The organism is Nocardia sp. NPDC041819 (genome assembly GCF_055590505.1).
The window spans coordinates 1-57,671 of the sequence record NZ_JBVJAP010000025.1 but is presented as its reverse complement, the minus strand read 5'-3'; the positions used below and the strand labels follow the sequence as shown (position 1 = coordinate 57,671).

44 protein-coding genes and 4 pseudogenes (1 of these 48 running past the window's edge) are annotated in these 57,671 nt (G+C 65.0%); 26 read left to right on the top strand and 22 right to left on the bottom strand.

Annotation, left to right across the window (positions count from 1 at the left end):
• Both ACZ6DL_RS35955 and ACZ6DL_RS35950 read right to left on the bottom strand, forming a co-directional pair.
• Positions 1-296: pseudogene (locus ACZ6DL_RS35955) on the bottom strand (erythromycin esterase family protein) (it extends 1,722 nt beyond the left edge of the window).
• Entirely contained in the window at positions 293-1,474 is a 1,182-nt protein-coding gene (locus ACZ6DL_RS35950) for a site-2 protease family protein (RefSeq protein WP_466057960.1), read from the bottom strand. The pseudogene ACZ6DL_RS35955 and the gene ACZ6DL_RS35950 overlap by 4 nt, the downstream one beginning before the upstream one ends.
• A 358-nt stretch (positions 1,475-1,832) precedes the next feature.
• On the opposite strand from ACZ6DL_RS35950, the gene ACZ6DL_RS35945 reads away from it, so the two are divergent.
• Positions 1,833-2,867, top strand: a complete 1,035-nt coding sequence (locus tag ACZ6DL_RS35945; protein ID WP_466057958.1) for a hypothetical protein — start codon at positions 1,833-1,835, stop codon at positions 2,865-2,867.
• A 136-nt stretch (positions 2,868-3,003) separates the two neighbouring features.
• On the opposite strand, the gene ACZ6DL_RS35940 is transcribed toward ACZ6DL_RS35945, so the two are convergent.
• Positions 3,004-4,428 (bottom strand): wax ester/triacylglycerol synthase domain-containing protein, encoded by a 1,425-nt coding sequence (locus ACZ6DL_RS35940; RefSeq protein ID WP_466057956.1) that lies wholly within the window; start codon positions 4,426-4,428, stop codon positions 3,004-3,006.
• Positions 4,429-4,460: 32 nt separating this feature from the next.
• Positions 4,461-4,715 carry an SHOCT domain-containing protein gene (locus tag ACZ6DL_RS35935; RefSeq protein WP_466057984.1) on the bottom strand — a complete coding sequence of 85 codons (255 nt, stop codon included), beginning with the start codon at positions 4,713-4,715 and terminating at the stop codon, positions 4,461-4,463.
• Between the two features lie 201 nt (positions 4,716-4,916).
• On the opposite strand from ACZ6DL_RS35935, the gene ACZ6DL_RS35930 reads away from it, so the two are divergent.
• From ACZ6DL_RS35930 to ACZ6DL_RS35905, 6 genes are all read left to right on the top strand, one after another.
• Complete coding sequence (locus ACZ6DL_RS35930; protein ID WP_466057955.1) at positions 4,917-5,165, top strand: hypothetical protein; 249 nt, start codon at positions 4,917-4,919, stop codon at positions 5,163-5,165.
• A 72-nt stretch (positions 5,166-5,237) separates the two neighbouring features.
• The gene (locus tag ACZ6DL_RS35925; RefSeq protein ID WP_466057953.1) at positions 5,238-5,687 is read left to right on the top strand and encodes an Hsp20/alpha crystallin family protein; all 450 of its coding nucleotides are present in this window, start codon (positions 5,238-5,240) and stop codon (positions 5,685-5,687) included.
• Between the two features lie 187 nt (positions 5,688-5,874).
• On the top strand, positions 5,875-7,335 hold the full coding sequence (locus tag ACZ6DL_RS35920) for a GNAT family N-acetyltransferase (RefSeq protein ID WP_466057952.1): 1,461 nt from the start codon (positions 5,875-5,877) through the stop codon (positions 7,333-7,335).
• Positions 7,336-7,445: 110 nt separating this feature from the next.
• Positions 7,446-9,293, top strand: a complete 1,848-nt coding sequence (locus ACZ6DL_RS35915; protein ID WP_466057950.1) for an AMP-dependent synthetase/ligase — start codon at positions 7,446-7,448, stop codon at positions 9,291-9,293.
• A gap of 429 nt (positions 9,294-9,722) precedes the next feature.
• Positions 9,723-11,234 carry a hypothetical protein gene (locus ACZ6DL_RS35910; RefSeq protein ID WP_466057948.1) on the top strand — a complete coding sequence of 504 codons (1,512 nt, stop codon included), beginning with the start codon at positions 9,723-9,725 and terminating at the stop codon, positions 11,232-11,234.
• A gap of 75 nt (positions 11,235-11,309) precedes the next feature.
• The gene (locus ACZ6DL_RS35905; RefSeq protein WP_466057986.1) at positions 11,310-11,477 is read left to right on the top strand and encodes a hypothetical protein; all 168 of its coding nucleotides are present in this window, start codon (positions 11,310-11,312) and stop codon (positions 11,475-11,477) included.
• Positions 11,478-11,598: 121 nt separating this feature from the next.
• On the opposite strand, the pseudogene ACZ6DL_RS35900 reads toward ACZ6DL_RS35905, so the two are convergent.
• A pseudogene (locus ACZ6DL_RS35900) lies at positions 11,599-11,793 on the bottom strand (DUF5914 domain-containing protein); the annotation flags it as partial.
• Between the two features lie 356 nt (positions 11,794-12,149).
• Complete coding sequence (locus ACZ6DL_RS35895) at positions 12,150-12,614, bottom strand: GbsR/MarR family transcriptional regulator (protein WP_466057946.1); 465 nt, start codon at positions 12,612-12,614, stop codon at positions 12,150-12,152.
• 74 nt (positions 12,615-12,688) lie between these two features.
• On the opposite strand from ACZ6DL_RS35895, the gene ACZ6DL_RS35890 reads away from it, so the two are divergent.
• A complete protein-coding gene (locus tag ACZ6DL_RS35890; RefSeq protein ID WP_466057944.1) occupies positions 12,689-13,606 on the top strand; it encodes an ABC transporter ATP-binding protein in 918 nt (305 codons plus the stop codon).
• Between the two features lie 47 nt (positions 13,607-13,653).
• Positions 13,654-14,442, top strand: a complete 789-nt coding sequence (locus ACZ6DL_RS35885; protein ID WP_466057942.1) for an ABC transporter permease subunit — start codon at positions 13,654-13,656, stop codon at positions 14,440-14,442.
• 331 nt (positions 14,443-14,773) lie between these two features.
• Here ACZ6DL_RS35885 and ACZ6DL_RS35880 read toward each other — a convergent pair whose 3' ends face one another.
• From ACZ6DL_RS35880 to ACZ6DL_RS35860, 5 genes are all read right to left on the bottom strand, one after another.
• Positions 14,774-15,361, bottom strand: coding sequence for a hypothetical protein (locus ACZ6DL_RS35880; RefSeq protein WP_466057940.1), 588 nt, complete (start codon positions 15,359-15,361; stop codon positions 14,774-14,776).
• Between the two features lie 1,428 nt (positions 15,362-16,789).
• A complete protein-coding gene (locus ACZ6DL_RS35875; protein WP_466057938.1) occupies positions 16,790-18,481 on the bottom strand; it encodes an APC family permease in 1,692 nt (563 codons plus the stop codon).
• Positions 18,482-19,037: 556 nt separating this feature from the next.
• Positions 19,038-20,324 carry an ArsB/NhaD family transporter gene (locus ACZ6DL_RS35870; RefSeq protein ID WP_466057936.1) on the bottom strand — a complete coding sequence of 429 codons (1,287 nt, stop codon included), beginning with the start codon at positions 20,322-20,324 and terminating at the stop codon, positions 19,038-19,040.
• A 52-nt stretch (positions 20,325-20,376) separates the two neighbouring features.
• Entirely contained in the window at positions 20,377-20,823 is a 447-nt protein-coding gene (locus ACZ6DL_RS35865; protein ID WP_466057934.1) for a CBS domain-containing protein, read from the bottom strand.
• 448 nt (positions 20,824-21,271) lie between these two features.
• On the bottom strand, positions 21,272-21,601 hold the full coding sequence (locus ACZ6DL_RS35860; RefSeq protein ID WP_466057932.1) for a winged helix-turn-helix transcriptional regulator: 330 nt from the start codon (positions 21,599-21,601) through the stop codon (positions 21,272-21,274).
• 373 nt (positions 21,602-21,974) lie between these two features.
• On the opposite strand from ACZ6DL_RS35860, the gene ACZ6DL_RS35855 reads away from it, so the two are divergent.
• From ACZ6DL_RS35855 to ACZ6DL_RS35835, 5 genes are all read left to right on the top strand, one after another.
• A complete protein-coding gene (locus ACZ6DL_RS35855; RefSeq protein ID WP_466057930.1) occupies positions 21,975-22,112 on the top strand; it encodes a hypothetical protein in 138 nt (45 codons plus the stop codon).
• 172 nt (positions 22,113-22,284) lie between these two features.
• A complete protein-coding gene (locus ACZ6DL_RS35850) occupies positions 22,285-23,106 on the top strand; it encodes an SDR family NAD(P)-dependent oxidoreductase (protein ID WP_466057928.1) in 822 nt (273 codons plus the stop codon).
• A gap of 23 nt (positions 23,107-23,129) precedes the next feature.
• The gene (locus ACZ6DL_RS35845; RefSeq protein WP_466057982.1) at positions 23,130-23,207 is read left to right on the top strand and encodes a 50S ribosomal protein bL37; all 78 of its coding nucleotides are present in this window, start codon (positions 23,130-23,132) and stop codon (positions 23,205-23,207) included.
• 243 nt (positions 23,208-23,450) lie between these two features.
• Complete coding sequence (locus ACZ6DL_RS35840; RefSeq protein WP_466057926.1) at positions 23,451-23,729, top strand: helix-turn-helix domain-containing protein; 279 nt, start codon at positions 23,451-23,453, stop codon at positions 23,727-23,729.
• A gap of 217 nt (positions 23,730-23,946) precedes the next feature.
• A complete protein-coding gene (locus tag ACZ6DL_RS35835) occupies positions 23,947-24,774 on the top strand; it encodes a GAF domain-containing protein (RefSeq protein WP_466057924.1) in 828 nt (275 codons plus the stop codon).
• A 321-nt stretch (positions 24,775-25,095) separates the two neighbouring features.
• Here the strand turns inward: ACZ6DL_RS35835 and ACZ6DL_RS35830 are convergent, their stop codons facing one another.
• Positions 25,096-25,272 (bottom strand): hypothetical protein, encoded by a 177-nt coding sequence (locus ACZ6DL_RS35830; RefSeq protein ID WP_466057922.1) that lies wholly within the window; start codon positions 25,270-25,272, stop codon positions 25,096-25,098.
• Between the two features lie 413 nt (positions 25,273-25,685).
• Here ACZ6DL_RS35830 and ACZ6DL_RS35825 point away from each other — a divergent pair, with 413 nt between their 5' ends.
• Entirely contained in the window at positions 25,686-29,327 is a 3,642-nt protein-coding gene (locus ACZ6DL_RS35825; RefSeq protein WP_466057920.1) for an NHL repeat-containing protein, read from the top strand.
• Positions 29,328-29,919: 592 nt separating this feature from the next.
• On the opposite strand, the gene ACZ6DL_RS35820 is transcribed toward ACZ6DL_RS35825, so the two are convergent.
• The 8 genes from ACZ6DL_RS35820 to ACZ6DL_RS35785 all read right to left on the bottom strand — a co-directional run bounded on the left by ACZ6DL_RS35820 (position 29,920) and on the right by ACZ6DL_RS35785 (position 38,376).
• Positions 29,920-32,211 (bottom strand): hypothetical protein, encoded by a 2,292-nt coding sequence (locus ACZ6DL_RS35820; RefSeq protein ID WP_466057918.1) that lies wholly within the window; start codon positions 32,209-32,211, stop codon positions 29,920-29,922.
• A gap of 361 nt (positions 32,212-32,572) precedes the next feature.
• On the bottom strand, positions 32,573-33,964 hold the full coding sequence (locus tag ACZ6DL_RS35815) for a hypothetical protein (protein ID WP_466057916.1): 1,392 nt from the start codon (positions 33,962-33,964) through the stop codon (positions 32,573-32,575).
• Complete coding sequence (locus ACZ6DL_RS35810) at positions 33,961-35,046, bottom strand: tyrosine-type recombinase/integrase (RefSeq protein ID WP_466057915.1); 1,086 nt, start codon at positions 35,044-35,046, stop codon at positions 33,961-33,963. Before ACZ6DL_RS35810 ends, ACZ6DL_RS35815 begins: the two co-directional genes overlap by 4 nt.
• Positions 35,043-35,501 (bottom strand): hypothetical protein, encoded by a 459-nt coding sequence (locus tag ACZ6DL_RS35805; protein ID WP_466057913.1) that lies wholly within the window; start codon positions 35,499-35,501, stop codon positions 35,043-35,045. The genes ACZ6DL_RS35810 and ACZ6DL_RS35805 overlap by 4 nt, the downstream gene beginning before the upstream one ends.
• A 443-nt stretch (positions 35,502-35,944) precedes the next feature.
• Positions 35,945-36,349: a hypothetical protein gene (locus ACZ6DL_RS35800; RefSeq protein ID WP_466057912.1), complete on the bottom strand. Its 405-nt coding sequence runs from the start codon at positions 36,347-36,349 to the stop codon at positions 35,945-35,947.
• A 57-nt stretch (positions 36,350-36,406) separates the two neighbouring features.
• Complete coding sequence (locus ACZ6DL_RS35795; protein ID WP_466057910.1) at positions 36,407-37,735, bottom strand: hypothetical protein; 1,329 nt, start codon at positions 37,733-37,735, stop codon at positions 36,407-36,409.
• 3 nt (positions 37,736-37,738) lie between these two features.
• Positions 37,739-38,038 carry a WXG100 family type VII secretion target gene (locus ACZ6DL_RS35790; RefSeq protein WP_466057908.1) on the bottom strand — a complete coding sequence of 100 codons (300 nt, stop codon included), beginning with the start codon at positions 38,036-38,038 and terminating at the stop codon, positions 37,739-37,741.
• Positions 38,035-38,376, bottom strand: coding sequence for a type VII secretion target (locus ACZ6DL_RS35785; RefSeq protein ID WP_466057906.1), 342 nt, complete (start codon positions 38,374-38,376; stop codon positions 38,035-38,037). Before ACZ6DL_RS35785 ends, ACZ6DL_RS35790 begins: the two co-directional genes overlap by 4 nt.
• 565 nt (positions 38,377-38,941) lie before the next feature.
• On the opposite strand from ACZ6DL_RS35785, the gene ACZ6DL_RS35780 reads away from it, so the two are divergent.
• The 3 genes and pseudogenes from ACZ6DL_RS35780 to ACZ6DL_RS35770 all read left to right on the top strand — a co-directional run bounded on the left by ACZ6DL_RS35780 (position 38,942) and on the right by ACZ6DL_RS35770 (position 42,372).
• Positions 38,942-39,868, top strand: coding sequence for a restriction endonuclease (locus ACZ6DL_RS35780; RefSeq protein ID WP_466057904.1), 927 nt, complete (start codon positions 38,942-38,944; stop codon positions 39,866-39,868).
• A 13-nt stretch (positions 39,869-39,881) separates the two neighbouring features.
• Positions 39,882-40,460: a hypothetical protein gene (locus ACZ6DL_RS35775; RefSeq protein WP_466057902.1), complete on the top strand. Its 579-nt coding sequence runs from the start codon at positions 39,882-39,884 to the stop codon at positions 40,458-40,460.
• Positions 40,461-40,732: 272 nt separating this feature from the next.
• Positions 40,733-42,372: pseudogene (locus tag ACZ6DL_RS35770) on the top strand (restriction endonuclease).
• A gap of 534 nt (positions 42,373-42,906) precedes the next feature.
• Here the strand turns inward: ACZ6DL_RS35770 and ACZ6DL_RS35765 are convergent.
• Both ACZ6DL_RS35765 and ACZ6DL_RS35760 read right to left on the bottom strand, forming a co-directional pair.
• A complete protein-coding gene (locus ACZ6DL_RS35765) occupies positions 42,907-43,266 on the bottom strand; it encodes a transposase (protein WP_466057900.1) in 360 nt (119 codons plus the stop codon).
• A 217-nt stretch (positions 43,267-43,483) separates the two neighbouring features.
• A pseudogene (locus tag ACZ6DL_RS35760) lies at positions 43,484-43,675 on the bottom strand (dihydrodipicolinate reductase); the annotation flags it as partial.
• Between the two features lie 544 nt (positions 43,676-44,219).
• Between ACZ6DL_RS35760 and ACZ6DL_RS35755 the strand changes: the two are divergent.
• The 8 genes from ACZ6DL_RS35755 to ACZ6DL_RS35720 all read left to right on the top strand — a co-directional run.
• Positions 44,220-44,858, top strand: a complete 639-nt coding sequence (locus tag ACZ6DL_RS35755; RefSeq protein ID WP_466057899.1) for a DUF1819 family protein — start codon at positions 44,220-44,222, stop codon at positions 44,856-44,858.
• The gene (locus tag ACZ6DL_RS35750; RefSeq protein ID WP_466057898.1) at positions 44,855-45,463 is read left to right on the top strand and encodes a DUF1788 domain-containing protein; all 609 of its coding nucleotides are present in this window, start codon (positions 44,855-44,857) and stop codon (positions 45,461-45,463) included. The genes ACZ6DL_RS35755 and ACZ6DL_RS35750 overlap by 4 nt, the downstream gene beginning before the upstream one ends.
• On the top strand, positions 45,460-48,981 hold the full coding sequence (gene brxC, locus ACZ6DL_RS35745; RefSeq protein ID WP_466057896.1) for a BREX system P-loop protein BrxC: 3,522 nt from the start codon (positions 45,460-45,462) through the stop codon (positions 48,979-48,981). The genes ACZ6DL_RS35750 and brxC overlap by 4 nt, the downstream gene beginning before the upstream one ends.
• Before the next feature lie 16 nt (positions 48,982-48,997).
• The gene (pglX, locus tag ACZ6DL_RS35740; RefSeq protein ID WP_466057894.1) at positions 48,998-52,522 is read left to right on the top strand and encodes a BREX-1 system adenine-specific DNA-methyltransferase PglX; all 3,525 of its coding nucleotides are present in this window, start codon (positions 48,998-49,000) and stop codon (positions 52,520-52,522) included.
• Positions 52,515-52,751, top strand: a complete 237-nt coding sequence (locus tag ACZ6DL_RS35735; protein ID WP_039798163.1) for a hypothetical protein — start codon at positions 52,515-52,517, stop codon at positions 52,749-52,751. The genes pglX and ACZ6DL_RS35735 overlap by 8 nt, the downstream gene beginning before the upstream one ends.
• Positions 52,748-55,249 (top strand): BREX-1 system phosphatase PglZ type A, encoded by a 2,502-nt coding sequence (gene pglZ / locus ACZ6DL_RS35730; protein WP_466057892.1) that lies wholly within the window; start codon positions 52,748-52,750, stop codon positions 55,247-55,249. The genes ACZ6DL_RS35735 and pglZ overlap by 4 nt, the downstream gene beginning before the upstream one ends.
• 10 nt (positions 55,250-55,259) lie before the next feature.
• Positions 55,260-57,386 carry a BREX system Lon protease-like protein BrxL gene (gene brxL / locus ACZ6DL_RS35725; protein ID WP_466057890.1) on the top strand — a complete coding sequence of 709 codons (2,127 nt, stop codon included), beginning with the start codon at positions 55,260-55,262 and terminating at the stop codon, positions 57,384-57,386.
• A 100-nt stretch (positions 57,387-57,486) separates the two neighbouring features.
• The coding region (locus ACZ6DL_RS35720; RefSeq protein WP_466057888.1) for a transposase at positions 57,487-57,671 on the top strand (185 nt) is incomplete at its 3' end.

Genomic DNA, 57,671 nt, shown 5'->3' with positions numbered 1-57,671 from the left:
AACCCCCGGACCACGTCGTCGTTCACCACCATCCGGCCGCCGGTGGCCAGTGCGCCGAGTGCGAACTCCGGATTCCCCGGAGCGCCGAGCTTACGCACGATGAGTGTGTCCAGGGGTGCGCCGAGTGCGGCGGCGATTTCCCAGGCGACGGGCACACCACCGCGGGCGAGGCCGAGTACGAGCACGTCCGGATCGCCTCGATAGTGCTCGAGCAGCCCGGCCAGCACTCGACCGGCCTTGCGACGGTCGCGGAAGATCGGCTGCGGTTCCTCCCGGAAGACCGGTGCGGATGTCATGGCGTCCTTTCTTCGTAGATGGCCGACGCGAGACGCGGGCGCTCACCGAATCGCAGCGGCAGGCCGAGGACGGAGCGATCACAGGCGAGGACCAGATCGCTCGCGGTGATCAACCCAGTGAGCCTGCCATCGGCGCCGATGACGGCGACGGCGTCCAAGTTGGGCCGCAGCACCGCCCGAGACGCGACATCGGCGAGCGGCTCGTCTTCCCGGGCGATCGCACCGGTGGGTAGCGCGCGGGCAGCGCGGCCGACCGTGGTGGTAGCGCGCGCGGGTTCGGCGACCGCGGCCAGATCGGACCAGGCCACGACAGCGGTCGGATGACCGGCGTCGTCGACGACCGGGAAGACCCGATGGCCGGTGGCCACCGCGTTCGAGTGCAGCAGCTCGGTGATCGACCATGCTGCCGGAATCGCCATCGGACGGGCGGTCATCACGTCCCGGACCTTGCTGTCGCCCAGCCGATGTCGCAGTCCGGCGACAGTGAGTTCGGCGAATGCCGCGGACTGCAGGAACCAGCCGAGCAACAGCAGCCACACACCGCCGAGATGTCCGAACAGGATCAACTCGGCCAGACCGAGCACGAGCAGGAAGGTGCCGAGGACCTGTCCGCTGCGCGCGGCCCAGGTCGCCGCCCGCAACCGGTCGCCGGTGCGCCACCAGATCGCGGCGCGCAACACGCGGCCACCATCGAGAGGGGCGCCGGGGAGCAGGTTGAACAACCCCAGCACCGCATTCATGACAGCAAGCCATACCAGGACAGCGGTGATCGGCCCGTCCGGGTCCGCCGCCGCAGTGGCAGCGGCCCCGGCGAAGGCGACGAGCGCGATCGCGAGGCTGGTGACCGGTCCGGCCAATGCGATGCGCAGATCGGCCCGCGCGTCCCGCGGCTCGTCGGCCAATTCGGAAACACCGCCGAGCAGCCACAGAACAATCCGTTCGACCCGAATCCCGTTGCGCCGCGCGATGATCGAATGCGCGAACTCATGTGCTAGTAGCGCCGCACACAGCATGACGGCGCCGGTGACCGCTGCCGCCCACACTACGGCCGTCGTGGCCGTGCCGGTCAGGTAAGAGCCCAGGATCCAGGTGAACAGTCCGACCGTTACCAGAGCCGACCAGTGCGCGCCGAGGCGGATCCCGGAGATCCGGCCGAGCGGAAATGTTCGACGCATCATGCCGTGCCGTCCCCGTCGTGCGCCTCACGCAGCGGTGTCTCCGGCCGCGCTGTCACCACGGGCCTGCTGGGGACCTCACGCGCGTGCATCGGCATCACGGCACGGATGCGAGGGGTACTGGACGGCGATGCGAAACCTTCCGAGGACATATGCCCAGAGTGACGGGGTGCGGGCGCATTCGGGAGAGCCGTGCTGCCTTCGGCAGCGGGACCAACGTCCTCAGTGGCGAGGTCCGATTCCGGGTCTTGCGGAGATCACGAACGGCCGTCGGATGGTGACTTTCGCTTCTGTGGAAGCGCGTGTACACCGCGAAAGATCGAGAGAGAGGAAGCTGATTCGATGCGCCCGGGAGGTATTCGTGACGATCACCAGGTACGAGAGACCAGGACTGGCCGCATCGGCGCTGTTGCTGGCATTGCGTCTGCCGGTCGGATTGCAGCAGACGATCGGGGAGTTGCGGTACCGAGGGCGATCATCCGGGCGGCATATCGCCCTGCCGGTGTCGTATGTGCGGGTGGGCGACAGCGTAATCGTCCGAGTGGCGAACGCCGCCACGAAGACGTGGTGGCGGAACTTCCGGTCACTGCATCCGGCGTCGATCAGGATCGACGGGTTCTGGTCGACGGGTATCGGGCATGTTGTGGCTCCCGGATCGCTGGAACACGAAGAGGTGGAGGCGTTGTATCAGAAGGCGCATCCACGGCATCGGATCCACACGAATGATCCGTACGTGGTCATCGTCGTAGGTGTGGAGAAGACGACGCCGTCGCGCCGGGAGCTGAGCCGCCGCTGGTTCGTCGCGGTCACCGCTGGTGAAACTCTCGGCTTCGCCGCACCGGCTGTGGCGGGTGCGCTGACCGTCGACTCCGCGCCTGGCATGATCGCGGCCGCACTGCTGATCGCGGCCGTGGTCGAAGGCGGCGTGCTCGCCTTTTTCGAGGGTCGCGTACTGCGGTGGTGGTTGCCCGAATTCCCTGTCCGCGACTGGATCGTGGCCACGGCGGCCGGTGCGGTCGTCGCGTGGACCGTCGGGCTGGTGCCGGTACTCTACGGAGACCGATTGGGCAATCAGCCGGCCGTGGTCCGGGTGCCGGCGGTCGCCGCAGGGGCGCTTGTGATGGTGTTCGCGATCGGCGTAGCGCAGTGGTATGTGTTACGGCGCTGGTCGGATCGTGCGGTGCTGTGGATCTGGGGCAACGCGGTCGGCTGGATCGGGGGGCTGGCCGCCTTCACCACGGTCACGACCCCGTTGTGGCGGGCAGGGCAGTCGACGATGGTCACGGCCGTGATCGGGGCGCTGGGAGGCGTTGCGATGGCCGCGGTAGTGGCCGTGACGACCGGGATGTTTCTCGTACGCATCCTTGTGCCCGGGCATCTACGGGCTTCCATGTGACCGCGCCCGGGGAACTCAGCTCGGCGGATACGCGGGCCGTCAGATCTCGAACCGGATCATTCCGGTCCGCGCCTGTCACACTGGTCGGAACGGCCGGACGGAGGAGTGCGACCGCCCCGAACCGATACACAACCGGTCACACGGGTGTCGAGCGAGGTGCTTCGGCGGGGAGGTCGGCGCCGCCCTCTGATGAGTCCTCGGCGCCGAGACGAACCACAGTGGCGAAACCGGCGGCGAGGCAGTCGGTCAACATCGCGATGTCGGGGATCGCGGCAGTATCGACGTTGATCGCGACGTAGCAGGTTCCGGCATGCGAGGTCAGGGTGACGTTGACGGCCGTGCCGATGGTGGGACCGAAAGCGTACATCCGGTCGATCCGCGCCCCGGCGATATAGAGCGGCACCGGGGAACCCGGGACGTTGGACGCGAGGAAATCGATATGTTTGAGCATCTCGGTGAGCAGTCCGGCAGGCAGCCGGTTGAACGCCGCGGCGACGGCGCCGGACAGCGGTATCGCCGGCTCGCGCCGCCAACCGGCGACCGCGGCGGCCACGGCGCGCATCAAGTCTGCGGTGTCCGGGATGTCGGCCGGCAACGCGAAACGAGCGAGGGTGATCCGATTGCCGCCGAGCGGATCGTCGGCTGTGCGAAGGCTGATCGGCATGGTCACCCGCAGCTGGTCGACTCTCGCCCCGTGCCGATCGTGATACATACGTAGCCCGATGACCAACGCGGTCAGGAAAGCATCGTTCATGGTGCAGCCGACAGCCCGCGCGGCACGGCGTAGCTGCTCGACGGGAGCGTCCAGTACTGCCAGCCGGCGACGGAGACTGCGCTCGATCATCACCGGCGACAGCGTCGTGGTGACGGGCTGGGCCAAGCGGACCAACGAGCTCGCCAGCGCCACACCATCGCGCGCCGCCCGCGCGGGATGAGTGACAGCCCGCCACGCGGTCCGCGGCGTGACCCGCACACCGCCACGAAGAAGATCCGAGCCGACCGACCAGTTCCACGCAACGATGTCGCGGACCGCGCCGTCACGGTCCTGCGACGGCTCGGGCGGATGGCCGCGATCGGTTCCCGCCCGATCGAAATCGAGCAGCGCTGTGGCGATCTGAATACCGCCGATGCCATCGGTGAGGCTGTGATGCACCGTCATCACCAGCGCGCATCCCGCGCCGCTCAAGCCGGTGAGCAAGGTCGAGCGCCAGAGTGGCCGGGCCGGATCGAACGCGGTCATCGCTTCGGTTCGGGCGAACTCGAGTACCGCGGAGAGGTCCGCCGGTTCCGGCAGCGCGGAACGGCGCAGGTGCCAAGAGAGGTCGAAATCAGAATCGAGCACCCATCGCGGCGGGGCGAGACCGAACGGCGCGGTGACCAGCCGATGCCGCAACCTCGGCACGATGCGGGTGCCGCGATCGATCGTCTCCACCAAGCGGTCCCAGTCCGGATCGGTATCGAGAATCAAGACCGTGACGATCGTCGAGCGCAGCGCCGGATCACGTTCCATGTTCCAGGAGAACAGGTCCGATTGGGACATGTGGGATTCGCGAGTGGCCATCGCCTGCTGCTTTCCAACCCCGCCGGCAAGCCTCAGGGGGATGTGGCGCTGTTGAGGGTTTTCAATCGACGGGTGTATTCCTCGTCGTCGATCTCGCCACGGGCGTAACGGTCGGCGAGCACCTGCTGCGGAGTTGGCCCGCGTGGCACCGTGGGCCGGCCCTGCGAGGGGGCCGTGTAGCGGACCAGTGCCACGATGCCGGCGATGACCAGCATCCAGAAGATCACCATGCTGATGGCCATCAGACCGTATCCCCATCCGGTCATTCCATTGCTGTACCAGAACATCACCGCAGGCTCTCCTTCACTTCGGAGTGTTCGGTTCTTTCACTGTGCGCGCTGTACACCGACCGGGATACGGCCGAACAGCACTATTCAGGCGGGACGAGAGTCATCTGTCACCTGTCGTAGCCGAGAGCGCCACCCGGTCGGCTCGCATGCCGCGCAGCAACGGACATAGTTCCCATGAATTCGTGAAGGGAGTCCGTCGTGAAGGCCGACGACCTCGTGATGCTGGCGGCCGCGGTCGCCCTCATCGCTGGACTGGCCTGGTACTTCTTCGGTCCCCGCCACGCCCGGACCGCGCACCTGGCCGACAGTGTGCAGCGGATCGAGGTGACCGCGCGCGCCGCCGGCACCGTTGATGAGGCACACCGGGCCGCCCGAAGACCATCGCGAGTGCCGTGGCGGAAGACTGCCCTCGTTCGGGGACCGGAGTCCTCGGAGGAAGGACCGTAGGCCCTACTGCTGGGCGCGGGCGCCGCGTGGAATCGAAGAGTCATCAACCACTCTCTTCGCTGGAGTCGCGCTATGAGCATCCTTTCCTCTCGCCGGGCATTGGTACCGACCTGGCCCGCACTGCCCGATTGGTCCGATCTGATGGCCCGGTTGGAGTCACGGCCCACCTGGACCTCGCTCGAGGGCCACATGATTCGAGTCGAGGAGAACCTCGAGAAGGGCCGGTACACGTTGCGGGCCGAGTTGCCCGGGGTGGACCCGGCCAAAGACGTCGACATCAGCGTCCGGGAAGGACAGCTGACGATCAAGGCCGAACGCACGGAACGGAAGGAAGAAGGCACCCGCTCGGAATTTCACTACGGCAGTTTCTACCGGTCGATTCCGCTACCGGTCGGCGCGAAGGAAGACGACATCGACGCGTCCTACACCGACGGGATCTTGACGGTGACCGTGCCGGTGTCCGAGTCGGAGACCCCGGAGAAGCACATCGAAATCAAGAAGACCGGAAACGGACACAGCTGACCGCTGCGGAACCGGGGATGGCCCAGGCACACGGGCCGGCCCGGCGCAACGCCATATTGACCGCGGCTGCGAGTCAGCGTCATCCGAGGTTTGCGGAGAGTCTGCCGGCCATAGCCGGGGCACGGTCATCGACCGATCGGCGGCCGGTCGGCGGATTCGCGTCAGCTCTCATGACGGGAGTAACCGCATGACCGCACATGGGCATCCCTCGATCGTGGTGACCGCCGAACGACCGCCGGACGGGCGTGACGCCGCCCTATGGTCCGCCCGCCTCGCCGAACGACTGCACTGCACCCTGCGGGTCGTCCACATCGCCACCGCCACTGCTGACGTCTCGGCGGACATCCCAGCGACCGGCCCCGAAGCGGCGGCTCGGACGGAACGCAGCGCGACAGCGGTCGTCGACGACACCGTCGCGGTCGTGCGCCGCGATCACCCTGATCTCGAGATCAGTGGTGAGTCGATCGACGGACCGGCTGCGCAGGCGTGGGCCACAGTGGGAGAGGACGCCCGGATGGTCGTCCTCGGTCATCCCGACGTGGGGGAGTTCGACGTGCCGGCGGCCTTGACGATGGTTGCCGATCACGCCACTTGCCCGGTAACCGTCTGGCGGGGAGAGCCCGGCCAGCTTCCAGACCAGCGCCCCGTGCTTCTCGCCGTGGACGACGACGACGGCGCCGCCGCCGCGCTCGCCGCGTTCGGCTACGCACACCTGTTCGGGGCATCGGTCGTCGCCGTGAACGCCCGACCGGAGCAACTCGAAACGGCCGCTCCGGTTGCGTCGAGGAACCGGCACTCCCTCGACGCCCACCTTGCCGTGGCACGCGAGGCCTTCCCTGACGTCACCGTGTCCGCCCTTGCCGACATCCCGTATCGGTCGTTGAGCGAACACGCGACGGGTGCGCAACTGGTGGTCACCGGAATCGATGGTCGCGCGTCTGTTCCGGAAGTACCCGGTTTCGATTCGTACTTGTTCCGCCGCAGCTGGTGCCCCGTCATGTTCTGTCCGTCGCGAATGGCTCCGGTGGGCCTCGGCGCCGATCCGATCCCACCAACCGCCGGTCCCGCACCGGCACCGTCTGCGCCGCCGATCTCCAGGATAACCGTCCGCGCACTGACGCCTGAGGACCGCGACGCGGTCGCGTCGCTGCACGAGCAGATGTCGGCGCACGATGCCTATCTGCGGTTCTTCAGTGCCGTTCCGAAGCACATCGACGAGTTCGCGGAACAATTGTGCCGACACGACTCCACCCACCTCGCGCTCGGCGCCTTCGAAGGTGTCGACCTGGTCGGGGTCGCCAATTACGTCGTCACCGACACCACCGCGGGACACATCACCGCGGAGATGGCGCTGGCGGTTGACGCGCATGACCAGCAACACGGTATCGGCACATTGCTCGTGCGGCGACTGGGCACGGCCGCCTACCTGCAGGGGGTGGCACATCTGACGGCCGAAATACTCGCGGAGAACGCCCTTATGCTCGCGATCATCACCGAACAGGGGTGGAATGACGCGCTCCGATACGAGGGCGCCACCGTGCACTTCGATCTCGATCTCGAGCTCCAGGCCGACGAACAGGAAGATCCGGATACGCCTGTACTTCCACGTATGGAAAATGCGGGCCGAGCAATCCGGAAAGGTCGATAGGGACGAGCGCCGTTATCCGCGTCCGGACCGATTCCAAGAAACATGCCGGGCTTTCCAGTTTCTCGTATGAGCGCCGCATCAATCGGCCGAAGACTCCGTAGAATGAAGTGATGACGTTCCTTCGGGAATCCGAGGAACTTCCCGATCTCAGCAAGATCGAGCACCGGGCATCCTCGGTTGCCCAGATGCTCGTCGACCGCGTCACCGCGACTCCGGAGGCGGAGGCGTTCCGATTCCCTGACGGCGAGCGCTGGACCAGCGTGTCCTGGAAGCGGTTCGGTGACCGCGTCGACATCCTCGCCGCCGGGCTGATCGCCCTGGGAGTCCAAGCCGAGGACCGGGTCGCCCTCGTGTCGTCCACGCGGTACGAATGGGTGCTCGCCGATTTCGCCGTGATGTGCGCCGGTGCGGCCACCACCACCGTGTACCCCACCACCAACGCCCCCGGCGTCGCGTTCATCGTCGCCGACTCGGGCAGCCGTGTCGTCGTCGCCGAGGATCAGGCCCAAGTGGACAAACTGATCGAGCACCGCGCCGAGTTGCCCGACGTGCGACAGGTGGTGATCTTCGACGGCGAGGGCGACGGAAACTGGGTGATCACTCTCGATGACCTCCAAGAGCGCGGACGCGCGCTGCTCGCCGAATCGCCCGACGCGGTGGCCGACCACGTCCGCGGCATCCGGGCCGAGCACCTGGGCAGCATCATGTACACCTCTGGGACGACCGGCACCCCGAAGGGGGTGAGGCTGCCGCACTCGGCCTGGACCTACAGCGCCGCAGCAATCGACGCGTTGCATGTTCTCGGCCCCGACGATCTGAACTTCTTGTGGCTGCCGCTGTCCCACGCGTTCGGCAAGGTGATGCTCGCGCTGTCACCACTGATCGGCTATCCCACGGCGATCGACGGCCGGGTGGAGAAGATAGTGGACAACCTCACGATCCTGCACCCCACGATCGTGGCGGCCGCCCCGCGCATCTTCGAGAAGGCGCATGCGCGAATCGAGGGCATAGTGGCCGAAGAAGGCGGGATCAAGAAGAAGCTCTTCGACTGGGCCGTCGAGGTCGGCCTGAAAGTCTCGCGTGCTAGACAGGCCGGCAAAGACCCGTCGTTGCTGATTTCATTGCAGCACAACGTCGCCGACAGGCTGGTGCTTTCCAAGGTTCGTGAACGCTTCGGTGGTCGATTACGGTACTTCGTTTCGGCAGCGGCCCCCTTGGACCGCGATGTCGCGCAATGGTTCGACGCGATCGGCGTCATCGTGCTCGAAGGTTACGGCCTGACCGAGACCGCAGCCGCCTCGTTCATCAACCGCCCGGAGGCATACCGGTTCGGAACGGTAGGCAAGCCGTTCCCGGGCACCGAGGTGAAGATCGCCGAGGACGGCGAGATCCTGCTCAGAAGCCCCGGTGTGATGAGCGGCTATCATGACCGTCCCGACGCCACCGCCGAGGCTTTCGACGCGTACGGCTGGTTCCGCACCGGCGACATCGGCGAGATCGACGCAGACGGCTTCCTGCACATCACCGACCGCAAGAAGGACTTGTTCAAAACCTCGCAGGGCAAGTACGTCGCGCCCTCCGCGATTGCCGCCACATTCAAGGGGATATGTCCGTACGCGGCGGAGTTCATCGTCTACGGAGAGACGCGGCCCTATTGCGTCGCATTGGTCGCCCTGGACGCCCTGGACGCCCAGAGCATCACCGAATGGGCCGGCAAGCACGGCCTGGCGGACAAACCACTCGCCGACATCGCGCGCGACGAGAAGACCCACGACGTGATCGCCGGCTACGTCGACCACCTGAACACCCAACTCAATCGCTGGGAACAGATCAAGAAATTCGACATCATCGATCACGAACTGTCCGTCGAGGCAGGTGATCTTACACCGAGCATGAAACTGCGCCGCAAGATAGTCGTCGACAACCTCGCCGCCAGCATCGATGCCCTCTATCACTGAAGTCGATCGCTGACCGCCACTTCGCATATCGACCGTGCGGTGTGGGCGCGGCCATCATGTGGCGACCGCTTTCTATACATCCGCCGCAGCGGTGTTGCCCTGGACGAAATACCGGATCGTCGCCGCCTACTGCGTTGTGGCCCTATACCCTCACGCAAGACAAAGCTCCCCGCCGGTCGGCCCCGTTGTGCCCTATTCCGCTCGGTTATTTCCGAGTTTGCTGGGCGTTACCGAGTCCTGCAGCTCCGACCGGAGGGTGACTGTGTGTGAGCGGTCGTTGAGTGCGGCACGTGCCCGCGAGATGTGCTGCCCGTTTGCCATCCCCGCACCCGGCAGTCCCTACCGGCCGAGCAGATGGCTCAGACCGGCCGACCGACAGCGGAGTCCATGATGTTGGGCGGCTATCTCGAGAGACTTCTGCGTGTCCCGGTGTTCGCGGTGAATGCGTTGCGGGACCCGACGGCCGCGGCCTGTGCACTGCGCGCCCCGGCATCCGCTGCGGACGCGTTGCACACCGTGTTGTCGGAAGCCGTGGGGCACGCCCGCGCCGTATGGTCCGGCGACGAACGCGTACATGTCGCGGTGCACGGACCGGCGCCGGAACGGCTGGAGGCGTTCGCTACGGACTTGACCGCGCGGGTGGGCCGCCTGCCCGGGGTGGCCTGGGCACGCCTCGACGCCGGGTGCGGATTTCTCGTGGTCGCCAGGAGGTCTTCCGAGGCGTTCGACTCGGCCGCCATCGTCGCCGCGGTGGAGGAAGCGGAGACCGCCGCCGAGGTCGAGGGGCCGTTCACCGCAGCTGTGGCCACACATCCCACTGATCGGAGCGCAGCGGCCTGGTACACCGTCGCGGCGGTCGCCGACGTGGCCGCAGTCGGCGTCGCCGCCCTCGGCACACTGCTGTGCCTGCCCGGGCGCTCGACGCCGATCGAACTCGCACCCGTCATCGCGTTCGTGCAGAACCAGGAGCGGCTGCGCGCCCCGCTGGAGCGGCGATTCGGGGTGACCGAGGTGGAGCTGGCCTTGGGCATCGCGGCCGCCACGGCCGGTGCCCTGGAGCGACGGCTGCTCAGCCCGGTCGTCGACCTCGTCCACCGGGTGCTGCTGCTGCAGCAGGAGCATTCTCGCGCGCAGACCTTCGCGCAACTGGAGCCGGTACTGTACGCGACCGCCCCGCCGAGCCAGCCGCTACCGGAGCACCGCGCGTCGCGGCCGATCCCGCTGCCACTGGGCCCGATCGAACGCTATGACGAGGGCGACTTGATGGCGACGATAGCCGCTGCATTGACCACCATCCCGCTTTCTCATCAGACGCGGGGTGCGATCGACGTGGTCAGCGCGGGGGTTGCCAAGGCCGCCAGGCTCGGGCGCGAGGCATTCGCCACCGAAGTGACGGAGTATCTGGGTCGCTGCGATGTGCTCGTGGTGCGTCCGGAACCGCTGCGAATACTCGACCATGTCGACCGTCTGGTGGTCGACATGGACCTGCTCGGTGACACGCCACCGCCGAAGCCGGTGGCCGGCCATGACATCGAGATCGTCCGGTACGAGCCCAAGTCCGGACCCGAGGAAGGTCTGGAGGATCTCACCGAACTCGTCGTACGGCTGCAGCGCGAAGGCCACGGTGTCGCGGTCGTCGCAGGCGCCGACGAGGCCGCGCTCGCCGCCGCGGATTGCGGCGTCGCGGTCGCGCCGTACCCGGAGCATCCGGTGCCGCGGCCACCCGCCTTCGCCTTCGGAGCCGGCGGGACGAGCCGCAACGCGCTCATGCGCCCTCACCGTGCTGCCGCGAGTCGGTTTCGGCGACGACCCCGAGGTGCGAGCGTACCTGGAAGCGGTGGTATGGCCGGAACATCTGGCCTCGCTGCGGGAATGCGGCCAGGATGTCGGCGCTACGGCGGAGGACCTGGCCGGTATCGAAGCCGCACTGACGCCGGGTAGCGACCGCTACATTCTGGACGAGCCCGGTTACCACCTGATCCACCCGGGGATACTCGTCACCGGACGGCGCCCCCGGTGACCGACTACACGGAATACACGCCAGCCGCCGAGTACCTGCATCTGCTCTCCGTGCCGATGTGGCCGGCGCTGGCCGAACGGCTCGCCGCCGCCTTGGATACCCCCGGCGCGAAACCAGGTGTGGCAGTGGAGTTCGGTGCGGGCAGCGTACCGAGGTACTGCTGAACCGCATCGCCTCAGTTCCGGTAATGGTGGCCGAACCCTCCGCGCATCTACGCGCGGTCCTGCTGGCTCGCCTGCAGACTATGCCCGGTGGTGACCGCGTATCCGTATTTCCTTGTGGCGCGGCGGAACTGACTCTGCCCCGGCGCTCGGCGTACGCCAGGTCGTCACGCCACAGCCGCGTCGCGGCGCGAGTCATCAGCGGACGCAACACCGGCAGGACCCGACGCGCGAACCGGAACCCTGGCCGCTCCGAGTTCGCGATCACGGCCTCGATCACCGCGGTACGCGCTCGGCCATCGGCGCCGGGACCCATTGGGGCGACCATGTGCTCTCGATAGAACAGGCAGCGTGACCGGCTGGTTCCAGTCGCGGTACGCGACGAAATCGGCGTGGTCGAACGACAGCACGTAGGCGTTGTCGACCGCAGTGCGGATGGTCGGCGCCTGTTGCGACGGCCGCAGGATTGGCCGTTCGGCACCGCGCCGTGACCGACCGGCATCGGCCCCGCGTGCCGCCACCCTTACGGTTCGGCGGCCAACGCTGGCGGGTGCGGTGCTGCTTGAATAGCACGCGGCGAGAGCCGCCCGACCCACACCGCGTCGGGCCGGTGTAGCCGTCGGCCATACCGTCGCCCGGCTCCTGCGGTGACGATACCGACCGCGCTCACCCGGGCTATCCCCGTTTGTACTGCTCCCGCCATTTCTCGATCAGTGGCAACACTTCACGCTCCATGTACCAGTAGAAGTCCTGCATTTCATGCAGCCGGCCCGCGGCGACCGACCCATCGCTCACAGCGTCGAGGCCTTCCTGCGCAGCTTCGCGCATCACCCCGTACATGGCGTTCTGCTGCGACATCAACGTCGCCCACGCCCCGGGCACGAACCGGTAGTGGTCGCGGCGGCTGCCCGGCGCGGGGACACGCTCGATCAACCCGGTCTGGATCAGCTGCTTGAGTGCGGTCGAGACCGCACCGGTGCTAATGGACAGTTGCTCGCACAGATCCGCAGCGGTCATCGCCTCCTGCTCGCTGTAGAGCAGGGCTGTCATCACGCGTGCGGTCGCTTTCTGCATCCCGCCCTGAGCCAGGATCAGGGCCAGCTTCTCGGCCGCGTCGCGGAGTTGCTGTGAGGAGTCCATGCCTCAGACCATACCGAAAACTCCAACCTCCCTAAATCTTCACAAATCTCTGAAACTTCTATACATTCTGGGTTATGGACAACGCCATCGAACTCCGCGACCTCACCAAGACCTACGGCACCGGCCGTGGCTTGGCCGGGCTCACCCTTGACGTGCGGGCCGGCGAGGTATTCGGCTACCTCGGCCCGAACGGGGCGGGCAAGTCGACCACCATCCGGTTGCTGCTGGATCTGATCCGCCCCACCCGCGGTACAGCCACGGTGCTGAGGCTGGACCCACGACGCGACGGAGTTGCGCTGCGCCGCCGCGTCGGGTATTTAGCCGGAGACTTCGTCGTCGACGGACGCCAGCCGGTCCGCGACTGCCTGCGCTACCTCGCCGCCCTGCGCGGCGGTGTCCCGCGACCACGCATCGATGACCTCGCCGACCGGCTCGGGCTGGATCAAACGGCGACGATCAAAAGCCTATCGAAGGGCAACCGGCAGAAGGTCGGGTTGGTGCAGGCATTCATGCACACCCCCGAGCTGCTGATTCTCGACGAACCCAGCTCCGGGCTCGATCCGCTGCTGCAGCAGGCATTTCTCGACCTGGTACTCGAAGCCGCCGGTAATGGGCAGACGGTGTTCATGTCCAGCCACATCATGGACGAGGTCGAAGCGGTCGCCGACCGGATCGGGATACTGCGCGATGGGCGGCTGGTCGCCCTCGACACCGTCGCCGACCTGCGCGCAGCCGCAGCACGCCGCATCGAGATCGAATTCGCCGACCCGGTGATGCTCGACCAATTCCGTGGCCTGCCCGGAATCGCCGAACCAGCCCTTGATGAGACCGGCACGATCCTGCGCGCCCAAGTGACCGGCTCACCCGACGCGATCGTCAAGGCCGCCGCGCAGCACACGGTCACCCTGCTGCGAACCAGCGAACCCCACCTCGACGAAATCTTCCACGCCCAATACGCCGGAATCGACACCAGCCCAGCGCCCGCCGCGTGAATTACACCCGATTGAACCTGACCACCACGACAAGGAACGTAACCGACATGAGCTTCACCATCCTGGCCAAGACCTTGCGCGATGGCCGCCGCGCGCTGATCGGCTGGACCGCCGGCATCACCCTAGCCGCGATGATGTACGCGAGCTTCTACCCTCAAATGGCGAAAAACGGTGCCCAGCAAGCACAGAACGTGCCCGACGCGCTGCGGGAAGCGCTGCGAATGGACGACATCACCTCCGCGCCGGGATATCTGGGATCGACCGTGTTCGGGCTGATCGTGCCGCTGTTGGCCATGTTCTTCGGCGCGGCTACCGGCGCCCGCGCCACCGCAGCCGACGAGGAATCCGGCACCCTGGACCTGTACATGTCCTACCCGATCACCCGAACCACCCTGATCCTGCAACGCTTCGCCGCGCTGGCAGTCGCCGCCGCCGGAATCACCGCCATCGTGTGGGTGGGCATGCTCGCCATCCGCGGCAGCGCGGAACTCACCGCGATCAGCCCCATCCACTTCGCGGCCCAATGCCTCAACGTCGCCCTGCTGGCCGTGGTCTTCGGTGCGCTCGCCATCGGCCTCGGCGCCGCGTTCGGCCGCCGTACTGTCGTCTTCGCAGTTACCGCGGTCGTCGGTGTCCTCGCCTACGCCGCGGATGCGTTCGCCGGACAACTCGGCATGGACTGGGCCGTGTACCTCTCGCCGTTCCACTACTACCTCGACGGTGAACCACTGCGCCACGGCTTCCAATGGGCGAACACTGCGGTGCTCGCGGGAGTTTCAGTGATCATCGTCGCAGCGGGAACCTACCGCTTCACCCACCGCGACCTCGGCGCCTGACAACCACGCCCGGCGGATGTGCCGAACCCCTGACGCTCGGCACATCGGTCGGAGAGGGCAGCACGATCGACAGTGCGATCGTCACCGCGACCAGATCGAAGACCGCTTCGCTGCCCGCGATGCCGGATTGCAGCGCCAGCAGCCCATAGACGACCGAGGCGAAGCCCTTCGGCCCGAACCAGGCCGCAGCGACTCGCTCCGAAACCGACGCTTTCGCGCCACTGATGCATGACCGAATGGCCCTGGAGGCGCCGTGGTAACCAGGGCTGGGTGCCACAACCGATTTTGCTTCGACGGTCTCTTCTCACATGAAGGCTGGCCCTTGCCTTGTTCATCGGATCACATCGTCTTGCAATCCCTTTCGGCGCGGACCGCTATTGCGTCCGCGCATCCACTGCGCAATTTCAGCCATAGCGGAAAGCAGCGAAATCCCGACGGCGACTATCGCAGACCAGGTGAGACTGTAGGTCGCGTAGGAAACCTGGCGAATCCCGGGTGCCGGATAGTTGTCATGTCCCCTTGCCCATCGGATCAGCAATCCGACCTGCGTCCCCGGATCCCGGGCCGTCCCATACGAGACCACTCGCGTCAGGTCATCGCCCTTGCTATTCAGATATAGCGCGGTGGCGATAGCGAAAATCGCAACGAAAACGGTGGCAACCATCGCCAGGCGCGCGAACGCCTCGGTGCGGGCCACGCTGTTGACCGCCGCACTGCACACCGCGATCACGATCGCAACGCTCGTGAGGATGCCCCATGTTCCACTGGCTTTCGGGTTGGGCACCGATGTTTGCGCCCAGAGATCGACCCAGAAGGTCGTCACGTGGATGCGGCCGAAGGCGTTTGCTTGGATCACACCGTCCGTCCCGCCTGTGCCTGTGGTCAGCCACGGGTGGAACAGCAGGACAAATGTGATCATGCACCCGGTCGCGGCAGATAAGTGAACCCAGTTTCCGCGGAGCACGGCCCCCAGCCACTTTCTCCCGAGAGCGACCCGGAGCTGCGCGCCATCCCATCGCCGTCGTCGTTCCCCACCAAATGAGTCAACCTGTTTGTGTCGAGAATTTTTGCTCTGCCAAGGAGTGGGACGCACGATTTTTCAGCCTATGACTCCGGACGCATGGAATCCGTCAAGGAAAGTGGCTCAACACAATAAGGATTCGTCAAACTTCAGCGATCAGGTGCCGCCGGCCGAGACGTCGGTGATGAGTGTCGCACCTGACTTGCAGGTCACGGACGGTCGATCGCGGACAGTCCAAAATCGGTGCCAGTGCTACCTTGCAGGGAGGGCTGCGGCTGGCGCCCAGGCTTGACGAAGTGCCCGGTGATCGCAGGGTGGTCGCGCCGGTTTTCACCCCGATGGGGCTTGTCCTCGCTCCGGGTGGTCAAAGGCTTCCGGCGGCGGCCCCGGTCGCTCACGTACCGCATCGATTTCTGCGGGACGATCAATGTTTTGCGTGGGGTTATCGTCCGGGACGCAGCCACAGGTCTCATGCCAGGCAGGCAACAGCCGCGGTCAGTGCGCCAAGGCCGAGCGCGATCACGATTGCGGCCCCGCTTCCTCGCCGCCGCTGGCGAGTATCACGACCACCGCGATCACCACGGTCGGCGCCGGTGCGAGGTAGCGGTACCCACGCACAGTTGCGCCTTGCTCGCGAACTCACCGTCGACATCCCGCGTCCGTGGGAGAAACCCACAGCCCCACAACGCCTTACACCCGCACGTGTCCGTCGAGGCTTTCGGCACCTCCGTCGGGAAGCGGCCTGTCCCGCCAGTGCACCGAAACCCTCCCGACCCGGACCCGGTCGACCGGCCGGCCACCGCGACCAGCGCCCCGCTACGACGTGCACATCAAGACACCCAGCAACCAGAACCCAGCCAAACCCGCTGGACCACGACCACGCCGCACAGGTTAAAACTCAAGCTAGGCGCATTCTCGGTGTGTGGTCCGGCGCCAGGCTGGCAGAGCCTGAATCACACAGTGGCGCGGCTGTATAACAGTTGGGGTTCTGTGGAAGCAGCCCGGTTGACGTCTTCGCGGCCGCCTACGCTGAACCCGCCCAAGGCGTACTTGTCGTAGATCTGCTGGACGGCGCTGTCGGGATCGGCAAGAAAGTTCCGCTTCCGCCGCCGCGTCCAGCGGGCGAACGGCTTCGGGCAGCCGATCCAGCAAGTACAGACGCAGCGGCCCGCGGCCGAATTCCTCTTTCCTCGTTCCATCAGCACATTTATCGCCGCAATCCCCGACACCCGTTCTCCGCATTTCCATTTCGGCTTCGTTGTGGTCGAGATCGTCGCCGATGCCGGGCTAACTGGACATCGACCAGTGTTCGGCGAGTCCGCCGATTCAGGCGAGTTGGATGCGGAGGTGGCAGACGACGGTGTCGCTCATCCGGCGTAGTTGCCGTTCGAGTTCGTCGCTGCGGTGGCTCGGCAGGACCCGGGCCCAGCCAGCCGGCGGGTCGATTTCCGCGATCACCACGATTTTCCTGCGGTCGGCGAAATAGTCGTCGAGGTAGCGTGCGACGGGCCGGCCGACGGTCGCGTCGCGCGCTTCCAACAGCACCAATCGAACGTCGGGATGCCACACGTCCCACGCTTTGGTGAATGCCGTCACCGACTCACCGGGTAGGCACACGTGGACGGCGACGATGTCGGTCCCGATGGACATCGCCGCGGAGAGTGCCTCGCTACTCAGCTCGGAGACTTCCGACACCGGTACGACGACCACGGCGTCGCGGGGTCGCGGTGGTGGTGGCACCGCATCCGCGCGGCGGCGATCGTCGATGCGAGTGTAGGTGGAGCGGATGCGCTGCATGCCCAGCACCAGGGCGGGCAGCACGAGGACGATCAGCCAGGCGCCTGCGGTGAATTTCATAGCAGTGGTGACGACAGCGGCCGCCGCGGTGAGTAGGGTGCCGAACCCATTGAGTGTCAATCGCTTCCGCCACCCATGATCGCGATCGACCCACCAGTGCCGGACCATCCCGGCCTGAGCGATGGTGAAGCCAACGAACACGCCGATCGCGAACAGGGGCACCAGCGCGTTCATGTTCCCGTTCGCGCCGATCAGCAGCACGCCCGCGCTCAGCCCCAGTGCCGTGACCCCGTATCGGTAGACCTGTCGCGGGGAGTGCACGGCGAAGCGGTGTGGGAGGCAGTTGTCGTCGGCCAGGAGTCTGGTCAGGGTCGGCAGACCGCCGTATGAGGTGTTCGCGGCCAGCGCCAGCAGGATGACCGTCGCGAATTGCACTGCGTAGTAGCCGATTCCGTGGCCCAGTACGGCGGCGGTGAGCTGGGACAGCACGGTGGTGCCCTCGATCGGGTGGATCTGGAATTTCTCGATCAGCACCGCGAGACCGATGAGCATCGTGCCCAGTAGCCCGCCCAGCGCCACTTCCGCGCGCCGGGCCCGCTGAACACGCGGCGCGGCGAAGCTCGGCACCGCGTTCGCGATCGCTTCCACGCCCGTCAGCGCCGCGCAGCCACTGGAGAACGCTTTGAGCAGCAGCAGCACCCCGACGGTCTGCACGTCTCCGACCATCTCTGGACCGGAGTCGAGCGCGGCGGGCTCGGAGCGAAACAGTCCGCCGAGGATCACGGCGAAGATGCCGGCCACGAACACGATGGTCGGCGCCATGAACGCTCGTGCGCTGTGCACGATCCCGAACAGATTCAACACCGTGATGCCGATGAGTACGGCCAGGCATATCCATGACGTCGACCCGTGCAACACTGGAAACGCCGAGGTGAGTGCCGCGACCCCGGCGGCGATGGATACCGCGACGTTGAGGACGTAGTCCACGATCAGAGACGCCGCGGCGACCAAGCTTGCGCGTCGGCCGAGATGACGTTTCGCCACCGCGTACGCGCCACCACCGTTCGGGAACGCCGCGATGACTTGCCGATAAGACGCGACGAGCACCGCCAGCAGCGCGGCGATGGCCAGCGTCACCGGCAGAGTCATGCCCAGGCCCGCGGCTCCGGCGGTGGCCAACACCAGCACGATCGCCTCCGGTCCATAGGAGACCGAAGCCATCGCGTCCAGTGAAAGACCGGCCAGTCCGGTGGACACGGTCAAGCCGGCGGAAAGCGAACCGTTCTTCGTTTTTCCGCGCGATGGGGGGACAGTGCGCGGTGCAACAGTACTCACAGCAGCGAGTCTCGACCGGCAGATTTGGGAATGGAATGCCCGTTTATGCAACCTTGACGGCAGCAGTGACCATATCCACTCACAGAGCGAACACCAGCGGACCGTCCCGAGATGTGGTTTCAGCACACGAGCATGCTTTTATGACCTGCTTACGCTTTCCGGGTCGATCTTATTCTTTCTCTTACTGTGATTCTTCACCACACTGCGGCTACGAGCGGTAGACGACTACGCACGAATGGCCGGTATCGCGGGATATCGGAGTATGGTCGTGTCGGTCTCGGGGCAATACCCGGATCCTGCTTCGGACTCCTGAACTCTCGCTGAAAGGAGGGCGCGATGGGTGAGTTCGTCACGGCGGCCTTGATCGGCGGGTTCCTCATCGTGGCCTACCTCATCCGACGCCGCAACCTGCGCGGTGGATGAGCGGCTGCCGCGTGGCGGGTCAGTGGAGCGCGAAGTAGCGCAGCCAGAGATACGGTGCGGCAACCGCGATGGTGACAGCGGTGACGACGATGCCTTTGCGGGTGAATTCCCAGAAGCTGATCGGATTGTCGGCGCTGCGGGCGATGCCGAGCATCACGACATTGGCGCTGGCGCCGACGGCAGTGAGGTTCCCGCCGAAGTCCGCGCCCAGAACCAGCGCCCACCACAGCGCACCGGCTCGAGGATCGTCCATGCTCGCGACGAGGTCGGCGACCAGGGGGCTCATGGTCGCGACGTAAGGGATGTTGTCGATGAGGCCGGATAGCAACGCGGAGACGACGAGGATGAGCATCGTCGCCAGCAGCGCGTTACCGCCGGTGACGTCGGTGGCCAGTTCGGCGAGTCGTTCGATCACCCCGGTTTTCACCAGAGCGCCGATTATCACGAACAGGCCCGCGAAGAACAGCAAGGTGTCCCATTCCACCGCGGACAGGTAGTCGCGCTGCGGGACGCCCGAGATCAGGACCAGCACACCGGCGCCGAGCAGGGCCACCACCGATGGCGCGATGTGGAACAGCGAGTGTCCGACAAGCCCGGCCAGTACGGCGGCGAGCACGATCGCGCATTTCACCAGCAACCTGGGATCGCTGATGGCTTCGCGTTCGTTGAGGGTCATGGCATCGGCCGCGCGGGCGGGGTCCACGTCGAAACTGCCTCGGAAAAGGCGCGGAAGCAGCAGCGTGAATACCGCGAGCGCGATGAGCACGATCGGCGCCATGTGGATCAGGAAGGTGTTGAACGACAGCCCGGCCCGGCTGCCGACGATGATGTTCGGCGGGTCGCCGATGAGGGTGGCCGCGCCGCCGATGTTGGACGCGAGGACCTCGGCGATGAGGAAGGGAACCGGGTTGATCGCGAGCCGGTCGCAGACCAGCAGCGTCACCGGCGCGATGAGCAGCACGGTGGTGACATTGTCGAGCATGGCCGACGCGAGGGCGGACATGAGGACCAGCAGGACCATCACCCGTAGCGGGGATCCTCTGGCGCGTTTGGTCGCCCAGATCGCGGTGTATTCGAAGACACCGGTCTGACGCAGGACACCGACGATGATCATCATCCCCAGCAGCAAGAAGATGACATCCCAGTCGATGCCGATCTCATGGGAGTAGAACGCGTCTTCGGATCCGATGACGCCGAAGGCGAGCAGGATCGCGGCGCCGCCGAGGGCGGCCTTCGTCTTGTGGATGCGTTCGGTGGCGATGAGGGCGTAGGCGACGAGGAAGACCGAGACCGCGACGACCGTCACGATGTCCACCACACACGAGCGGTCGATGTGGCGCTCGTGATCCCGTCGGGGGTCAGCCGTCTTGCAGCGCAGCGGCCAGTAGCCGGGATGCGGTGATCACTCCGATGAGTTCGTCGCCCTTCAGCACGGCGATGAGCGGGCAGCGGAACCGGGCCATGACCGCGGCGACCTCGACGATCGTGTCGTCGGACCGGGCCGCAGGCACCTTGCTGAGCCGTTCGGGGATGACGTCGCGGACCTTCTTTCCGCGCAGCTTGTCCGCGATCCGGTCGCACATCGATTCGGTGAGCACACCGGCCAAGGACGGATCGTCCTGCACGTATTTCGGGACGATGAAGCGCACCACTTGGGAGGCGGGCAAGACGGCTTGCGGGGCGCCTTGGCCGTCGGTCACCACGATCCCGGGCAACCGGTGCTCGGCCAGCAGCCGAGCAGCGTCCAGCGCGTCGGTGTCCAGACTGACCACCGGGTATTCCTCGGCCATTTGAGCAGCACGCACACCTGCAGGATACGACCCGGGACGGTGTGATCGCCCGCGCGAAGTTCGTCAAGATCAAGTACCTGCCCGTCACAACAAACTCCCAGGTTGGTGGGTGTGACCCGAGTCCACGGACCACATGCCGACCAGACTTCCCGGCGCTCCAGAGTAAAGATGCCGTAAGCAACGCCCGCGGGGCAACTCGGGACCGGGACCTGTCCGGCCCAGGGCGCCTGGGTTGCTTCCGCAGCGCCGAGTCGATCACAGTTGATCACCGCAGGGTGTGATCTATGTCGGCGCGGTGTTCGTAGCAGGTTCCGCAGGCGTTTGTCCGGCGTGCAGCCACGCAACGGTGTGTTCTACCGGCCGGCGGCGGGTGCCCGGGCGGTGCCGTTGTGGGGTCGACGCGTCGGCTGGGCCGCCGGATTCGCTCTGCCGCGGATCACAGCGGTTGTACCCCGCCAAGGGGTCAGCTGTCCGGCTCCAGTGCCGCTTGCTCGTAGAGTGCTGTCCAGACAGTCAGGCTGGACAGGGCATCGACGGTTCGCCGGCCACGCTCGGTCAGAACCAACCGCCCGGCCTGCGACGGAGCGTCGTCCCAACTGCCTGGCAGCTCGGCGGTGACGAGTCCGCGTGCGGCTACTACACGGACCGCGTGCGGCAGCGTCCACCGGCCGCCGATAGCGCTGCGCATCTCCGAGAGAGTGTGCGCACGGTAGGACAAGACGTCGAGGATCTCCACCACATGGCGGTGCTCGACCAACTCGCGCAGGGTCTCGAGATCATCGTATCGGCTCATGCCAACCACCCCTGGGGTCTGCCACATCAATCGTGGCCGGACCCTATCGGCCCCCCAGCCGAGACCGGGCTATTCCTGACGACAATCCACGCCGATCACCGCTGGTTTTGACGAAATCAATACATCACCTGAGCCTGAATACCGCCTCCACGCCCGGCACTGCCGCAGTTACTTGGGCACCGGCGCAATAGTCCTACAGCTGGCTGGTGATGAGCGGTCACTTTCGATACATGTGGCCCGCTGCCGCGCCGATCACGCAGATCATGGGCGAACTCCACCACGACGACGATCCGGACCGCAGCAGGCGCAAATGATTCGTCAATCCGCTGTGCGAAATCTTGCCCACGCGACCGCACGGGTTTTTCATCGGACTATGACCGCAATCCCGGACGTCGCGCCGCTGCCGCGCACGCCGTCCGGCACTGCTCTGGTTCGCGGCGAGTACGAATTGCCGTCGTCGCTCGAGCTTTTCGGTTCCGGAAGCGAGGACAAGCCGCCCAGTCCGGCTTGAGACCCTCCGTCTTTCCGCCCTGTTCGGCGTTGCCACAGGGAGCTTCGTGTGCACGAAAGCCAGTGCTGTCGTGCGTATCCCGCTGACCGTCCGCGCCCCCTGACCGGAGATGACTGCTGCGGATCCGCCTGCCGTCAGTCGACGGCGGCCACGCTCACTCGATAGGAGAGTTATGTCCGAATTTCTGTCCGCGTCCCGGATCACCATGGTGACCGGCGCCGATACCCGCCTAGGCCATGCGACCGCGCGACGGCTCGGCGCCGACGGTGCCGCCGTAATCCTGCACGCACAGGACAAGGACGGTGCCGAGGAAGCGTTCGAAGCGCTGGTATACGCGGGCATTCCGCCGCAGAGGCTGCACTTCGTGCACGCGGACTTCACGAAGCTCTCCGAGGTGGACGAACTCGCGGCCATGCTGGCCGCGACAGTGCCGTGCCTGCACGCGCTGATCAATGCCGCCTCGATTCCGGCCGGCCAGCGCCGCTCACAAACCGAAGACGGCTACGAGACGACCCTGCAGGTCAACTATCTCGCACCGCAGCGCTTGATCATGGCGCTGGCGCCCGCGGTCGCGGCAGCGCGGGGCAGAGTGGTGACCGTGTCGTCTCCACTGCATCGCGGAGGAACCGTGGACTACTCCGATCTGGATCGCAAACGCGGCATCTACACGCCACTGGCGGTCTACGCTCAATCCAAACTGGCGCTGACCATGTTCACCCGGACGCTCGCCGAGACCGGTCCCGAAGGCCTGACCGCGGTGAGCGTCCACCCGGCCGACTTCGAGATCGACATGCCCCGATTCCGCAGTCACGCGGACGCACCAGTGGACAACGCCGCCGATCTGCTGGCGATATACAGCGCCCCAGGCGCTCCCGTCGTCAACGGCGGATACCACGAAGGCACCCAACCGGCGCAAGCGGCTGCGCTGGTGCGCAATTCACGTGCCCGAGCCCGGCTGGCCGCCTGGACCAACCAGCAGAACCCCACCGCTTGACCACCGAAAGGTAACCGACTCCAGTGTCCACACGATCCAGCAAGAGGCGCGCCCGCCGGAACAAGAAGGCCAACCACGGCTACAAACCCGGCCAGCGCTGAGTGACGGTTCACACAGGACGACGCCCCGCCCTCGTTTCTTTCGAGGTGCGGGGCTTCGCGGTTTTCCTGTTCAGCTGCGGCTGAACTTCCCATCCGCAACGCCAGCAGTGAAAGCGTCCCGCTCGCCGGGCGTGAACACCAGGTGATCTTGTCGAGGATCCGGCCTCCGTCCCCGACACAGCAGAGCCCGTAGACGAGGTCGCCATCGCCGGGACGGACCACACGGTTCGTGACCAGCGGTCCGTGAACGAGTTCCTGCAACGGCGACTGCGGCGGGATGACAGGCGCGATCACCCCTCCCGGCGGCGGTGCCTCGACGCCGCACGCGCCCGCGGGCAACGCCTCGGCCGCCCACCGGCCATGAACACCGAGCAGATCCGCCATGCCCGCGCCATCCTCACCCGACCGGAAGAGACCGTCTCCTCGGTCACACGGCTGCTGGGTGTCTCGCGCAGCGAGATCTACAAGTACTTGCCCGAACTGACCACCCAAGCCAAGCCAGTGTTCGAGGAAAGCGCCTGACCGCCGGAAAGCGCTGGGACGCGGGTGTTATCAGGGGTCGGTCGCGCGTCTTGTACGTGATGAGGTTGCCGTCACATCATCGCCGAACTGGCGGAGCTGTTCGAGGTGTCGCGCCCGACGGTGTACCGAGTCCTCGACCGCGCCGGCATCACGGCAGCCACAGCGGATGCGGCATGACCGCCGCAACCACGTACTCTACCCCGGACTGAACACCCCCATGGGAAGCGAGCACCACACCGTGTCGATCACCGCTGACAGAACCGCCCTCACCGACCCCGCCCGGCTAGCTGCGGTACGCCGTTACGAGATCCTCGACGCTCCAACCGACGGCCAGTTCGACACCATCGCGGCGACCGCCGCAGCGGTGTGCGGCACCCCGATCGCCACGGTCAGCATCGTCGACGCCGACCGGGTCTGGTTCGCCGCGGCCCAGGGACTGGATGGTGTCGCGCAGGTCGGCACGGAACCGGGACTGTGCGCGTCGGCGTTCTGCGCCGAGGGCCCGTATGTGGTCAACGACGCGGTCACGGATCCGCGCACCCTCGATCATCCGTTGGTACGTGGTGAGCTGGGGTTGCGGTTCTACGCCGCCGCCCCGATCGTCACCGCCGACGGGCACCACCTCGGCACCGTTACCGCGATCGACGCCGTGCCTCGGGAGTTGAGCGAGGTGCAGAGCACCGTGCTCGGCTATCTCGCCGACCAGGTCGCGCAGCACCTGGAGCTGCGCCTGGCCACCATCAAGGCGGTACGCGCCGAACGCCAGTTGCGCGACGATGCCGAGCAACGCGCCGCTGCCGCCGCCGAGCTCGCCACCCAGATACGAGCCGCGGCTGCCGTACAGGCCACCACGCCGCACCCTGAGCACTGCCAGCTCGGCGGCACCGCCGGCTGCAGCGCGCCGGCCGAGCTGAAGATCGCCGATTCGTGGGGCGACTCGGCCTGGGGCTGCACCACCCACGTCGAAGAGGCCATCCTCAACGTCCGTTCGGTGTTCATCGCCACCGAGGAACTCGGTGGCCTGGCCGCCTACCTCAACCGCTGACCGTCACCACGAACCAACCTCCCGGCCCCCGTGCGGCACCGGCAGCCCGGGTGTCCGCCCGCCACGCGCGCACCCGCAGCTACCGGCCTCGTGGTGCACTTGTTGTTTCCCCTGGGCGTCACTGCCTTGGGCGGCATGCGCACGACGATGCGGCGGGCCATGCACGACACGACCGACAAGCTCCCGCCACCACGCGTGATCGAGTCACGCAGCACCGACGACCCGCAGAACGATCGTGGAGTACCGGCTGGCCGAAGGCGCCCTGCCACTGCTCGCCGCGGCGCTCGAACGCATCGACGGCAGCAGGTAGGAATACCCGCCTCACGCCTCCGACGCGGGATCCGCCGCTACGAGCGTCTCGGCGCGGACGCTGAACGGGCAGCGGCCGGGCGCCTCGAGCACAGCCTGCACGATCGCGCGCTCGTCGTCTTCCAGTTCCAGAACCTCGAACACCGAGACCCGCCCGCGACCAGCAGCACTGTCACCGACCTGAACCATGCCGGTGAGCCGATGGCCGGCTGTTGTTTCAGCGCTTCCTGTGCGGCGGCGCTACTGGCCTGTTCAAGCTGAGCGATCAAATCGGCCACCTCCTCTGATGTCGCGCAGCAACTGACGATTTCGTGTCGCCTCACAGCCCAGGCCGAGGCGATTGCTTGGTCCTCGGGTGGATATCCCCTCGTAGGCGCACCGATGCAGAGCTTGATGATCTTGTTCTGGCCATCGGCAGTACTGCTTCATTCCCGTATCGCCATCGCATCATCACAGGTCAGCCCTCGTTTTCTCCGGGGCTTTCTTGTCTGTGCGGTAGTCGGGAGTGGGGGGGTATTCCTGCGTGAGGGCACCACGAAGCGGTGCCCTCACAGCACTTGATGCACCGTCGTTATCCGGAACTCGAGAAGACGGAGGCTTCCATGAGCACAGCAGCTATCGCTATCGAGGCCATCACCACGGTGGCGGGTACCGGCACCGAGGGCTACAACGGCGACAACCAGCCCGCCATCAACGCCGGCCTCGACTACCCGAATGGTGTGGCGGTGGACGGGGCGGGCAACCTGTACATCGCCGAACGCTACAACCATCGGGTGCGGCGGGTGGATCATGCCACCGGGGTCATCACCACGGTGGCGGGTACCGGCACCGACGGCTACAACGGCGACAACCAGCCCGCCATCGACGCCGAACTCAACTACCCCGAGGGTGTGGCGGTGGATGGGGCGGGCAACCTGTACATCGTCGACCGCGTCAACTATCGGGTGCGGCGGGTGGATCATGCCACCGGGGTCATCACCACGGTGGCGGGTACCGGCACCGACGGCTACAACGGCGACAACCAGCCCGCCATCGAGGCCGAGCTCAACGTCCCGGAGGGTGTGGCGGTGGACGGGGCGGGCAACCTGTACATCGCCGACCTCCACAACCAGCGGGTGCGGAGGGTGGATCCAGCCGGGGTCATCACCACGGTGGCGGGTACCGGCACCGAGGGCTACAACGGTGACAACCGGGCCGCCATCCACGCCGACCTCGACTACCCGAATGGTGTGGCGGTGGACGGGGCGGGCAACCTGTACATCGCCGAACGCTACAACCATCGGGTGCGGAAGGTGGATCATGCCACCGGGGTCATCACCACGGTGGCGGGTACCGGAACGGGGGGCTACAACGGCGACAACCAGCCCGCCATCGACGCCGAACTCCACTACCCCGAGGGTGTGGCGGTGGACAGGGCGGGCAACCTCTACATCTCCGACACCGGCAACCAGCGGGTGCGAAGGGTCGATCCAGTCGGGGTCATCACCACGGTGGCGGGTACCGGCACCGACGGCTACAACGGCGACAACCGGCCCGCTATCGACGCCGAGCTCAACGTCCCGGAGGGTGTGGCGGTGGATGGGGCGGGCAACCTCTACATCTCCGACACCGGCAACCAGCGGGTGCGGAGTGTGGAGGCTGTCGTCTTCTCGGTTGTTCAGGATGCCCCGGATCCGGTGGTGATGACGGCGGGGGTGACCACGCAGCTGGCGTTCACGGTGTCGGCGAACACCACGGTTACCGCCGGTCAGACCATCACCCTCGATTTCCCGTCAGGCGTCGGTCTGACGCCGAGCGGTGTCGTCCGCTACGTCTGCCCGGACACCGGCACCGACACAGAGCTTCCCGTCGCGGTCGGCGCGGACGGGTCGGTGAACGTCACCGCCGAGGAGATCACGGCCTCGACGACATGCTTCTACACCGCCGACGTCTGGGCCCCGGTCTTCATCGAGGGGTTCTTCGGAGGTGTCCTCGAGGGCACCATATCGATCGGCGGCACCACCGAGCCGATCCGCTTCCGCGTAGCAGAGCCTGTCTTCACGGTCGTTCAGGATGCCCCGGACCCGGTGATGATGACGGCGGGGGTGACCACGCAACTCGAGTTCACGGTGTCGGCGAACTGCACGGTTACCACCGGTGAGACGATCACCCTCGGTTTCCCGTCGGGGGTGGGCTTGGCGCCGGGCGGTGTCATCCGCTACATCTGCCCGGACACCGGCACCGACACCCCTCTGCCGGTCACGGTCGGCCCCGATGGGTTGGTGAGCGTCACCGCCGAGGAGATCACTGCCTCGACGACATGTTTCTACTCGGTAGATGTCCAGGCCCCGGTTTTCATCGAGGATGTCCCCGAGGGCACCATCTCCATCGGCGCCACCACCCAACCGATCCACTTCCGGGTGGAAGAGCCTGTCTTCACCGTGGTTCAGGACCCACCGGATCCGGTGGTGATGACCGGAGGGGTGACCACGCAGCTGAAGTTCTCGGTGTCGGCGAACTGCACGGTTCCTGCCGGTCGAACCATCACCCTCGGTTTCCCCTCCGGGGTGGGCTTGGCGCCGGGCGGCACCGTCCGCTTCCACTGCCCAGACACCGGCACCGACACCCCTCTGCCGATCACGACCGGCCCCGACGGGTCCATCATCGTCACCGCCAGCGAGATCACTGCCTCGACGACATGCTTCTACTCCGCCGACGTTCAGGCACCGGCGATCCCCGCGGGCACCGTCGCCGTCGCCGGCACCAGCCAGCCGATGCACTTCAGCATCGAGGCGGCGCCCTCACAGACACTTGCAACACACCGTCGTTATACGGAACCCGACAAGAGGGAGGCTTCCAAGAGCACAGCACCTATCGCTTTCGGGCTCATCACCACGGTCGCGGGTACCGGCACCGAGGGCTACAACGGCGACAACCGGCCCGCCATCAACGCCGAACTCGACGCCCCGGGCGGTGTGGCGGTGGACGGGGCGGGCAACCTCTACATCGCCGACGTTCACAACCAGCGGGTGCGGAGGGTCGATCATGCCACCGGGGTCATCACCACGGTGGCGGGGACCGGCACCGGCGGCTACAACGGCGACAACCGGCCCGCCATCAACGCCGAACTCAACCAACCGTGCAGTGTGGCGGTGGACGGGGCGGGCAACCTCTATATCGCCGATCTCTTCAACCAGCGGGTGCGTAGGGTCGATCCTGTCGGAGCCATCACCACGGTGGCGGGTGCCGGCACCCAGGGCTACAGCGGCGACAACCAGCCCGCCATCGACGCCGAACTCAGCCAACCGTGCAGTGTGGCGGTGGACGGGGCGGGCAACCTCTATATCGCCGACCGCTACAACCAGCGGGTGCGCAGGGTGAATCCTGCCGGGGTCATCACCACGGTGGCGGGTACCGGCACCGCGGGCTACAGCGGCGACAACCAGCTCGCCGTCGACGCCGAACTCCAAGACCCGGATGGTGTGGCGGTGGACGGGCCGGGCAACCTGTACATCGCCGACACCGGCAACAAGCGGGTGCGGAGGGTCGATCATGCCACCGGCGTCATCACCACGGTGGCGGGTACCGGCACCGGCGGCTACAACGGCGACAACCAGCCCGCCATCAACGCCAGCCTTGACTACCCGCAGGGTGTGGCGGTGGACGGGCCGGGCAACCTCTACATCTCCGATGAGAACAGCCAGCGGGTGCGGAGGGTCGATCATGCCACCGGGGTCATCACCACGGTGGCGGGTACCGGAACGGGGGGCTACAACGGCGACAACCAGCCCGCCATCGACGCCGAACTCCACTACCCCGAGGGTGTGGCGGTGGACAGTGCGGGCAACCTCTACATCGCCGAAATCCTCAACCATCGGGCGCGGCGGGTGGAGGCTGTCGTCTTCTCGGTTGTTCAGGATCCACCGGATCCGGTGGTGATGACGGCAGGGGTGACCACGCAGCTGGCCTTCACGGTGTCGGCGAACACCACGGTTACCGCCGGTCAGACCATCACCCTCGATTTCCCTTCAGGGGTGGGTTTGGCGCCTGGCGGTATCGTCCGCTATCGCTGCCCCAACACCGGTATCGACACTCCGCTGCCGGTCACGGTCGGCCCCGACGGGGCGGTGAGCGTCACCGCGCCAGAGATCACCGCCTCGACGACATGCTTCTACACCGCCGACGTCCAGGCCTCGACGATCCCCGAGGGCACCGTCTCCATCGGCGGCACCACCCAACCGATCCACTTCCGCATCAACCTGTAGACACATCTGGTGTAAGCGGTGCGGGGTCCGGACGGGTGGATCACGATCATCGGGTCCGCCCGGACGGGCAACGTCGTGACACGACGAACAATCCGGGTTCGGGCTGGTACGACATCGAGAGCGGTCGCGCCTATGCCGCGACCGATGGATACATCACCCTGAAGACCGGATGCCTCATCAGTGCCCAGGCCGCAGTCAGGGCCTTGGCGGGCCATAGCCCTTCGGACCGTGTTGCGGGTGGCGCAGCTCGCACTTCGTTCGCTTCCTTCAAGGCGGCGAGAGTGGCGGCCCACCGTGGCGGCGTGGATGGTGGTCACGCCGCCGGTTACCGTGGACTCGGCATGAGCCCGATCCCCGCTCACCGGGTAGGAGTGGACACCCTGCTCAGCGGGGGCGCTGCCGCCGGACAGGGGGAATCGTGTGCTTGGTTCGGCGGCAGCGCGCGCATCCAACGTCGGGTACCGGCCACCGGAGTGGTAACCAAAATACCTGCACCCAGTCGCTATTCGCCGCGACAGCGCCGACCGTTACATGCCGACACACCGAAAACACGGTGACTCGTCGGTTTACGTAGGGGCTCCATCTCGGCCGATCACCCGCTACGAACCCGTCTCCATGATGGTGAGTTCCGAAGGAGGGCTGCTGGAACGGTGGAAGCCACCTTCACCCCGGTGGGGCGCTCGTAGATCACAGTCGAGTCTGCTGCGATCAACCAACGGCCACCAGCGATCGGCGCGTCGGATGTCTCCATGTAGATCTCGACGGGGACGCGCGGGTAAGCGGGGCCGGATGTTGTGTGCGCGCGTTCATCGACGGTGCTGGCCGACGATCGCGCGCGCTGCGCGGCCAGCCTGGGCCATCCGCTGTGCTCGTGGTCGCCGGCCTCGGGCACGGCGCGCACGCCGCGCGCGGATCCGCCCCGTACGGTGGGCTCAACCGCCACGGCACTAAGTGTGGTTACGGGGGGCGGGCATTCCGCCCCGCCGGCGCTCCCGGGTCGGGATCCGCCGGACGCCCCGGTGCCTGCGCAGGGGTTGAGGTTTCTTCGTGCCTCGGCTCGGCGCAGCACGGTGGCTGTGCCGGTCGGCCGCTGCTGTCCGGCCTCGGAGCGGAGTTGAGCGTGGGAATGGTCGGGTTCGGTGTGCTGGGGGAGCCAGTGTTTCCAGGTTGCGCGGTGTTGGTGGTGGCGGGTGAGGCGTTCGATGCGCCGGTGGTGGAGGCCGTGCGCGTGCGCGATGTCATCGAGGCTGGTTGTCCCGGGTTGTAGGCGTCCGTGGGTATGGGTGATCAGTCCTGCGGTGGTGAGGATGGCCAAGGCGTCGTATCCGGCGCTGAGGCTGATGGAAGCGGCGGCGAACACGTCGGCTGGAGTGGTGAGCCCCTCGCGGGTGACGAGTTCATACGGTCCTCGGCAGTGCAGGCCGAGGACCGACCAGGCGGGATGGACGGGTTCAACCCTTGTGCGGCCGATTTGGCCGTCGTTGGGGCGAATCGGGCGGACGCCGTGGTGCGGCGTGACCAAGGCGTAGCGGTCGGCGAGCAGTCCTTGGCCTGGGCGGATGCGGAAGATCGGTGCGCCGGGTAGTTCGCGCAGTTCCCGCAGGACGCCCCACACGGTGGATTCGGGCAGGTCACCAGCGGCCAGGGACAGCGACCGGCCACCGAACTCGACGACGGGCACACCACGCGCGAGCTGGCCCCCCACTGCTGAGGCCCACGCCAAGGCCTGCAGCACCGCCAGCACCGTCCACCGCCGCGGGGACCGCGGCCACTGTGCGTGCGCCCACGACGTGGCGGCCGCCAGCCACCGCTGCTGTAGGTGCGCCGACTGCCGGTGCCCGGGTGACCCCCCTGTGTCATTCCTCTTGTGCGCTACAGACAGGAATTCGGGGACAGTGCGCTCGGCCCACCGACACGCCGAGTTCCAGTCGCGGCGCATCGCGGCGTCGGCGCCACGTCCGTAGCGGCGGTAGGCGTCGGCGAACCCGCGCCAGCTGCCGCCAGCGGCGGGGAGTTGCGCGCGCACGTCGAGGTAGGAGTAGCCGCGCACGAGGGCGGCGGCGAGCACGGATTGGCGTGCCGCGGAGCGATCCAGCCGGCCCGCGCGCGTCATCCAGCGGCCATCAGCGGGCGCGACGCCGCCGCGCGCGAAGGCTTCGACGGTCGCTGAAATCGGGCCCTGGCGGCGGTATTCCGTGCGCAACCGCGCGCGCTCGCCGTCGCCTTCCCACAGCTGCATGTCGCGCGCGATTGTCGCGGCTGTGCGCGGCGCGCGCGGTGTCGTGCATGCTGTGCGCGCGGTGGTCGTGTCGTGCGCGGTCCCGGCCACCAGTTGTTGCAAGTGGGGGAGGAAGCCGGGGGCGGATCGGGTGGTGAGGGTGTCGAGGGCGTCGTCGATGCTGCCGTCGAGGCGTCGGTATCCGCCTTGTTTGCAGCGTGATCCGGGAGGGGTGATGCAGCCGCTGTCCGCGTTGAGCATCGGTGTGATGTCCAGGGTGGGCAGTCGCTCGGCCAGCAGGCGCACGACGGACTCGGCCTCGGCGAGATCGAGGGTGACACCGATCGGTAGCGGGATGAGGATGTGGCGGCCGCCGCTGGTGGAGCGGTCGGTGATCGCGCGGCCACCGGTTTCCCGAATCCAAGCCAGGCACCGGTGCACGTCGCGCTCAACCGCGCCGGTGTGGTCGCGGGTGCTGTCGAAATCCAGCGCCAGCAGGCGCGTGCGGCCGTGGCGATAGATCGGAATCGCCGCTGGCTGGTCGGGCAGTTTCCGGGTCAGTGTTTGGGCGCGGTCGTTGTAGCCGTCCAGGCTCGGGTTCCATAAGCGCATCGAGCGCCGCGCGGCCAGCAGCGGCGCCAGCCGCAGGAACACCGCACGCGCCACGGCGGCATTCGCCTGATCATTATCGGTTGTGTGCGAACGGCTTTCACGATCATCGGGCAGCCCGGCGTCAGGACAGCGTGCGCGGTCGCCGCTGCGGTCAGCAGCGGTTGATGGCGCGCGCAGGCGTGAGCTACCCTTGGGGGTGCTTGGCATAAGCAGCCTTCAGGGTTGTGTTGTTGGTAGTGCCCTCAGCCGCTAACTGAGGGCACTACGCGTTTTCGAGGGCTGTGGACCGAGCGGCGAAGCCAGCCCACAACGGTACGTCTCTGTAGTGGCGTCCTTTCTGGCCGGAACTAGTGCGTGTGCAGGCGGGGTGCGACACCAGCAGTGTCCGCGGGCACCACGCCAAGCAGACAATGGGTTAGGCGGCCGCCCCCTGCTCGGCGGTGGTGGGGTCGAAGCCCAGGGATTCGGCGCGGGCGATGATGCGGTCGACTGTGGAGCGCGCCCACGGCGTCGAGGTGATCGTGCTCATTTCGGTGGCGATCCGGTTGGCATTGAACCCTTGGGCGGCCAACTGCAGAATGGCCACGATCTGCGGGGCGGGCTTCTGCACAAGCTTGCGCAGCACCAGCTGCTCGGCGATCTCACCGCACGGGTCGATCTCCACCGTGGTCATGGTGTCGCCATCTGCTCTCGCTGTGGCGTCAGCGGGCGGGTGAGATGGTGCCTGCGCATCGAGATCGGCTGGCGTGGCAGTAGCGGTTTCCACGGTCCGGGGTAACGGTGCGGAACCCACCGATTCGGATCCAGCGGCCGCGATGGTGGTCGCCGAGGCGTCATACACCGGACCCGGCGTCACCGGTGACAGCACCAGCCGACCGGACGATGCAATCGCGCGCTCCGCGGCGCTTATGCCGCTGGCTTCGGATGCAGGAGATTCGTGCGCGGCGGTTTCGGTGCGGCGGGCAGCGATCGCGGAGATCATTTCGGCGTTGCGGGCGGTGAGCCAGGCGTGCAACCACATCAACACCACCACCATGATCGGGGCGACGGAGTATTCCGCGGCGCGGCCGAGATCACCGGCCGCCAGGTGCGGGCCACTGTTGAGTCCGACCGTGGACGTCAAGAGCACGGCTTCGAACAGCAGGATCTTGGTGCGTTGCACCGTGATGCCCAGGCGCGCGGCGGTGGCGGCTTGGGCCATGATCTCGAGGATCGGCACCGAGATCATCGCTTCGATACCGAAACTCAGCGCCCACAGCAGCCACCAGCTCACCTCCCCGCTCGCGCCGTCCGGGGTGAGGTTGCGGCCGACGTTGACCGCTGACCACAGCAACCCGATGGCCATGACCGCCCGCAGCCGCCACGACGAGCGGGTCGCGCGACGGTGCAGCATCCCCTCCAGCGCATCAGGATTGGTTTCGCGCCGCCGCTGGGCGCGAGCGCGCCGGTGCCAGCGTTGCTCGGTGGCGTCCTCGCGCTCTATCGCGGCCGCGGTGCGTCGGTCGCGATCCGCGTTCGCCAGTTCGGCACGGAACACGCGTTTGCGCTGGCGGCGCTGCTTGGCGCGCATCCACACGTGCAGGGCCCGTTCGGCGGCGATCTCCCGTTCACTGTGCACGTCATACAGGGCGCGGTGTCCCTGCCAGGGCAACTGTTCCTCGGACAGGGCGACACGCCGTGCCAGATCCGTCGGCACCAGCCGGTCGCCGCGACGCGACCACCATCGCCCCGACTCGACCACGAATTCTTTCGGCCGATCGGATGACTCGTTGGACGCGGCCGCAGCGGAGTGGAGACTATTGGTCATTGTGCGCCCTCCAGAGCAGGGATGTTCGCCGAACCGCTCCTGGCCCGATCCGAGCTGGGTGGTGTTGTGGCCAAAGGATGGGGTTCGCCGGTGAGGTGAGCGATGGCGGCGGCGACTTCGTTGATGGTGGCGGTGGTGTAGATGCCGGTCGTTCCGCTCCCGTTGTGGCTGTGGCGGGCGAACTCGCTCGCTACCGCAGGGCCGTAATGGCGTTCGACCCACGTCGTGGTGGTGTGACGCAGCCAGTGAATGGAGATGCCGTGAGAATGAACCCACGGCAGGTGGCGGCCGAGGCGTTCGAACAGTCCGTTGTAGCGGCGGCGGGTGATCGGTTTCCCATTGCGAGCGCGCAGCAACTGCTCGTTCGGTGCCGCGCCGCGCTGCTCAGCGTGCCGGCACAACGCGCGCATCAGGGTGGGGGAGACCGGCTGCCACAACTGCGTGCCGCCCTTCTCCCGCAACAGCACCAGCGACTGCACCGGATCCAGATCCTGCGGCCGCAACGCCAGCGCCCCACCACGGCGGCATCCGGTCTCGGTATGCAGCCGCAGCAACAACGTATCCAACTCCGGATCGTTGCCCGTGGTCGCCGCGACATGAACGATCTGCGCCAGCAGATCGCTGTGCAACGCACGCCGATTCGAGCGAGTGCGCTTCGGCTTGGTCAACCGGGCAGCTGGATTGTCCCGGTGTTCGATGACGCGGTTGTCCTCGGCGTGCTTATACAACCGCCGCAACGCGTCGATGACGTGGCGGACCACGTCGCCTCCGCCGCGGTCGCTGCGGCGGATAACCCGTTGCGCGCGGATCGCCTCACACAGCACCTGCAGATCCGCCGTCGTCGGCTCGTCCAAGCGCCGCTGCGCCCACCCGGGCTGGGCGAGGATCTTGTTCCAATATGTTTGATAGTGGTTGCGGGTCAATCCGGTGGGCATCGCCGCCAGCACGGTCGGGATGTACTCGGCGAAAGCCGGAACGGCGCGGGGAGATTCGGCGCGTGCGGTCAGGTCGGCGACGCTGAGCCCGAGACGGTCCATCATCATCTGCACCGTGGCGATGTCGGCGTCGGTACGCGTGCTCATTGCCCGGCTCCTTCGCAGAAGCGGCGCGCCAGGATCTCATCCACCACGTGCGCGGGATACACCACCAGCAGAGCCTGCTCGGGGTCGGCGGCCAGCAGGACCCGGTCGTGGACGCGGATGCCCGCGCTGCGACGGATCGCCGCCGGCAGCGGAAGGTGACCGTGTTTGGTGATGCCGCGGCGGCCGTAGCCGGGGCGGGTGATCACGATCAGCCCGCCCGCGATCCGCCACGACAACCGATCACCGGCACGCCAGTCCAGCGCCGTGAGAACGGTCTTGTCGACGACATGGCCGTCGGAATCGACCGGGCGGATGCTGTGCACCGCCGTCCGCTGCGGCGGTTGCTCGACATTCCCCAGCGGCAACCCCGGCACACCGGGCATGGTGTCAAGGCCACCGCCGACCGGGGCCAAAGCGAAAGAGGGAACGACCGGGATTAGTGTGTCATCGGTCACACTTTTCACCCCCTGAGGGGGTAAAACCGCAGGTCGCGCTGGGAATCCGGGAGAGAGTGTCCAGGCTGCGCCCGGACACGATTTCTGAGGCATATTTGCCACGTTTTTGTGTCCGGAGGGGGAGTCGACCACTACGCACACGTGCTTCGTCGACGGCAGGTGCTGACGCTGGCGTGAGTACCTGCCTGCGGCGTCGTTCGGTCGGGATGGTGGGACATAGATGGACACCCCGACACCGAAGGTGATGCGAGCTGACGACCGACTCGGGGAGTCCTGCCCGAGACTTCTTTGTGCCACCGGCGATCAGGGTTGCTGAACCAAGGACCGACCCGGTTTGCGTCGTGCGCGCAATCCCAGGGACCGAGGTGGTGACTGAGGGCTGGCCGGAGATTACTCGTCCTGCTCAATCCGATTGCGCCGCGCCAGGTGGTGCGTGTCGACTCTCACCTTGCGATGTTTCGGATCGCCGCCAGCGCCTCGTTAATCTCCTCTTCGTAGAAGCCCGTGCGGTAGCGCGCTTCCTGGCTGCCCAGAAACTGGAAGGTGAGATCCAGCAAGCGTGGCCACACGTCGGCGATGTACGTCGGCAGGTGCCGCACGAGCTCACCGGTCGAGTCGGCCGCCGCCTCGTTGCCGGGGAACCGGCCCGTCGAAGCCGGATCGTCCCCCTCGCCTTCGGCGGCGACCACTTTTACTCGCGCATGCTGGTCCAGTTGGCGGGGCACGGAGCGGACGAGTCGCTGCAGGCGGTCCTGGACTTCGGTGTTCCAGCCCAAGGGGATCAGGAGATCTTCCCGGACATTCGCTATTTGAAGAGTAAGTTGTCGAACTGCTTTGAACTGTTCCACATTGAGAGAAACCTCTCGTCCAGGCCGAACTGAAGTCATCCCCGGCTCCACTCTGCGTCACTCCAGATCGTCAAAGTACGCCTTTCCTTCCTTCGGAGTGTGTACCGTTCCGGCCTCACCGTCCTCGATCACGACAGCCCCTGTGCTCGGATCCCAGTATGCGACCCGGCCACCTCGGAGGTCGTACCGGACCTCCACTCCCGGTCGCGTGCCGCTGATGACGCTTTCGACGTAATCGGCGAGTTTTTCGGGGGGCACTCCGGCTACGTAGTGACTGCCGTCGCCCTGCTCCGCTCGGCCGTTGGCATGGTCGGCGATTGCTTTGGCAATCCGCTTCTCCACTGCGTCGTCGTCGGTCTCCGACGGTGCCGAGGGCGAATCATCGTCGATGACGGCTTTCATGGCGATGATGCCAGCGAGAGCGGTGATGGTCGCGCTGAGGTCGGGCACCTGGTCGAAGGCGTCGATGACGCCGACGGTTACGCTGACGGCCAAGGTGATCTTGAGGATTTGGAAGAGCCGCCTGCTCGTATAGAGGCTCCGGATAGCGCTGATGGTATCAGCGGCGGCGATGGTGACACCGCCGCCGGCGACGGCGATACTGCCGCCGAAACTGAAGATGGCTCCCACGATCGCGCCGGTGACCAGGAGTCCGACGGCCCACGCGAAGCTGTTCATCGCCGACTTTATGCCTTCGCCGACCTCGACTGTCGAGGTGTGGTACTCGGCGACCGGTGCTGCGACGTTCCGCGACGCGGAGGCGAGCAGGTTGGCGCCGGACTCGAGTGTCTGAAGTTTCTCTTGGATCAACGCACGGTTCTCGGCAGCGTCCATGCCGTCGAACAGGTCCGATATCGCATTAATTCTCGCGGGGGCCTCCTGGAGGGTCCGATTCTCGGCGAAGGTCTTCCATGTCTGGGCGGCCTTGGCGAGCTTGTCCACGTCACCGTTGGGCAGCTTCTCGAAGGTGCTGACAATCTTCGACGTCAGTTCGCTGAAGAACTCCTCCACACCACCGTTGTGTTTGACGCCGTCACCGTTGTCGTGGACGGAGGTCGGGATAGAGACTTTGTATTCGGACACCTGGTTGACGGTCGGCCGTGGGGGGTGGGCGTGGTCCGATTTGCCGTACCTATATCCACTCGCGTAGAGAACGTTGCCGAAGTTGGTGAGTGCGTCGGCCAGATGGGTGCACGTCTGCATGGTGTCGCGCGCGTACCGATCGTATGCTTCGCCCCACTGTTTACAGCCAGGGGCATCACCGGCCATACCCACGCACTCGCCTTTGACGGCATCATGTACGGGCTTGTCGGCGCGACGCAGTTCGGTGGCGAGGTCGTGGCATTGCTTGGCGGCGTCGTAGTATGTCTGCCAATTGACGCGCACCGCTCATCCTCCTCGGAGCATCTTCAGGTTCTCCTCTACCGCTGTGCTGTAGCCGGTGTGAGCCTTGCGCGCCGCATCGCTCATTTCTCGGACACCGTCGGTGAATTCCCTTGCTCCGAGCATCCATTCGCGGTGGGCATCGTGGTAGGCCGTCGCGGCGGCACTTTCCCAGCCGGTCCCGGAGAGGGTGGCGACCTTGTTGTCTATCTCATCGAGGTTGTCGGCGACGAACCCGGCCAGCGCCGCCAGCCGGGACACGATTTCATCGAGATGGTCGAGGTCGACCGTGAATTCCGTGGTCATGGCAGATCCAGACTGAAGGAGTTGTTCAGGGCGGAAGCACTGCTGCTGTCGCGGGATTCGTAGCTCTGCGCGCTGACTCCCAGCTTCTCTGCTAGTTCGGTGAGGGCGGCGATTATTCGACCGCCGCCGTCGCGGACGTCGGTCCAGCCCTCGGCGAACTCAGAGGCCAGGATGCCGGTCCAGGAACCGTTGACGACACCGTCGACATCTATTGCGGCGGAATCCAAAGCGGTCCGCAACGACTCGGCGAGCTCGTAGACATACCTGCCGACATTGCGAACCTGTTCTGGCACGACCGAGAGATGCTGCCCCGGCGTCGGATTCCCCCCGTCGCTCATGCCCAGGGATGGTACCGATCTCCGGTCGGAGTGTCGAACTCGGGAGCCCGCTGACTGATGCCGAGAGAAAAAGGTGCGTCTCTGCGGCGGCTCCGCCCGCGCGCTCCGACGCCAGCGGAAGGCACCGAGTAGCCTGCGACGTGCGGAAGTCCCGTAGTAGCAAGGTCGCGGTGATCCCCACGCAAACGATACCGTCGACATCGTCCGCTAACTCGCGATAGGTCCATCCGCGAGGTTGCGTCAGTCCCTGCACCGACGAGAGAGTCGAGTGCCGGATATCCACGGTCGTGGTCCGGTCGGCGAAGTAGCCGAAGGCCAAGTCGATGACGTCCGCTGTGAACTCACGGCTGTAGGGGCCATGTTGTATGTGATCGACGATATAGAGCACTGCCGGAATACCGAGTCGGGTAAGAGCAGCCAATTCTAGTGCCGTCAACAGAAGTTAGGATCAATTGGTGCAAACCCTGGAAAGCGTCATGTCGATGGGTGTGTGCCACCGCACCATACTCGCTGAACTCGACTCCCTCTTCGCATCCCTCCAATCCCGCGTCTTCCGAGGCGAGCTGTGACCGCGCCGGTGTCGGCTATGCCGGTGTGGTCGGGCTTTCTCACGGCGGTGCTGGAAGTTCTCGCCGACGGCCACATCTGGCGTAAGCGCGACCTGCACACGGCGGTGGAGGATCATGTCGGGCTGACAGCCGAGCAGCGGGCCGAGGTGCTGCCGTCGGGGCAGGGGCGCGCTGACAACCGGATCGGGTGGGCCCTCGGCGGGCTGTACCGCGCGAAGCTCGTCGACAAGCCGGCCCGCGCTACCTTCGTCATCACCGATGCGGGCCGAGCTCTGCTCGCCGCTCACCCCGCAGGGATCACCGAGAAGATCCTGAAAGCGCTACCCGAGTACCAGGACTACACACCGGCGCGGACAGGCTCCTCGAATGGCCACACCGTAGCCGACGCACATGTCGCCGACGAAGTAGTCGACCCACTCGAGCAGATCGAGCGTGGTGTCGAACGCCTCCATTCCGAGGTCTCCGCCGACCTGCTGGCACGGCTGCGCGGCCAGGATCCGGCGTTCCTCGAACACTCGGTACTCGACGTTCTCGTCGCCATGGGATACGGCGGCACCGAAGGCCGGGCCGCTCGGATCGGCGGGTTCGGTGACGGGGGAGTGGACGGCGTCATCGATCAGGACCCGCTCGGCCTCGAACGCATCTACGTGCAGGCCAAGCGCTACGCCGCGGACAACACCGTCGGTCGGCCGGAGATCCAGGCGTTCGTCGGCGCGTTGCACGGCGTCGGAGCCGCCCGCGGCGTCTTCATTACCACGAGCGCCTTCACCTCGGGTGCCCGCGAGTACGCGCAGAACATCGGCACCCGCATCATCCTCATCGACGGCAGGCGCCTCGCCGAGCTGATGATCCGCTACGGCGTCGGCGTCCAGACGCGACAGACCTTCACGGTCGTCGAGGTGGACGAGGACTACTTCGAGTGACCCTAGGACTCCCATGAGCACACTCCACCGCTGCGCCAGCGACGAGAACTTCGCCGAGTTGCAGCAGGACCCGTTCTTCGACCCCGCAGTCGACCTCATCGCCGACTACCTCACCCACGCGTTCGACGACCCCGCCAGCGGGGAGATGGACCGGTGGACACTGAGTGCGCTCCCCGCCACGAACAGGACCGCCGCGCGTCAGCGCCTGTTCACGCTGAACGTCGGGCCGATGGAAGTGCTGTATGTCGAGCGGTTCCTGGAGGGCAACGGCATCGTGGACTACCGCATCGCGATGTACGTGTCGGAGTCCGCGCTCACCGGAGAGACCCTTCGCACCCTGGCTCAGTTGGAAATTGCCTTTCCACTGTTGCATTTTCAGCGCTCCGGACTGGCCTCTGCCGGCGGCGACGGGATCGTCGTCGACTGGTTCGTCTCCGACGAAGGCGCCGACGAGCAGTTCTTCGGCCTGCCGCTCGCCGCAGCGATCCGACGCCTCGCTGAACTCCTTGTAACCAAGGGGCGTGGACCGTACGCGCCATATCACAACCGCGCCCTCGCAGCCGACGTCCTCGGGCGCATCAGCGGCGCCTGAGGATCAGCATTTACCGACTGTCGGCGCACCGACGGCGGAAAGGATCTCGGCATCGTAACCCCCCGCGGGTTAGTCTGCCTCAACTCTCGTAACCGCGGCCTCCTGAGCGCGGGCCAGATCAGGTGGACCGACCTCACGGGGTCACGTCAAAACCCACGGGCCATTGGGGAGCGGTCCACCTGACCTTGTAACTCGACTGACTTCGCGCGCACTGGCCGCCCTCTGTGGTAGATCGGTACAGAGGTGGTCGTAGGCGTGATCGGGGGTTGGCGATGGCTCGGCGTCGGGGATTCTTCGCGGAATTGCAGCATCAGTTGCGGATGCGCGAGCGGGAGCAGCAGCGGATTCTTGAGCGGCAGCAGAGACTTGAGGCACAGGCGGCGCGGGAGCAGCAGCGTGCCGTCAAGGCCGCCGAGCTGGCATCGGCCCGTGCCGCCAAGGAGCAGCAGGTCCGCTACGTCGAGCAGCGGCGTGCCTATGCTGCACACCGGACTCGCATGGTTCGTGAACGAGTCGAGGAGCTTGCCTCGCTTCTGGCCAGCTACGTTCCCACAGAGGTGCTCTGGCCAACCGACCTGCTGCGGAGCGAGTTCCAACCGCGGCCGTTCACCCCTGGGCCCGAGCTAGCGGCCGCCAGTCCTGCGCCGGTGTGGGAGCAGTTCGCACCACCGGCACCGACGGGCTGGCAGCGCGTGCGGAGTAGTGGGCACCAGCGGCAGGTCGAGCAGAAGCGGGCGGATTTCGAAGAGGCTCTGGCGCAGCACATGAGCCGAGAAGAACATCGGATGGCTGCGTGGGATGCGGCCGTGAGAAGCCATGAGGCCGCCGAGCGGGTTCGAGCCGAGGAAGTCGAGCAGAGCAACGCTCAGCTGGAAGTCCTCCGGCAACGCTTCGAAGCAGCGGACCCGGCTGCGGTCGAGGAGTGCTTCGAAGTGTTCCTCAAGGCAGCGGGACTGCCTGTGGACCTGACGATCTATGTCGAGGTCGCGTATCAGTCACAGTCTCGGCGGCTGTTGATCGACCGGAGGCTTCCAGGGATCGAGGTCATCCCACCAGAGCGAGAATACCGTTACGTCCGCGAGCGCGATGAGATTGTGAGTTCTGCTCGTTCGCCCAAAGAAGTGCAGCAACGTTATGCGGATCTGCTCGGCCGACTCGTGTTGCTCACGATGCGGGATGCTTTTGCTGTGCGGCCGGGCTCTCTGGTCGAGGAAGTCGCGGTCAACGGCGTGGTCGCCGGGCGGAACAAGGCCACTGGGCGGCCGGAGGATCACGTCTTGATCAGCGTGTCCGCGACTCGCGCGCAGTTTGAGGATCTGGTGCTGACCGAGTTGGATCCTGTGGCGTGCCTACAGCAGCACTTGAACGCGATCGTTTCCCCACATCCTTGGGATCTCGAGCCGGTTCGACCGATTTTCGACCCGGACCTATCTCGCTACAAGCGGGCCGACTCGGTTGATGTGGCTAGCCAACTCGATTCACGACCCGTGTTAGTGGAGATGCCGTGGAAGGACTTCGAACAGCTGGTGCGAGAGCTGTTCGAAGCAATAGGTATGCAGTCGTGGGTCACCCAGCCGTCCAAGGACGATGGTGTCGACGCCATCGCGATCAACCCCGACCCTGTCAGGGCGGCGAGTGTGTCATTCAAGCCAAGCGCTACAAAAAGGTGGTCGAGATCGATGCGGTGCGCGCATTGGCAGGTGTCATGGAGGACAAGCACGCCAGTCGCGGGGTGTTGGTGACGACCTCATGGTTCGGCAAGGCCAGCGACGATTTCGCGCGACGACACAATCGCATCCAGCTGATCGACGGCGCGCAACTGAAGTATCTCATCAAGGAGCATCTCGGCAAAGACGTCATTCCCGGCGCAATCAAGCCCTCACGACGCAGGGGACCGTCCACGCGCTCATGAGCCGCTCAAGACAGGCGTGGGCAACATACTGCTGCACGGATTGAGCAGGCCATGAGATTCGACCGTCCTCCGTATGTGGTAGTGGACGCCACCGAGTTACGTTCGGATTTTCGACGGCGCCGCTGCTCCAGGGCAGGGTGAGACCGGCGCGGACGGCGTCGTAGTCACGCCGCAGGCCTCGAACGAAGGAGCGCAGCGCTGGTAGGTCGTCGGATTCGACTGCGGTCATCCACGCGTCCAATTCGCCGCCACGTCGCTCACGCATCATCACCGCGAAAGCACGTACGTGCCCGGCGAGCGGTGAGTTCCGGACTGGCGTCGAGCACGGTGTCGAGGCGTTGCCGATCGTGGGGATCGAGTGTGGTGAGACGGCTCATCAGCCAGGTAACGAAGCGGCGGACCGATAAGGTGGGCGGTGCGCAGTGGCTGCAGGAAGTCGAACAGGATCGTTCGGCTGCCGCGATATCCTCGTGCTCGGATCTCGGTGAGCAGCTCGCGCGTGTTGGTGCACCCTTCGTTCCAAGGTGCAGCAGACTAGGGTGTTTGAACTCGTCCAGCACGCTCGGTCGTTGTTTGCCGGCCGAGCCCCGGATCAGCTCGTCGGGGGTGGACGCGCGGGCCGGACGGTGGCGCGGGCGAGACCGAGCCGCAGGCTGATCGCGCACCGGCGCGGTCGCGGCAGATGATGTCGACACCGGGATGGGCGTGCAGCCAGGCGCTGAGCGTGTCGCTGGTGCGGTCGGCGAGCACATCGATGGGCCGCCTGGTTTCGATGTCGATGAGGATCGTGCCGTAGCGGTGTCCGCGGCGTAGCGCGAAATCGTCGACGCCGAGCACGCGTGCTGTGGCATGTTCGGGGTCCGGCATCGCACGGATCTGTCGTAGCAATGTCATCCAGCTGACTGTCGCAGGTCGGAGCCCTCGGCGGGGCACACAAAACATGGGCAACTGGAAAACGCCTGGTGATCGTGGGCCCGTACTCAATGTGAGGGTTGCGATGATCGCGTCCGGAGAGCCGGTCATTTCCATGTTCGCAGCGCCCTCGGCGGGGCGTTGTGAACATGGGAGTGGGGACGACTGCGGTTCGGGCGGTCGGTTGGTGACCGAAGTCGACCGGCTCGATACCGACGATCTCTCCCGCGCCCCGCCCGAGCATCTCGGGCGAGTAGCATTGCAGCCCAACCAGATCCAGATCGCGATGCTCGCGGATACGGCTGATCATTTCGGTGCCGATGTTGCCGGTGGCGACCTGGAAGACTCGGACCTGGCCGGAAGAGCTCACGGCGAGACGCCTTTCTGTCATGAGGGAGGGTGATGTCGTCTGTTGTGTGCCGGTAAGTGCCGGTGACCGCCCGCGGCCGGGGTGCGACCGCGCCGCTGCCGGGTCGTGCGGGCGCGGTGGGCCCGCCAGGCGGTGTAGAACTGCCTCGCCCATTCGCGCACCGCGGTGAATCCCTAGATTCCCTGCGTGACAACGCAGGTGGGCCCGAGTAACGCTGGTGTGCCCAGATGCGGAGGTCGGCTTCGAACTGGTCGATGACGAAATCGGCCACCTTCTTGCCGTATTCGGTGATCTCGGGGCTGTCGTCACCGGGTTTGCGGCCGAGCGCTGGCCGGACGGGCCCGTGGTCTCGGGCGCGCAGGGCCAGGGCCGCCGCGAGTCGCCGCCCGCGCTGGCTCCAGCGACGACGATTCGGGCGGGGTCGGTTCCCGGCTGCTCGGCGATCCAATCCGTCGATGTACGCGAACAACGCGTTCTCCGCGTCTTCTCTTGTGCGCCAAGCATTCCGGTATGCAAGCTCGGTCCTATAGCCTGATCTACTGCCCCAAAACAGGAAGGACGCCCTGTGGCCGTGACCGACCAGCCACGAGCACGCTATGCATTATCGTTCACGAGTGGCGGCCTCTTGGTCCGTGAGGGCGAGGTGGTCGCCGAGGTATATCTGGGTTGCCGCTCCTGGGACGAGACTCGCACCCGGATCGTAGAGGGAAACCGGCTACAAGCACGCACGTCCTCATCGAGCACTCGTGTCACCCGCGAGACCGTTCAACGTCTGTCCGTGCTGAGCGACAGTGAGCTCGAGCTGCTCATCGACGCAAGCCCCACCGAGCAGCGTCATCTCATGTGGGTTGCGGCCTGCCGTCGCTACGACTTCATCGGCGACTTCGCCGAAGAAGTTCTCCGCGAACGTTTCCTGCTGATGACCCCCACCTTGAGCACCGAGGACTTCGACCGTTTCCTGACCGGCAAGAGCCTCTGGCACCCGGAACTCGACGAGCTGAAATCTTCGACCAGTCAGAAGCTCCGCCAGACCCTGTTCCGGATGCTCCACGAGGCAGGACTGCGCACCACGAGTGGGGACCTCGTCCCTGCCGTGCTTTCCGCGCGTGTCGCCGAGCTACTCGGCCGCCGGACCCCTAGTGACCTCCGGTTCTTCCCGACCATGGCGCCGATCAGCGAGTTTGATCACGAGGTGCAGCTATGAGGACCGCCCAACGGGACCTCGTCAGCGACGAGAAGCACGTCTACGACGTTCTGCGCAGTGAGCGGTTCCTGAAGATGGAAGGCCTGTCCAAGGAAGTCCCGTTCTTCATCTACCACTTCCCGCCGTCATGGGCATTCGGCGTCGACGACATGCGTGACCGTGTGCAGACGAAGCTGCAAAGCGACGAGGGGCGCAGTGTCGTGGAAATCAATCTCTACGACCTTGCCGTGGAGCTGTTGAAGGCCCGCGGTGTCTGGGAACGCGTCCTCGACCTCGAGCCAACGATGGACAAGTCGGAGTTCCGTGGGGTGTTGCAGGGCATGCTCGATCCGCATGACCACCTCGCACCCGCCATCCGGGCACGGCTCGATGAGCAGCCCAGCGACATGGTCTTCCTCACCGGCATCGGCGAGGTATTTCCCTTTATCCGCACCCACACGGTGCTGGAGAACCTGCAAAGCGTCGTGGTCGGGCGTCCGATGCTCGTCTGGTTCCCGGGCACCTATGAGTTCACTCAGACAGCCGGTCACCAGCTGCGCGCACTGAACCTCGGTGCCAGCGACAGCTATTACCGGGCCAAGGACATTCTGGAGCAAGAAGCATGAGCGTGCGCACGATCAACGAGATCTTCGCTAAGCGGATCGACCGAGCAATCGAGGGTGTCATCAAGGCCGATGACACCTCCCAGCTCGCCACCGAGGTGGAGGAGTATGTCCTCACGAACGAGGCCGCCAAGGGCGTGGAACATGTGCTGGAGGCCTACACCAACTACACGAACGCCAACGGCGTGTGGATCTCCGGCTTCTTCGGCTCCGGTAAGTCACACCTGTTGAAGATGCTCGCCCACCTGCTCGGTGATATCGACGGCCACGAGTATCCACGGGCCCGGGTCTCGGAACAATTCCGGGTCAAGGCCGATGACGCATTCCTGCCTGCCCTGATCGTGAAGGCCGACCGGATCGCGGCCAAGAGTCTTCTGTTCAACATAGACCAGAAGGCCACGCTGATCTCGAAGGACCAGAACGACGCGTTGCTCAAGGTTTTCGTGAAGGTCTTCGACGAGTCCCGCGGCTACTACGGCAATCAAGGGCACATCGCCCGTTTCGAACGCGACCTGGACTCCCGTGGTCAGTACGCCGAGTTCAAGGCCGCCTTCGAGCGCATCGCAGGGATTCCGTGGTCGCAGGGCCGCGAACAGGCGGCACTGGAAACCGGGAACATTGACAAGGCATTTGCCGAGGTCAACGGCTCCGAGAGCCCCGGCATCATCCGCCAGTACAGCCAGACCTACAAGGTCTCGATCGAGGACTTCGCTGACGAGGTCGCCGCCTGGCTGGGTCGGCAGCCCGAGGGCTACCGACTGAACTTCTTCGTCGACGAGGTCGGCCAGTTCATCGGCACCAACACCCAGCTCATGCTGAACCTCCAGACCATCGCGGAGTCCCTTGCGACGAAGTGCAAGGGGCGCGCGTGGATCTTCGTCACCTCGCAGGAGGACATGGAGAAGGTCGGCGGAGACCGCACCAAGCAGCAGGCCAACGACTTTTCCAAGATCCAGGCCCGCTTCAAGAACCGGCTCAAGCTCACCAGTCAGGATGTCGAAGAAGTCATCCGGAAGCGACTACTCGCCAAGACCGCGTCCGCCACAGGTGAGATCGCGGCGATCTACAGCGCCGAGCACGCGAACTTCAAGACGCTTTTCAACTTCGTCGAGGGACGTCACTACCCGAACTACCGGGATGAGTCCCACTTCGTGGGCACTTACCCATTCGTGAGCTACCAGTTCCCGCTGTTCCAGTCCGCGATCGAAGGCATCAGCGACCACAACATCTTCGAAGGCCGCAACAGCTCCGTCGGTGAGCGCTCCATGCTCGGCGTTGTTCAGCAGGTCGCCACCGAACTGGCCGACAAACCCTTGGGGACGCTCGCTTCCTTCGACCAGATGTTTGAGGGCATCCGCGCCTCGTTGAAGTCCGCAAACCAGCGGGCCATCAACGACGCCGAGCGCAGCCCCTCGCTTCCTCCACTGGCCGTCCGGCTGCTGAAGGCCCTGTTCCTGGTCAAGTATGTGGACACCTTCAAAGCCACCGCCCGGAACCTCACCGTGCTCGTCTATGACCACTTCGGCACGGATCTCAGCCAGCTGGGCAAGGACGTCAACGCGGCCCTCAATGCACTGGAGGCGCAGACCTATATCCAGCGCAACGGCGACCTGTACGACTATCTGACCAATGACGAGCAGAAGATCGAGCAGGAGATCAAGAATGTCGACATCGACAACCCCGAGGTCTCCGGGAAGCTCAACAAACTGCTCGCCGAGTCCGTGGTCAAGCTGACCAAGACCACCTACAAGAACGGGCAGAACTTCCCCTTCGGATACAAGCTCGACGGCACCCCGTATGGCAAGCAGTACGAGCTGTCGCTCCACTTCACCAGCCCTGAAAGCGAATTCAGCCTGGATCAGATCAAGGCCCACAGCGCCGGGCTCGACGAACTGCGCGTTGTTCTCCCGGCCGAGGCCAACCGTATCCTCGGCGACCTGCGTCTGCTGCTGAAGACGGAGAAGTACGTCAAGCGTGCCCAGGGGTCGAGCCGCACAGCGATCGAGCAGACGATCCTGCAAGCGAAGGGAACTCAGAACGCGGAACGGGAAAAGGAAATCGTCGAACGGTTGCGTACCGCGGTCGGCGACTCGACGCTGATCCACAACGCCGGCGTCCTGGACGTCAGCTCGTCCGACGCACAGGCCCGGATCAACGAGGGGTTCCAGCGGGTCATCGCCGCGACGTACAAGAACCTCGGGATGCTCGCCGGCAAGACCTTCAACGAGCAGAGCCTGGGTGAATTCGTGAACCCCGCAGGTGACGGCTTGTTCCAGCAAACGGCGAGCATCCTGGAGGTTCCCGGCGGAGACGTGCTCGGTCACCTGGAGCTGCGCCGCAAGCGCCATGAGCAGGTCACCATGCGGCAGCTCATCGATCGATACACGGCGAAGCCGTTCGGCTGGGATCAGTGGTCTGTCGCCGCGGTGGTCGCATACCTTGCCGGTCAGTCGAAGATCGAGATCCAACTGAACGGGAAGGTCCTGGCTCGTACCGAGATCACCGGAGCGCTGCGGAACACACAAAGCTACTCGGCCATGGTCGTCGCGCCGCAGCGGGTGTTCGATGCCAAGATCGTGAATGCGTTCCGCAAGTTCGTCGTGGAATTCACCGATGACGGAGGGGTCACCAAAGACCCGTTGGAACTAGCGCGGGCTGGCAAAGAACGCCTGCAAGCTAAACTCGCAGAACTGAAGACGCTGCGTACAGCTTCACCGTTCGCGTTCATCGATCAACTGGACGAGCCGATCCAGATGCTCGCCGAGCTGTGTGAACACAAGGCGGACTGGTTCATCACCGACTTCAGTGACGCTGATGACCTGCTCGACGCGAAGGGCAACGTGATCGACCCGATCAAGGCCTTCCTGAACGGCAGCCAGTGCGGCATATTCGAAAAAGCCCTGGCCTTCATGCAGAACAACCAGTCCAACATCGCCTACCTGGTCCCCGGCGCCACCAACGCCGTCGAATCCGCCCTGGAAGACCCACAGATCTTCCGTGGCAACAAGACGCGGCAGCTCGGTGCCGCGGTGGAGGACCTGGAACAGCAGTTGCACAGCTTGATCGACGCGGAACGTACCGCCGCCACCGACAAGATCAACGACTACTGGCTTCAAGTGCCGCAAAGCAGGGCATACGCCGACGCAACCGATACCGCCCAGCATTCGGTGACGAGCAAAACGCAGGCCGTGCTCGACCGGGTGCGGCAGGAGACACAGATCCCGGCCATCAGGAACCTTGCAGCCCACTTCGCCGACACGATCTACCCGGAGATCATCGACGAACTGGAAGCCGCTAAGGCCGCGCCCGATCCGAGCTCCGAACCGAAACCCCAGCCCGGTACCGACCCAGCCCCGAAGCCCGCTCCGGCGCCGGTCAAGCAGACCGTGTCGATCAAGAAGCTGACGCTGCCCGGCAATGGGCAGGTCCTCGAAACCGCGGACGACGTCGAGGTTTACCTCGACAGGCTCCGTGCGACGCTGCTCGCCACGATCAACGACAACAAGCGCATCACGCTCTGAGGCGGAAGAGAAACACATGGATACCAAGCCCTTGGAGCGATTCGCCACCCGGGCCCGCCGAGAACTGCTCGCTGCGGTCGAAGCTCAGGCTTCGGCGGTCCTCGCCGCTGGTTCGGTTGCGCGGAGCGAGCGTGGCCAGACGGTGAAGCGACTCGAAAGGGAGATCGCCGAGCACGGTCGCAAGCACGTGATCGACAAGGTCGCCTACACCTGGTTCAACCGGCTCATCGCACTACGCTATATGGATGCCCGCGGCTATACGACCGCCGGGATCGTCTCGCCGGCGCACGGCCACGACCACGGCCAGCCAGAGATTCTCGCCGACGCTAAGCGTGGATACTTCGATGCCGAGGTAGTCACCAGCGACCGCGGGGCCGATGCGATCCTGGGGCTGCTCGACGGAACCCGTCGCAGCACGGACGCCGAAGGGGAGGCCTACGCGCTGCTCTTGACCGAGTACTGCCGGTACTGGAATAAGGCCATGCCCTTCATGTTCGAGCGTGAAGGCGATTACACCGAACTCCTCGTCCCGTCAGGGCTTCTCGCCGACGGTGGGATTCTGTCGCGTGCCCGCGAGGTGCTCACGGAGGACGTCTGCAAGGACGTCGAGGTGATCGGATGGCTCTACCAGTTCTACATCTCCGAGCGAAAAGACGAGGTCTTCGCCGGTTTCAAGAAGAACAAAAAGGCCGGCGCCGATGAGATCCCGGCGGCAACCCAGCTCTTCACGCCACGCTGGATTGTTCGCTACCTGGTTGAGAACTCGCTCGGCAGGCTGTGGATGCTCAACCGGCCGACGTCGCGCCTCGTCGACCGGATGGATTACTACATCGCCCCGGTCGATGAAATAACCGACTTCCTCGAGATCAACGGTCCTGAGGAGCTGACGGTGATCGACCCGGCCTGCGGGTCGGGCCATATGCTCACCTACGCATTCGACCTTCTCTACGCAATCTACGAAGAAGAAGGTTACGCCCCCTCGGAAATCCCGAGTCTGATCCTCGCCCACAACCTTCACGGCACCGAGATCGATCCCCGCGCAGGATCACTGGCAGCCTTCGCGCTCACTATGAAGGCACGCGCCAAGGATCGGCGATTTTTCACTCGTTCGCAGGTGAAGCCTAAGATCTGCGTGATCGAACCGATCTCGTTCGGACCTGATGAACTGGACTTCCTGGTGACCGCCGACGGCAACCGGTACGCGGAGGAGGCGCTCTGGAATCAATTCCGCGACGCCGACCGGCTCGGTGCACTGATTCAACCGGACGCCGAAGAGGCCAAGCGAGCAGCCAGCGTAGTGGAAGATTTGAAGGAGCAGGAAGGGACGCTCCTTTTCGAGACGCTGGACCAGGCATGCAAGGTCGTCGAGCAGGCCGCGATCCTCAGTCGCGAGTACGCGATTGCGGTGGCAAACCCGCCCTACATGGGCAGCAAGAACATGGACGCTCGACTGGTGGATTTCGTTAAGAGCAAGTACGCCGATGGTAAACAAGATCTCTACGGTTGCTTCGTCCTGCGCGCGATAAATCTCGTCTCCCAAGGGGGCATGGTCGGGAAAATAATCGGCGATACGTGGATGTCGATCGTAAGCTTTAAGGACCTGCGAGAAGACATCCTCGCGGGCCACTCGTTTGACAGTTTTGTCCACCTTCGGGATGTCTCCAACCACCCTGACGTCTTTGGCGCAAACGCCGCCTTCATTCTTGCGATGACCAACTCGCCGGGACGGCAAGCTCCATTCATTCGCCTGACGTCGTTGAATGAAGAAGAGAAGTGTCTCCGTCTCATCGAAGCAATCAAAGACCCCGAATGTGAGTGGCGATTTACGGCATCGTCCGAGGATTTCTCCAAAGTACCTGGCTCACCGATCGCGTACTGGCTCTCCGACGCCATGCGTGCCGCTTTTGCCAAGGGACGACCGTTGAAGGAAGTTGCAGCGCCTCGACAAGGTCTGTCGACCGCAGATAATAGTCGGTTTCTACGCTCCTGGTGGGAGGTAGAATTACGCCGAATATTGCTGGGGTGTGAGAGCAGAGCTGAGGCCGGAGAGTCTGCTGCGCGGTGGTTTCCTCACAATAAGGGTGGCGAGTTCCGAAAGTGGTGGGGGAACCACGAACATCTGGTGGACTGGGAAGATGATGGTCGAGAGCTGCTTTCGCTGCGACCAAAGTCGGTTATCCGTAATCCTTCCACCTATTTTCAACCATCTGTCTCATGGTCAAGGATTAGCTCAGGAGATCCCGCCTTTCGCGTGTATCCACATGGGTTCATATACAACGATGTTGGGCCATCGCTCTTCTTTGACGACGCCAGCACTCGGTACTCATTTGTCTCGCTGGCTAATTCTAGCGTGGCCCACGCTATTTTGCAGGCAGTGGCGCCGACTCTGCATTTTGACGGAGGGCAGATTGCACAGTTGCCTGTATTTGACTCGGGCTCAGCACAACGGGCGAGAATTGCGGAGGATGCAGTAAAGGTATCTCAGGCGGACTGGGATGATTTCGAGACGTCTTGGAGCTTCACAACTCCATCGTGGATGGCTACGAGAGTATCTGGACAGACGCTGTCCGAACACTACGCTGCGTGGTCGGTGAGACAATCTCAAATTGCTCGTGAGCAACGGGCACGCGAGACAGCGAACAACCGCGTCGTTGCCGAGGCCTACGGACTGCAAGACGAGGTGCAGATCGAGGTACCGCTCCACCGCGTGTCCCTGAATCGCAATGTTGCATTCCGGTACGGCCCTGGTAAATCGGACACCGAGTACGAGGCTTTGGAACGTGCTGATTTCGTTAAAGAGTTGTTCTCCCACGCCGTGGGGTGCATGTTTGGTCGCTACAGCCTCGACGCGCCGGGTCTGATCCTGGCGGACCAGGGCGCGACGCTTCAGGACTACCTCGCGAAGGTGCCGTCGCCCACGTTCCTGCCGGATGCCGACAATGTCATCCCGTTCGTTGACGACGGCTGGTTCGAGGACGACATCGTCGAGCGGATCCGGCAGTTTCTGCGTACAGCCTTCGGAGCGGAGCATTTCGAGAAGAACCTCCGTTTCGTGGAGGAATCCCTGGGCGTCAAGACGATTCGGGACTACTTCATCGCGAAGTCGAACCCCGCCGGTAAAAACGTCGCGAGGTCGAGGTTCTACGAGGATCACGTGCAACGCTACAAGAAGCGTCCGATCTATTGGATGTTCTCCTCTCTCAAAGGATCATTCAACGCGCTGGTCTACATGCACCGCTACACCCCGTCAACGGTGTCGACGGTGCTGAACGAGTACCTCCGTGAATACCGAGCGAAGCTCGAGGTCGCGCTCCAGCGCGCTGAGGAAGCCTCTGCCGGTGGCGCATCGGCGAAAGCACAGAAAGAAGCTGATCGCCTGCGCGCGATCCTCGCCGAGCTGCGCGACTACGAGCATGATGTCCTCTACCCGTTGGACATCCAGAGAGTAGAAATCGACCTCGACAACGGCGTGAGGGTGAACTACCCGAAGTTCTACCCAGCTTTGAGGAAGATCACCGGTCTGGAGGCATCGGATGGGTGACTTGAAGTCCGCCGGTGGACCGAGCGCGGCAGGCCCGTTCGGGCAGGGCTCTGCGCTGATCGAGACGGCCGGGTCGGCTGTCGCGCCGCCAGCGAACGCGGCGTTGGCGCTGATGAATTGGCAAATCAGACACCTGATCGACACCAAGAGGCTCCAGCAGCAGCGCGCGGAGTACGGGCTTGCGCGTCGCGAATTCGGCAGCCGCCGAGATGACGAGGACCACGAATGAGCAAGACGCCCACGATCTCCAGCCATCTCGTGGACCGCTTCGCCGGGCAACGCATCGTCGTGTGGCACGACCCTGACGGCGGATACGCGGCTGACCTCGACAGCCACTTGCCGAGTGACGTCACCGTGCTGCGCATCGAGGACAATGAGTTCGCCGTCAAGCATCGTGTGCTCCGCGAGGATACGACGACTCGGTTCCTGCTCTACCGTTCTGGACCCGTCGCTAAAGGGGCAGGGAACTGGCTGCTCGACCTCGAGTTGGCCTATGGACCCGTGTTCACGGCAGATCGCGGTGAGCTCATGCGGGCCGGCCTGGGGCTGACCCAGCCTGGTGCCGACGCGCTCATCGCCGAGCATGCCTCGTTCTTCGCTGACGCCACGTTGGTCGACAAACTGAAGGCGTTGCTCGCTCCGAGCGATGATCTCGTGATGGTGCGGGCGAAGATGTGCGCTGTCGCGATCGGGCAGAAGGAGCACAGCTTCTCCGAGCTCACACGTACCCTGCTGGTTCAACAGGCACAGGACAGCTCGGTCGGTTTCGACGCCCTCGCCCAGTATGGGCTCGCCGACTTCCACTGGACCGGCGCGAAGCACATCTATGGGTACCGATCGGAGTCACCGACAGTGCCGGGCTTCATTCTGTGGATGTTCCGGCAGGCTCGCGATGGCTTCGACGTCACCTCGTCGAAGCGTGCCCGCAACCTCGCAATCGATTTCCGTAGCTTCCGGGACTCCAAACGCAGCGCGACCGCGATCAAGGTACTCGCCCGCAAGGCCGAGGAGGACCTCGGTTACCAGGAGGGAGTCGCTGGAATCCCGTGGGACGCACTCAGGGACGCCGACATCTTCGAAGCCGCTGAGCGGGAGACAATCCGCCGTCTGGTCGATGGACTCGTCAACCAGACGATGCCGCAGCGCGATGTTCTCGAAGCCATCGGCGCCCGCCGTCGTGACAGCTTCTGGTTCGACGACTACGCCACCCTCTACGAGGCATTGGCGGCCGCCGCCGAGCTTCTGCCCGCGATCCGCACCGGCCGACTGGATTTCACCAGCTTCGACGAAGGGATCAGGCGGTACCGTGACGAGCTGTTCCGTATCGATCAGCTCTACCGCCAGTTCACCCACGCCTACCTGACGGCCGAGTTCAAGCAGCCGCTCGATGAGTTGGCGGTCCGGGTCGAGGCTGCCTACGTCACGAACTTCCTGGCTCCGCTCGGCACAAGCTGGCAGCAGCAGGTCGACGCGGTCGAGCAGTGGCGCACGCCCGCCGTGACCTCTCAATCCTCGTTCTACGACCAGTACGTCGCGCAACTCACCAAAGGCGGTCACAAGAAGGCCGTTGTCGTGATCTCCGACGCGATGCGTTACGAGATCGCCGAGGAGTTGACCTCGAAGATCCGTGGCGAGAACAAGTTCGAAGCCAAGATCGAGGCATTGCTGGGTGTGCTGCCGAGCTACACGCAGCTGGGCATGGCGGCGCTCCTACCGCACAAGACCTTGGCGCATTCTCCGGCTGGTGATCCGGTTCTGGTCGATGGGCTGAAATCCGATGGTTCGGCGAACCGCAACAAGATTCTGAATGCAGTGGAAGGCGTCGCTGTCCAAGCGAAAGACTTCTTGGAGATGAAGCCGGCCGAGCGACGAGAACTGTATTCATCCCACCAGGTGCTCTACGTCTATCACGACACGATCGACGCCACGGGAGACAGCGCGAAATCGGAACACCGCACCTTTTCAGCAGTGGCAGAGGCACTCGATCAGCTGGTCGATATCGTCAAAAAGCTCGCCAACGCGAACGCCACGAACATCTTTGTCACCGCAGATCACGGCTTCCTCTATCAGCGCTCCAAACTGGCGCCGCAGTTCAACCTCACCGTCAAGCCGCAAGGTGATGAGATCGTTGCAGAGAAGCGCCGTTACGTGCTGGGTCGTGGCCTGAAGGAGGATGCCGGATTCCGGACCTTCCAACCGGATCAGCTGGGGTTGTCCGGCCATCTCGAGGTGCAGATACCGAATTCGATCCACCGAATCGTCAAGCCAGGTGCGGGGTTCCAGTTCGTGCATGGGGGAGCATCGCTCCAGGAGATCGTGGTGCCGGTCGTCTCGATCAACAAGAGACGCAACAACACAGTCGAACCAGTCAACGTCGACATCCACCCTGAGTCCGACAAGATCACTACGGGTCAGGTTGTTGTCAAGCTCTACCAGTCGATGAAGGTCGAACCGCACCGCACTGCACGACGGTTGCGTGCCGGGCTGTACTTCGGGGACCAGCTGATCTCCAACGAACAAGAGATGGTGTTCGACTCGGCGAGCGACCAGGGGCGTGACCGATTCCAGAGCGTTCGGCTCCTGCTGAGCAAAGACGCGGACGACGCGAACAACCAGAGTGTGGAATTCCGCCTGTCGGAGCCGATCGAGGGCACCGACCAGTGGAAGAAGTACAAGAGTGTGCCATACACGATCAAACGTTCCTTCACCACGGACTTCGACTTCTAAGGGAGCGACGATGAGCGAAAACATCGACCTGAACCAGGCCGCGCCCATCGAGGACGTCCTGGAAGCCGAGGCGCCGCAAGCAACCGGGCAGCCCAGCGATCTGGATCGCAAGATCAACGAACACTTCGCTGGCGCCGTGGTCCGCAAGGACCTGGTCAAGGCGGTCAAGGGCAACGCGATCGTGCCCTCTTACGTGTTGGAGTACCTGCTCGGTCAGTACGCGGCCTCCGACGACGAGGCCACGATCCGGGCAGGCATCGACAAGGTGCGAGAAATCCTGGCCCAGCATTACGTGCACCGCAACGAGTCTGAACTGGTCAAGTCGCGCATTCGTGAAAAGGGGCGCTTCCGGATCATCGACAAGGTGAGCGTCACTCTCAACGAGAAAGACGACGTCTACCAGGCATCCTTCGCCAACCTCGGAATCAGCGGCGTTCTCGTAGACCCGGGTACCGTCAACGCGAATCAGAAGCTGCTCGTCAGTGGTGTGTGGTGCCTGTGCGACATCGAATACTTCCACAGCGACGACCCCCGTGCCGTGCCATGGATTCTCGGCAGCTTGAAGCCGATCCAGATGTCGAACTTCGACTACCAGAATTACCTGGATGCGCGGGCGAAGTTCACCACGGACGAGTGGATGGATCTGCTGATCCAGTCGATCGGCTTCGACCCGGAGAAGTTCGGCCGTCGTGCCAAGCTACTCCAGCTCATCCGCCTCATCCCGTTCGTTGAGCGCAACTACAACCTTGTCGAGCTCGGCCCGAAGGGAACCGGCAAGTCGCACATCTACTCAGAGTTCTCGCCTCACGGCATGCTGATCTCCGGCGGTGAGGTCACCGTACCCAAGCTGTTTGTCAACAACGCCAATGGCCGCCTCGGGCTCGTCGGCTACTGGGACGTAGTTGCCTTCGACGAGTTCGCGGGCAAGAAGAAGCGCACCGACAGGGCGCTCGTGGACATCATGAAGAACTACATGGCGAATAAGTCGTTCTCCCGTGGAGTCGAGACCCTCGGCGCAGAGGCATCGATGGTGTTCGTGGGCAATACCTCGCACACCGTGCCGTACATGCTCAAGCACTCCGACCTTTTCGACGAGCTCCCCGAGAGCTACCACGACCCGGCCTACCTCGACCGGCTGCACTGCTACATCCCTGGCTGGGAATTCGACACGATCCGCGGCGACATGTTCTCCACCGGGTATGGATTCGTCGTCGACTACATCGCCGAGGTGCTCAAGTCGATGCGGGACCTCGACTATTCCGACCGCTACCAGCCGCATTTCACGCTTGGCTCAGACATCTCGAGCCGCGACCGCGACGGCATCCAGAAGACCTTCTCCGGTCTCATGAAGCTGCTCTACCCGCATGAGAAAGCCACCGCTGAGGAGATCGAGGAGATCCTGCGCTTCGCGATCGAGGGGCGTAAGCGTGTGAAAGACCAGATCCTGCGTATCGACGACACCATGGTCGCGGTGAATTTCGGCTACCGGCCGCTGGCCGGCGAATGGACGGCCGTCACCACGCTGGAGGAAGACGAGTACCCGGGGCATTATCACCGTGGACGACCGAGTACAGGGGACGTCGATGAGGAAGCTGCGGATCCGGCTACGCCGGCGACCGCGGCTGCTTCGGCTACGGTCAAGGAGGAGTTGTATCAAGGGCAGCGGGACTTCGTCGAGAACCATCGCGGAGTCTCCTACGAGACCCTTCTCATGCCGTACCTGCGTGGTGCGACGGAGATCGAGTTGCACGACCCGTATATCCGGATGAGTCACCAGGGCCGGAACCTGGTCGAGTTGCTGGCTTTGATCGCGTCGGCGAAGGACCCTGCTGACGAGGTGTTGTTCAAGCTGTTCACCCTCCTCGAAGATGATCCTAACAAACAGAAGAAGCAGTTGCAGATGCTCCACCAGATCGTTCAGGGATCCGCCCAGCAGGGGATAAAGGTAGAAGTGGCCAAGGACCCCGGGGGTCACGACCGCTGGATCCGCACCAACAATGGATGGCGCATCAACCTCGGTCGTGGTCTGGACATCTTCCAGAAGCAAGAAGGCGGCTGGTTCGACTTCGGTAGTACCCGCCAGGAGTTCCGCCAGGTTCGCGCCTTCGGAGTGACGTACATTCGAGATGAGGGCTGACGTCATTCCGAGATCGGAAACCGGACGGGCCTAAACTGAGATTCCCCCGTTTTCCGGAGGGCTCCGATGTGTGGTCCGATAGGACCGGAAGGAGTCATCTGTGGCGGCACCGAGGAAGTACCCCGACGAGTTGAGGGCTCGCGCGGTCCGGTTGTACCGGGAGTCGGACCCCAAGCCGACGATCCGCAAGCTCGCCGAGCAGTTGGGGGTGCATCACGAGGCGTTGCGGAACTGGATCCGCCAGGCCGAGGCCGATGCTGGTGAGCGGGCCGATCGGCCGACCAC

What these genes read in the sequence shown, in the direction of transcription:
- ACZ6DL_RS35950 (WP_466057960.1), bottom strand. Translation starts at nt 1,474, where the DNA reads ATGATGCGTCGAACATTTCCGCTCGGCCGGATCTCCGGGATCCGCCTC.
- ACZ6DL_RS35940 (WP_466057956.1), bottom strand. Translation starts at nt 4,428, where the DNA reads ATGGCCACTCGCGAATCCCACATGTCCCAATCGGACCTGTTCTCCTGG.
- ACZ6DL_RS35935 (WP_466057984.1), bottom strand. Translation starts at nt 4,715, where the DNA reads ATGTTCTGGTACAGCAATGGAATGACCGGATGGGGATACGGTCTGATG.
- ACZ6DL_RS35925 (WP_466057953.1), top strand. Translation starts at nt 5,238, where the DNA reads ATGAGCATCCTTTCCTCTCGCCGGGCATTGGTACCGACCTGGCCCGCA.
- ACZ6DL_RS35920 (WP_466057952.1), top strand. Translation starts at nt 5,875, where the DNA reads ATGACCGCACATGGGCATCCCTCGATCGTGGTGACCGCCGAACGACCG.
- ACZ6DL_RS35915 (WP_466057950.1), top strand. Translation starts at nt 7,446, where the DNA reads ATGACGTTCCTTCGGGAATCCGAGGAACTTCCCGATCTCAGCAAGATC.
- ACZ6DL_RS35895 (WP_466057946.1), bottom strand. Translation starts at nt 12,614, where the DNA reads ATGGACTCCTCACAGCAACTCCGCGACGCGGCCGAGAAGCTGGCCCTG.
- ACZ6DL_RS35890 (WP_466057944.1), top strand. Translation starts at nt 12,689, where the DNA reads ATGGACAACGCCATCGAACTCCGCGACCTCACCAAGACCTACGGCACC.
- ACZ6DL_RS35885 (WP_466057942.1), top strand. Translation starts at nt 13,654, where the DNA reads ATGAGCTTCACCATCCTGGCCAAGACCTTGCGCGATGGCCGCCGCGCG.
- ACZ6DL_RS35880 (WP_466057940.1), bottom strand. Translation starts at nt 15,361, where the DNA reads ATGATCACATTTGTCCTGCTGTTCCACCCGTGGCTGACCACAGGCACA.
- ACZ6DL_RS35875 (WP_466057938.1), bottom strand. Translation starts at nt 18,481, where the DNA reads ATGGCTTCGGTCTCCTATGGACCGGAGGCGATCGTGCTGGTGTTGGCC.
- ACZ6DL_RS35860 (WP_466057932.1), bottom strand. Translation starts at nt 21,601, where the DNA reads ATGAGCCGATACGATGATCTCGAGACCCTGCGCGAGTTGGTCGAGCAC.
- ACZ6DL_RS35855 (WP_466057930.1), top strand. Translation starts at nt 21,975, where the DNA reads ATGACCGCAATCCCGGACGTCGCGCCGCTGCCGCGCACGCCGTCCGGC.
- ACZ6DL_RS35850 (WP_466057928.1), top strand. Translation starts at nt 22,285, where the DNA reads ATGTCCGAATTTCTGTCCGCGTCCCGGATCACCATGGTGACCGGCGCC.
- ACZ6DL_RS35835 (WP_466057924.1), top strand. Translation starts at nt 23,947, where the DNA reads ATGGGAAGCGAGCACCACACCGTGTCGATCACCGCTGACAGAACCGCC.
- ACZ6DL_RS35830 (WP_466057922.1), bottom strand. Translation starts at nt 25,272, where the DNA reads ATGGTTCAGGTCGGTGACAGTGCTGCTGGTCGCGGGCGGGTCTCGGTG.
- ACZ6DL_RS35825 (WP_466057920.1), top strand. Translation starts at nt 25,686, where the DNA reads ATGAGCACAGCAGCTATCGCTATCGAGGCCATCACCACGGTGGCGGGT.
- ACZ6DL_RS35815 (WP_466057916.1), bottom strand. Translation starts at nt 33,964, where the DNA reads ATGACCAATAGTCTCCACTCCGCTGCGGCCGCGTCCAACGAGTCATCC.
- ACZ6DL_RS35810 (WP_466057915.1), bottom strand. Translation starts at nt 35,046, where the DNA reads ATGAGCACGCGTACCGACGCCGACATCGCCACGGTGCAGATGATGATG.
- ACZ6DL_RS35790 (WP_466057908.1), bottom strand. Translation starts at nt 38,038, where the DNA reads ATGACCACGGAATTCACGGTCGACCTCGACCATCTCGATGAAATCGTG.
- ACZ6DL_RS35785 (WP_466057906.1), bottom strand. Translation starts at nt 38,376, where the DNA reads ATGAGCGACGGGGGGAATCCGACGCCGGGGCAGCATCTCTCGGTCGTG.
- ACZ6DL_RS35775 (WP_466057902.1), top strand. Translation starts at nt 39,882, where the DNA reads ATGAGCACACTCCACCGCTGCGCCAGCGACGAGAACTTCGCCGAGTTG.
- ACZ6DL_RS35765 (WP_466057900.1), bottom strand. Translation starts at nt 43,266, where the DNA reads ATGACATTGCTACGACAGATCCGTGCGATGCCGGACCCCGAACATGCC.
- ACZ6DL_RS35750 (WP_466057898.1), top strand. Translation starts at nt 44,855, where the DNA reads ATGAGGACCGCCCAACGGGACCTCGTCAGCGACGAGAAGCACGTCTAC.
- brxC (WP_466057896.1), top strand. Translation starts at nt 45,460, where the DNA reads ATGAGCGTGCGCACGATCAACGAGATCTTCGCTAAGCGGATCGACCGA.
- pglX (WP_466057894.1), top strand. Translation starts at nt 48,998, where the DNA reads ATGGATACCAAGCCCTTGGAGCGATTCGCCACCCGGGCCCGCCGAGAA.
- ACZ6DL_RS35735 (WP_039798163.1), top strand. Translation starts at nt 52,515, where the DNA reads ATGGGTGACTTGAAGTCCGCCGGTGGACCGAGCGCGGCAGGCCCGTTC.
- pglZ (WP_466057892.1), top strand. Translation starts at nt 52,748, where the DNA reads ATGAGCAAGACGCCCACGATCTCCAGCCATCTCGTGGACCGCTTCGCC.
- brxL (WP_466057890.1), top strand. Translation starts at nt 55,260, where the DNA reads ATGAGCGAAAACATCGACCTGAACCAGGCCGCGCCCATCGAGGACGTC.